General features: G+C 63.7%; 42 protein-coding genes and 1 pseudogene (1 of these 43 cut by a window edge). 29 read left to right on the top strand and 14 right to left on the bottom strand.

Going from position 1 to position 57,671, the window contains the following annotated elements:
• Both AC07RV_RS17565 and AC07RV_RS17560 read left to right on the top strand, forming a co-directional pair.
• Positions 1–147: the final stretch of an ABC transporter ATP-binding protein gene (locus tag AC07RV_RS17565; RefSeq protein ID WP_492713754.1), read on the top strand. Its footprint begins 825 nt before the window's first position; 147 of the gene's 972 nt are visible here — the last part of the coding sequence; its start codon lies off the left edge, out of view; the stop codon is at positions 145–147.
• 58 nt (positions 148–205) lie between these two features.
• Positions 206–2,035 carry an NAD(P)-binding domain-containing protein gene (locus AC07RV_RS17560; protein ID WP_492713752.1) on the top strand — a complete coding sequence of 610 codons (1,830 nt, stop codon included), beginning with the start codon at positions 206–208 and terminating at the stop codon, positions 2,033–2,035.
• Between the two features lie 816 nt (positions 2,036–2,851).
• Here the strand turns inward: AC07RV_RS17560 and AC07RV_RS17555 are convergent.
• The 5 genes from AC07RV_RS17555 to AC07RV_RS17535 all read right to left on the bottom strand — a co-directional run bounded on the left by AC07RV_RS17555 (position 2,852) and on the right by AC07RV_RS17535 (position 9,296).
• Complete coding sequence (locus AC07RV_RS17555; protein ID WP_492713750.1) at positions 2,852–3,946, bottom strand: PepSY-associated TM helix domain-containing protein; 1,095 nt, start codon at positions 3,944–3,946, stop codon at positions 2,852–2,854.
• Between the two features lie 11 nt (positions 3,947–3,957).
• Positions 3,958–6,417, bottom strand: coding sequence for a TonB-dependent siderophore receptor (locus AC07RV_RS17550; RefSeq protein WP_492713748.1), 2,460 nt, complete (start codon positions 6,415–6,417; stop codon positions 3,958–3,960).
• A 156-nt stretch (positions 6,418–6,573) separates the two neighbouring features.
• Positions 6,574–7,635 carry a FecR domain-containing protein gene (locus AC07RV_RS17545; protein ID WP_492713746.1) on the bottom strand — a complete coding sequence of 354 codons (1,062 nt, stop codon included), beginning with the start codon at positions 7,633–7,635 and terminating at the stop codon, positions 6,574–6,576.
• Between the two features lie 19 nt (positions 7,636–7,654).
• The gene (locus tag AC07RV_RS17540) at positions 7,655–8,191 is read right to left on the bottom strand and encodes a sigma-70 family RNA polymerase sigma factor (protein WP_492713973.1); all 537 of its coding nucleotides are present in this window, start codon (positions 8,189–8,191) and stop codon (positions 7,655–7,657) included.
• A gap of 232 nt (positions 8,192–8,423) precedes the next feature.
• A complete protein-coding gene (locus AC07RV_RS17535) occupies positions 8,424–9,296 on the bottom strand; it encodes a LysR substrate-binding domain-containing protein (RefSeq protein ID WP_431513133.1) in 873 nt (290 codons plus the stop codon).
• Between the two features lie 108 nt (positions 9,297–9,404).
• On the opposite strand from AC07RV_RS17535, the gene AC07RV_RS17530 reads away from it, so the two are divergent.
• From AC07RV_RS17530 to AC07RV_RS17520, 3 genes are all read left to right on the top strand, one after another.
• Positions 9,405–10,385 carry a Bug family tripartite tricarboxylate transporter substrate binding protein gene (locus tag AC07RV_RS17530; RefSeq protein WP_431513132.1) on the top strand — a complete coding sequence of 327 codons (981 nt, stop codon included), beginning with the start codon at positions 9,405–9,407 and terminating at the stop codon, positions 10,383–10,385.
• Positions 10,386–10,410: 25 nt separating this feature from the next.
• Positions 10,411–11,901 carry an argininosuccinate lyase gene (gene argH / locus AC07RV_RS17525; protein WP_492713743.1) on the top strand — a complete coding sequence of 497 codons (1,491 nt, stop codon included), beginning with the start codon at positions 10,411–10,413 and terminating at the stop codon, positions 11,899–11,901.
• A 603-nt stretch (positions 11,902–12,504) separates the two neighbouring features.
• Positions 12,505–12,738: a hypothetical protein gene (locus AC07RV_RS17520; protein WP_492713741.1), complete on the top strand. Its 234-nt coding sequence runs from the start codon at positions 12,505–12,507 to the stop codon at positions 12,736–12,738.
• A gap of 94 nt (positions 12,739–12,832) precedes the next feature.
• Here AC07RV_RS17520 and AC07RV_RS17515 read toward each other — a convergent pair whose 3' ends face one another.
• The 4 genes from AC07RV_RS17515 to AC07RV_RS17500 all read right to left on the bottom strand — a co-directional run bounded on the left by AC07RV_RS17515 (position 12,833) and on the right by AC07RV_RS17500 (position 18,657).
• Positions 12,833–15,388, bottom strand: coding sequence for a TonB-dependent siderophore receptor (locus tag AC07RV_RS17515; RefSeq protein WP_492713739.1), 2,556 nt, complete (start codon positions 15,386–15,388; stop codon positions 12,833–12,835).
• An 85-nt stretch (positions 15,389–15,473) separates the two neighbouring features.
• Positions 15,474–16,490, bottom strand: a complete 1,017-nt coding sequence (locus AC07RV_RS17510) for a FecR domain-containing protein (RefSeq protein WP_492713737.1) — start codon at positions 16,488–16,490, stop codon at positions 15,474–15,476.
• On the bottom strand, positions 16,487–16,996 hold the full coding sequence (locus AC07RV_RS17505) for a sigma-70 family RNA polymerase sigma factor (RefSeq protein WP_422098596.1): 510 nt from the start codon (positions 16,994–16,996) through the stop codon (positions 16,487–16,489). The genes AC07RV_RS17510 and AC07RV_RS17505 overlap by 4 nt, the downstream gene beginning before the upstream one ends.
• A 206-nt stretch (positions 16,997–17,202) precedes the next feature.
• Positions 17,203–18,657 carry an amidase gene (locus tag AC07RV_RS17500; RefSeq protein ID WP_492713735.1) on the bottom strand — a complete coding sequence of 485 codons (1,455 nt, stop codon included), beginning with the start codon at positions 18,655–18,657 and terminating at the stop codon, positions 17,203–17,205.
• Positions 18,658–18,753: 96 nt separating this feature from the next.
• Here AC07RV_RS17500 and AC07RV_RS17495 point away from each other — a divergent pair, with 96 nt between their 5' ends.
• From AC07RV_RS17495 to AC07RV_RS17450, 10 genes are all read left to right on the top strand, one after another.
• On the top strand, positions 18,754–19,695 hold the full coding sequence (locus AC07RV_RS17495) for a LysR family transcriptional regulator (protein ID WP_492713733.1): 942 nt from the start codon (positions 18,754–18,756) through the stop codon (positions 19,693–19,695).
• A 295-nt stretch (positions 19,696–19,990) separates the two neighbouring features.
• Positions 19,991–20,569, top strand: a complete 579-nt coding sequence (locus AC07RV_RS17490; RefSeq protein ID WP_492713731.1) for a hypothetical protein — start codon at positions 19,991–19,993, stop codon at positions 20,567–20,569.
• A 613-nt stretch (positions 20,570–21,182) separates the two neighbouring features.
• The gene (locus AC07RV_RS17485; RefSeq protein WP_492713729.1) at positions 21,183–21,752 is read left to right on the top strand and encodes an HNH endonuclease; all 570 of its coding nucleotides are present in this window, start codon (positions 21,183–21,185) and stop codon (positions 21,750–21,752) included.
• 1,563 nt (positions 21,753–23,315) lie between these two features.
• Positions 23,316–24,125: a hypothetical protein gene (locus AC07RV_RS17480; protein WP_492713727.1), complete on the top strand. Its 810-nt coding sequence runs from the start codon at positions 23,316–23,318 to the stop codon at positions 24,123–24,125.
• A gap of 38 nt (positions 24,126–24,163) precedes the next feature.
• Positions 24,164–26,479, top strand: coding sequence for a DNA/RNA non-specific endonuclease (locus AC07RV_RS17475; RefSeq protein ID WP_492713725.1), 2,316 nt, complete (start codon positions 24,164–24,166; stop codon positions 26,477–26,479).
• A gap of 12 nt (positions 26,480–26,491) precedes the next feature.
• Positions 26,492–27,664, top strand: coding sequence for a trypsin-like serine peptidase (locus tag AC07RV_RS17470; protein ID WP_492713723.1), 1,173 nt, complete (start codon positions 26,492–26,494; stop codon positions 27,662–27,664).
• 4 nt (positions 27,665–27,668) lie between these two features.
• Entirely contained in the window at positions 27,669–29,819 is a 2,151-nt protein-coding gene (locus AC07RV_RS17465) for a trypsin-like serine peptidase (protein ID WP_492713721.1), read from the top strand.
• Positions 29,820–29,824: 5 nt separating this feature from the next.
• On the top strand, positions 29,825–34,171 hold the full coding sequence (locus AC07RV_RS17460) for a DNA/RNA non-specific endonuclease (RefSeq protein WP_492713971.1): 4,347 nt from the start codon (positions 29,825–29,827) through the stop codon (positions 34,169–34,171).
• Positions 34,172–35,390: 1,219 nt separating this feature from the next.
• Entirely contained in the window at positions 35,391–39,887 is a 4,497-nt protein-coding gene (locus AC07RV_RS17455) for an RHS repeat-associated core domain-containing protein (protein ID WP_492713719.1), read from the top strand.
• A gap of 14 nt (positions 39,888–39,901) precedes the next feature.
• A complete protein-coding gene (locus AC07RV_RS17450; RefSeq protein WP_492713717.1) occupies positions 39,902–40,291 on the top strand; it encodes a hypothetical protein in 390 nt (129 codons plus the stop codon).
• Positions 40,292–40,396: 105 nt separating this feature from the next.
• On the opposite strand, the gene AC07RV_RS17445 is transcribed toward AC07RV_RS17450, so the two are convergent.
• Positions 40,397–42,418 (bottom strand): hypothetical protein, encoded by a 2,022-nt coding sequence (locus AC07RV_RS17445; RefSeq protein ID WP_492713715.1) that lies wholly within the window; start codon positions 42,416–42,418, stop codon positions 40,397–40,399.
• Positions 42,419–42,853: 435 nt separating this feature from the next.
• Between AC07RV_RS17445 and AC07RV_RS17440 the strand changes: the two genes are divergently transcribed.
• The 5 genes from AC07RV_RS17440 (at position 42,854) to AC07RV_RS17420 (ending at position 46,793) form a co-directional block, all read left to right on the top strand.
• Positions 42,854–43,378, top strand: coding sequence for a hypothetical protein (locus AC07RV_RS17440; RefSeq protein WP_492713713.1), 525 nt, complete (start codon positions 42,854–42,856; stop codon positions 43,376–43,378).
• Positions 43,379–43,516: 138 nt separating this feature from the next.
• Positions 43,517–44,518, top strand: a complete 1,002-nt coding sequence (locus AC07RV_RS17435) for a hypothetical protein (protein ID WP_492713711.1) — start codon at positions 43,517–43,519, stop codon at positions 44,516–44,518.
• Positions 44,470–45,222: an AAA family ATPase gene (locus AC07RV_RS17430; protein ID WP_492713709.1), complete on the top strand. Its 753-nt coding sequence runs from the start codon at positions 44,470–44,472 to the stop codon at positions 45,220–45,222. Before AC07RV_RS17435 ends, AC07RV_RS17430 begins: the two co-directional genes overlap by 49 nt.
• Positions 45,219–46,088, top strand: coding sequence for an HNH endonuclease (locus AC07RV_RS17425; RefSeq protein ID WP_492713707.1), 870 nt, complete (start codon positions 45,219–45,221; stop codon positions 46,086–46,088). Before AC07RV_RS17430 ends, AC07RV_RS17425 begins: the two co-directional genes overlap by 4 nt.
• 309 nt (positions 46,089–46,397) lie before the next feature.
• Positions 46,398–46,793, top strand: a complete 396-nt coding sequence (locus AC07RV_RS17420; RefSeq protein WP_492713705.1) for an ATPase — start codon at positions 46,398–46,400, stop codon at positions 46,791–46,793.
• 508 nt (positions 46,794–47,301) lie between these two features.
• Here the strand turns inward: AC07RV_RS17420 and AC07RV_RS17415 are convergent.
• On the bottom strand, positions 47,302–47,631 hold the full coding sequence (locus AC07RV_RS17415; RefSeq protein WP_492713703.1) for a type II toxin-antitoxin system RelE/ParE family toxin: 330 nt from the start codon (positions 47,629–47,631) through the stop codon (positions 47,302–47,304).
• A 2-nt stretch (positions 47,632–47,633) separates the two neighbouring features.
• Entirely contained in the window at positions 47,634–47,954 is a 321-nt protein-coding gene (locus tag AC07RV_RS17410; protein WP_064262423.1) for a type II toxin-antitoxin system ParD family antitoxin, read from the bottom strand.
• Positions 47,955–48,334: 380 nt separating this feature from the next.
• Between AC07RV_RS17410 and radC the strand changes: the two genes are divergently transcribed.
• From radC to AC07RV_RS17385, 5 genes are all read left to right on the top strand, one after another.
• Complete coding sequence (gene radC / locus AC07RV_RS17405; protein WP_492713701.1) at positions 48,335–48,979, top strand: RadC family protein; 645 nt, start codon at positions 48,335–48,337, stop codon at positions 48,977–48,979.
• 949 nt (positions 48,980–49,928) lie between these two features.
• Positions 49,929–50,174 carry a hypothetical protein gene (locus AC07RV_RS17400; RefSeq protein WP_431513096.1) on the top strand — a complete coding sequence of 82 codons (246 nt, stop codon included), beginning with the start codon at positions 49,929–49,931 and terminating at the stop codon, positions 50,172–50,174.
• A 95-nt stretch (positions 50,175–50,269) separates the two neighbouring features.
• The gene (locus tag AC07RV_RS17395) at positions 50,270–50,539 is read left to right on the top strand and encodes a type II toxin-antitoxin system Phd/YefM family antitoxin (RefSeq protein WP_057607292.1); all 270 of its coding nucleotides are present in this window, start codon (positions 50,270–50,272) and stop codon (positions 50,537–50,539) included.
• 2 nt (positions 50,540–50,541) lie between these two features.
• Positions 50,542–50,958: a type II toxin-antitoxin system VapC family toxin gene (locus AC07RV_RS17390; RefSeq protein ID WP_082322257.1), complete on the top strand. Its 417-nt coding sequence runs from the start codon at positions 50,542–50,544 to the stop codon at positions 50,956–50,958.
• On the top strand, positions 50,955–51,185 hold the full coding sequence (locus AC07RV_RS17385; protein ID WP_431513095.1) for a hypothetical protein: 231 nt from the start codon (positions 50,955–50,957) through the stop codon (positions 51,183–51,185). Before AC07RV_RS17390 ends, AC07RV_RS17385 begins: the two co-directional genes overlap by 4 nt.
• A gap of 284 nt (positions 51,186–51,469) precedes the next feature.
• Here the strand turns inward: AC07RV_RS17385 and AC07RV_RS17380 are convergent, their stop codons facing one another.
• Entirely contained in the window at positions 51,470–51,790 is a 321-nt protein-coding gene (locus tag AC07RV_RS17380) for a hypothetical protein (protein WP_492713698.1), read from the bottom strand.
• Between the two features lie 168 nt (positions 51,791–51,958).
• On the opposite strand from AC07RV_RS17380, the gene AC07RV_RS17375 reads away from it, so the two are divergent.
• A complete protein-coding gene (locus AC07RV_RS17375; protein WP_296729018.1) occupies positions 51,959–52,342 on the top strand; it encodes a hypothetical protein in 384 nt (127 codons plus the stop codon).
• The gene (locus AC07RV_RS17370; protein WP_431513093.1) at positions 52,342–52,746 is read left to right on the top strand and encodes an ATPase; all 405 of its coding nucleotides are present in this window, start codon (positions 52,342–52,344) and stop codon (positions 52,744–52,746) included. Before AC07RV_RS17375 ends, AC07RV_RS17370 begins: the two co-directional genes overlap by 1 nt.
• Here the strand turns inward: AC07RV_RS17370 and AC07RV_RS17365 are convergent.
• Positions 52,728–52,976 (bottom strand): annotated as a pseudogene (locus tag AC07RV_RS17365) (IS5/IS1182 family transposase); the annotation flags it as partial. The gene AC07RV_RS17370 and the pseudogene AC07RV_RS17365 overlap by 19 nt on opposite strands.
• 280 nt (positions 52,977–53,256) lie before the next feature.
• Here AC07RV_RS17365 and AC07RV_RS17360 point away from each other — a divergent pair.
• Positions 53,257–53,523 carry a type II toxin-antitoxin system Phd/YefM family antitoxin gene (locus AC07RV_RS17360; RefSeq protein WP_203206465.1) on the top strand — a complete coding sequence of 89 codons (267 nt, stop codon included), beginning with the start codon at positions 53,257–53,259 and terminating at the stop codon, positions 53,521–53,523.
• 1,295 nt (positions 53,524–54,818) lie between these two features.
• Positions 54,819–57,131: a ParB/RepB/Spo0J family partition protein gene (locus tag AC07RV_RS17355; protein WP_492713695.1), complete on the top strand. Its 2,313-nt coding sequence runs from the start codon at positions 54,819–54,821 to the stop codon at positions 57,129–57,131.
• Positions 57,132–57,671 lie beyond the last annotated feature (540 nt).

Raw genomic sequence — 57,671 nt, 5'->3', positions numbered from 1 at the left:
CCGAGCCCGGTGAACCCGCCTGCTGGCTGCCATTTCCATACCCGCTGCCGTCATGCATTCGACCGCTGTCGCAGCGAGGCGCCAGTGCTGGAGGACAAGGGTGGTGGGCACCAGGCAGCGTGTCATCTCCAGAACCTCCCTGATTGAAAATCCACCTCGCGAGAGCCCCACGAGAGCAATAGAGACAACCCCCGCCACTTTCCCCATGATCGTCCAAACCTCTTCCGATTCCGAAAACTCTTCCACGGCTGCCGCACAAGTCGCTGAGTGGCTCGAAGCCCTGGCCGACACACTATCCCAGCAAAAGCTGGAGGCGCTGGATGGCTTGTTCGAGCCCGACTGCTTCTGGCGCGACTTCCTTGCGTTCACTTGGAACATCAAGACGGTCGAGGGCGTGGCTTCGGTACGAGAGATGCTCTCGCATGTGCTACCGCGGATGGACGGCTCGATCGCCTGGGCGCTTGATCGCGCAAGTGTGCAGTGCGAAGGCGAGGTCGTGAGTGCATGGTTCCGTTTCGAGACTGCAGTGGGACGAGGCCAGGGGCACCTGCGACTGCGCGCCGGCCAATGCTGGACCTTCTTTACCGCCTTGCGCGAACTCAAGGGTTTCGAGGAACGCAAGGGGCGTCGGCGTCCGTTGGGAACCGCCCACCACTACGGGCCGGGGCGCACGACTTGGCTGGAGGAGCGCGAGCGCGAAGCGGCGGCACTTGGCCGTACCGAGCAGCCCTATTGCGTCATCGTTGGCGGCGGGCAAGGCGGCATCGCGCTGGCGGCGCGACTGCGTCGCCTGGATGTGCCTACCCTTGTGATCGAGCGCAATGCAAAGGCAGGGGATTCCTGGCGCCAGCGCTACAAGTCGTTGTGCCTGCACGATCCTGTGTGGTACGACCATCTTCCCTACCTGCCCTTTCCCGAGGACTGGCCAGTATTCACGCCCAAGGACAAGCTCGGGGACTGGCTCGAAGCGTACACCCGCATCATGGAGATCAATTACTGGTCGTCCACGAGTTGCGAAAGCGCATGCTATGACGAAGCCGCGCAAGAGTGGGTGGTCAGGGTGCAGCGCGAGGGTGAGGCGATCGTGTTACGGCCCAAGCAACTGGTCTTCGCGCTTGGCGTCTCAGGCTATCCGAGCACGCCGGTCATCGAAGGACACGAGACCTTCACGGGCACGCAATCCCACTCGAGTGCCTACGAAGGCGGCGAAGCCTGGCGCGGGAAGCGCTGCGTGGTGCTCGGCTCGAACAATTCGGCCCACGACATTTGCGCGGATCTGTGGGAGCACGGCGCGCAGGTCACGATGCTCCAGCGTTCGTCGACGCTGATCGTCAAGTCCGACACCTTGATGCAACGCGTGATCGGCAAGCTTTACTCCGAGGACGCGCTCGAGCGTGGCATCGATGCGGAGCGTGCTGACTTGATCCAGGCTTCCACGCCGCTGAAGCTCTCGGCGCAGATGAATGTACCGATCTACGAAGAGATCGCCGAGGCGGATGCTGAGTTCTATGCGCGGTTGCGCAATGCTGGCTTCATGCTCGACTTCGGGGAGGATGGTTCAGGCTTGCACACAAAGTACCTGCGCCGTGGATCTGGGTACTACATCGATGTCGGTGCCTCGGAACTTGTAGCCGAGGGCAAGATTGGCTTGCGCAGCGGCGTGGGCATCGCACGCATCGAGGCCGACCGCGTGGTGCTGACCAGCGGGGAGACGTTGGAGGCTGACCTGCTGGTGTACGCCACCGGGTACGGCTCGATGAATGCGTGGGTGGCGGACATCGTGTCTCCAGAGGTGGCCGATCGGGTGGGCAAGTGCTGGGGGGTGGGGTCTGACACCGCCCGAGATCCAGGCCCTTGGGAGGGTGAGTTGAGAAACATGTGGAAGCCGACCTGCCAGACGGCGCTGTGGTTCCACGGTGGCAATCTCAGCCAGTCGCGCCACTACTCGCTCTACCTTGCGCTGCAGTTGAAGGCGCGAATGGAAGGGATCGATACGCCGGTATGGGGTATGGAGCCGGTCCGGCACCTTCGGTAGCGTCGTTGGGTATGACGAGGCCGCGTGTGACGTCGGAAACAGACCAGGCGCTGTGGTCGATACATCCTCGTGTCGTCCTGTGATGTAGGAAGTGCTTGCTGGTGAGGGGCGAGACCCATTTGCCAAATCCTTCGTCCGGCGCTGGCACTCGATCGTCACCGTCGATAAGTTTCCGCCCGTCAGGCGCTTGACGGACCGGTTGGCTTCGTGCTGTTGATGTTTGCCAGCTCGTACTCTTGGCAAGCGCTCTGACAGGGTGCTGTCGATCGTTCTTGCGCATGAGCGCCGGACTCCGTGGCCAGTCCGCCTCGCCCGCCGTTGCTGCGTAGACGGGCAGGTAGCGGATCCCCGGCTACTGACGAGCGGAAGATCGGGAGGCTTGTGCTTCCTCCTTCTGCAGGAGCTGAAGGTCTGCCGCGCCTTGTCGAAGATTGGCAGTCCTGTGACTGTGGTCGTCGAGCCCCAGTTCGTTTTTGTCCTGTGTCTAGCCGATTCACCGGTGAGCTTGAAGAGCCCGAAGTCGTACGAGGCGCCGAGGTTGAAGATGTTGATCTTGCGGTTCTGAATCGCACCTGAGGCGATTCAGGGAGGTCGACACGTCAGTTCACGTGGACGTGTGCGACTCCCATGGCTCGTGGTTGCTCTCGAGCCACGCACGTCGGCAGAGCAATTTTTGAATCGTTCACTCACGCCGCATTTCTAGCGATCGGGCAAGCGGTGCTGGGCTGGCGCGGTGTTAGCTATCGGTGACGCGCCGGCCCTGCTGCTGCAGTCCGTCGAATGGATGTTCAGCAGCCTCTATCGATTCCAAGGGTCTCATTGCGCCCTCTTGAGCCGACGCCGGACCCAAAGATGCAGACCACTGACCAGCACAATGATGGTCATCGTATCTAGCGCCGCCCAGATCAGCTTCAGCGGCAAGCCACCATAGTCGCCGAAGTGCAGCGGCCGCGAAACCTGCAGCAATCGCAGATAGACCGGCATCTGCGCGATCGCATCCAGCCGGCTGGTTCGTGCATCGACCAGCGCCGCGGTGAAGAGCCGGTGTGTCAGCGGCGTGTTGCCGTTGGTCCAGACCAGAAAGTGCCGTGGATTGGCGAAGGCCCGGCTCGGAAAGATCAGGCTCGTGACATTGCGCCCCGGCAGTGCTTCGCGCACGGCGTCGTACGCCGCTTGCGCCGATGCCGGATGCGCGATCACGGGCAGGTCGGCGGGCCCGGCGAGCAGCGCCTTGGTCTGCGTGCTTCGCCAATGCGCCGACAGCGGCTTCGACAACGCGTTGAGCACGCCGGTGGCGCCCACGGTCAACGCCCAGACCAGCGTGCAGACACCCAGCAGGTTGTGCAAGTCGAGCCATCGTCTGCGCGATGGCCCCTGCCGCACCGTGCCGAAGCCGATGCGTGCCGGATAGGGCAGGTACAGCACGAGGCCGGACACGGCGGCCAGCACGAACAGCAGGCCCGTGCCGGCCAACACGTATTCCCCCACCGACCCCGCCAGCAGTTCCGCGTGCAGCCGCCGAGTCAGTTGCATGAACGATGGAGCCTGGGCCGCCTGGGAGACGCGCTCGCCCACCAGCGCGCCGGATCGCGCATCAAATTCCACGCGATGGTCGAGGTCGCGCCGCGGGCTGTCGGCCGGCGCCATCACCACTTTGACGAGCGCTTCCTCATTGTCGACGAACACGAAGCGAACGATCTCCGCGGGATGACGCGCGCGCGCGGTCCGCACCATGCTGTCGATGCCCGTGATGGCCTCGTTCTGGCCGATGGCCTCGCGCGGCACCCGCGCTGCGAGCGCTTCCTCGATGTCGTCCGCGAAGACGAGCGGCAGCCCGGTGAGGCACAACAGCAGCACGATCGCTGTGCAGGCGAGACTGCTCCACCGATGGATTGCCTGCCAGGCGTGCATGCCAACTCTTATCAAAAGTCGAAGGTCGCGGACAGGGCCAAGGTCCGCGGCGCGCCGCGCGCCAGACCGAAGCTGCTCGATGCGGCCGCCCAGTAGTCGCGGTCGAGCAGGTTCTCGATGCCCGCGCGCAGCGTCACCGGTTGTCCGCCTGCTCGCAGGCCGTAGCGCGCGCCGATGTCCACGCGGTTCCAGGCCGGAATACGCTGCGAGTTCGCGACGTTGTAGGACTGGGAGGAGGTGTAGATGAAGCGCCCCGTCAGTGTGAGGCCCGGAAGCTGCGGTACATCCCACTCGGCGCCGAGGTTGAACTGGGTCGTGGGCACGCCGATGGCCTTGTTGCCGTCGTAGCTGCCGTTGGCGGTGCGCGTGAGTTCGCCGTCCATGAAGGTCACGCCGCCAAGCAGGCGAAGGCCGCGCCATGGTTCGCCGAAGACATTGAACTCCAGGCCGCGGTTGCGCTGCTCGCCGTCCATTGCATATTGGTTCGTCGCGGTGTTGACGAAGCCGGTGGGCTGGCGGATCTGAAACAGGCTCGCGCTGGTGGCAAAGTCGCCGAAGTCGTATTTGACGCCGACTTCGAGCTGCTTGGCCTGGATGGGCGCGAACACCGTGCCGGCATTGGCAGTGCCTGCGGGTGCCGCTGGACCTTGGCTCAGGCCCTCGATGTAGTTGGCATAGAACGAGGTGTTGGCCCAGGGACGTACCACCAGACCCACGGCCGGGCTGGTGCGCTCGCGGTCGTAGCTGCTGGTGAGCGTGCCGGCGGTGCTGAAGTTGAAGGCCTTGACCTTCTGCTGGCGCAGTCCGAGCGTCAGCTGCACGCGGTCGTTCAGAAAGTGCAGCGTGTCGGCCAGCGCCACGCTCGTGAGCTCCGACTCCGCCGTGCGCGGCGCGACGCTGCTGTAGCTCAGCAGGTTCGGTGGCGCGACGTACGAGGGGAAGTACATGTTCGACCGGTAGGTCGAGACGACGGGGGCCAGCACGCCCGAGTCGGTATGCAGCGTGTCGACGCTGAGGTTGAGGTCATGGTGCACGCTGCCGGTGACCAGCTTTGCCCGCAACCCGGCCTGCGCGGTGCGCGTGTCCGAGAACGTGGGCTGGAAGTACTGGTTGGCCCGGAAGTCGCCGAGCGCGTTCTGCAGATAGATGAAGTTGTACAGGCCCAGGAAATCGTTCTTGCGGCCGCCGAAGGCGGCGTACGCGGTCAGCTCGGACGTGATGTCGAACTCGCCCTGCACCATGCCGAAGCTGTCCTTCGAGGCGGCGAAGTACCAGGGCTGGCCCAGGCTCAGGGTGTTCTTCGGGGCGCGCGGGATCTGGAAGTTCGCGTTGTCGGTGAAGACCACGCGCGTCGGCGCATCGGTGTGTATGTCGTGGTAGCCGAGGTCGGCCGACAGACGTAGCCGTTCGCCGCGGAAGTCGAGCTTCAGCGTGGCCGAGCCCGCGCGCTGCGACTGATCGTCCACGCCGGTGCGGCCATCGCGGTAGGCACCGTTGAAGCGCACACCCCACCGGTTGTCCTCCCCGAAGCGGCGACCCAGGTCGACGTGGGCGCCGTACTGCGCATCGGAGAAATAGCTCGTTGTGAGCTGAGTCACGGGCGCATCGGTGGCTCGCTTGGTCACGAGGTTGATGTTGCCGCCGACGGCGCCCGTGGGTGCCATGCCGTTGAGCAGCGCGCTCGGTCCCTTGAGCACTTCCACCCGCTCCACCGCCTCGAGGCCGCCGGTCATCTGCGGTGGCACGATCCCGTAGAGGCCATTGATCGCCATGTCCTGCGTTTGGGTCGGAAAACCGCGGATGGTGAACTGGTTGATGTAGCTGCCGTCGGGCCAGATGGTGCGCACGGACGGGTCGTTCTTGACCACGTCGCCGATGGTGCGCGCCTGCTGATCCTGCAGCGTCTTCGCGGTGAAGCTCGTGGTGTTGAAGGGCGTGTCGAGGAAGTCCTTGTCACCCAGCAGGCCCAGTCGCTGGCCGCGCCCGACCTGGCCGCCGGCGTAGGGACGTGGTGGCTCGCCCGGGAAATCGGCACCGGCGGTCACGGTCACGGAAGGCAGCGAGCCCGTGGCGCGCGCGGCGGGCGCCCCCTCGGACGTGCTGCGACGGCGCAGGCTGTACTCGCCGGCCGGATCGCGCACGACTTCGAGGCCGGTGCCGACGAGCACGGCCCGCAGGGCTTCGGCCACCGTGTGTTCGCCCGTGAGGCCCGGGCTGTCGATGCCGACGGTCAGGCGCGCATCGACCGCGATCTGTGCGCCCGACTGCCGGCCGAGGCGGCTGAGCACCTGGTCGAGGGTGCCAGGCGGAACGACGAATTGGCGCCGCGGCTCGGGGACGGGCGATGCCGTCTGAGCCCACAGCGGTGTCACCGGCAGCACGCTGGCGGCCAGCAGCGCCACGCAGCCCATCGCCTGGGCCAGGCGCGCCTTGTTGAACCGGGGAGTAGAGGTGGCCTGAACGCCCGCCATGTGCAGATTCCTTGTCGCTGTGAATGAGGTCGGATGGCGAAGCCCGCCGCCCGCGCAAGATGCGTCGGGCGTGGCTTCTCGACAGGAAAGCCGCACGAGATCCGAAAAGCTGCCTTTTTTTTTGTAACAGCCGCGAGGACGCGCGGAGCGTGGCGCTCAGCGTGGCCCGACGGTCACCCAGTAGCGCGTGAGCCGGCTCACGCGCACGGGCAGTTGTCGCTCGAGCGAGGCCAGCACGCGCTCAGTGGGCGCATCGCCATCGAGCGGCCAGCTGCCGGTGATGCGCAGCTGTGCGACCTCGGGTGCGCAGCGCAGCCGCCCGGGCCGGTAGCGGTCGAGCTCGGCCACGAAATCGACCAGCCGCATGCCCTCGGCGGTCAGCATGCCGCCGGTCCAGCTCGAGGCCGACTCGTCGAGCGCGCTCGACGCGCCGATGCCGCCGCGCGTGAAGCGCAGTTTCCGGCCGGCAGGCACCAGCGTCGGCGGCTGCTCGGCGGGCTGCAGCGCCGTTCGAACCTGCACCGCGCCCTCGCTGACCGACAGCAGCGTGCCGTCTTCCGCGTCGTCGGACACGATGCGCCGCACCACGAAACGCGTGCCGACGGGCGTCAGGGTGCCGTCGCGCGTGGTGACGACGAAGGGACGGCCCTGGTCGTCATGCCCCGTGCTCACCTGGATCTCGCCCGCGTGCAGCAGCAGGCGGCGCTCCTGCCCATCGAAGCGGATGTCGATCGAGGTGGCCGTGTTGAGCAGCAACTGCGTGCCGTCGGGCAACTGCAGTCGCCGTCGCTCGCCCACGGCCGTGCGGGCATCGGCCAGCGCGCCCGCGAGCGGACCGCCGTCGGACCATCGGTGCTGGACGAGCAGGATGGCGCCACTGCCCGCCCCAACCCAGGCCAGTGTCTTCAGCGCGCGGCGTCGCGAGGAGACGTTGGCGGCCTGCCGCAGGGCGGCACGCGCAAGCGCGGGTGTGACGCGGGCTTGCGCGGCCTGCAAGGGCGCGTGCACGCCCTGCAGCCGCTGCCAGGCGCGCGCATGGTCGGCGTGCGCGCGATGCCAGGCATCGAAGGCGGCCTGGTCGTAGGCGCCCTGCACGCCCGAGGACAGCTGCACGAACCATTGGATGGCCTGCGCGACCACCTCCGGCGGGAGCGAGCGGCCATCGTCGGCCGGTGAGGGCGGCGAAGCGGAAGGCACGAGCTCGAGGCGGTTGTGCATAGAAGGCGGCGAAACGGGTTCAGACGCGCGCGCCGGCCGATGGTCCGGGCGAGGGGTAGAGCGCCCGGTAGCACTGGGCCACGGCTCGCGTCATGGCCTTCTGGACCACGTTGACGCTCAGGCCAAGCTGGACGGCGATCTGCGGATAGGTCAGGCCGTCGAGTTGGGAGAGCAGGAATACCTCGCGCACTTGCGCGGGCAGGCCGTCGAGCAGTCCCGCGATCTCCTCGAGCGTCTGAAGGATTGAGAGCCGCTCCTCCGCGGAAGGGACGAGCTCCTGCGGGCGCGCCGCCAGCGTTTCGAGCCAGGCCTCTTCGAGCGCGCGCCGGCGCCAGTGACTGGCGACGAGGCCACCCGCGATGGTCACGAGGTAGGCACGCGGTTCGCGCAGGTCCTGCGGCTCGCGCTTGCCGAGCAGGCGAACGAAGGTGTCGTGCGCCAGGTCGGCCGCATCGAAGGCATTCCCCAGCTTGCCGCGCAGCCAGCCGATCAGCCAGCGGTGGTGGCTGCTGTAGAGCGCGGCGATGTTGGGAGACGTGGACGGGTCTTGCACGATGACGGGCGCCGATCAAGAAGGACGCAAGTGCGAGGCAAATGAAAACTATTCTCATCTTAGCGGTAGTTCAGTGATCGTGCCCATCACTCGGCGCTCCGCTGCGGCTGAGAGTTGGCGTTGATTTCGTCGAATTGGCCCTTCAACACAGAAATTTCCGCTCAAGCCGGTGTGGCCTCGCGGCCGACCTGCCACGCACCCGCTCCTCATGCACAGTGGCACTTTGGGGGGACGGCTATCGAAGAACTTGATCGACGGCCGCGATGAAGTCGGAAACCAGCGCCTGCGTGGATCGATGCTTAGCGCGTACGAGGTAGCAGCGAAAAAGGATTTCCGGTTCGAAGGGAATAGCTCGCACGCCCAGCAGCGACAGCTCCTTGTGAATTAGCGGATTCACAATGCTCACTCCGAGACCGCGCGCCACCATGACGCAGATGGTGCTCGCCTGGGTCGTCTCGATCTCGAGCTTGCGCACCTCCGGATCGAACAGGCGATCGATAGCATGTCGAGCCGTATCGTACGAAGGCATCGAGATGAAGCACTCGCCTGCAAGATCCGTCGGCTTCACTTTGCGTTTGCGCGCCAGTCTGTGCCCCTCGGGCACGATGCACACGGCACTTTGCTGATGGATGAGTTCGCTGTCGACCTCCTGGGGCAACGCGACCGATGCCGCCAGTCCGAAATCGCTCGCACCGGATGCAGTTGACTTGCAGATGGTCGCGGAGTCGGCGGTGCTGACCACGACGGGAACGCCGGGTCGCATCTTGCGGAAGATCTCGAGCGCTCGAGGCAAGAGGCTGATGCCTAGCGCTGGGGAGACAGCCACACGCAGTCCGTCGACGCCATATGTCCCGATCCGCGCGGCGGCCTCTTGAATCGACGACAACCCAACGTAGGAACGCTCGACCTCGCGCATTAGCGCATAGGCCTCCGGCGTTGGCGTCACGCGGACTCCTACGCGATCAAACAGCTTGAGCTGCGTCTCGCGCTGTAGCAGAGCGATGGCTCGGCTGACGTTGGGCTGAGAGGTGTGCAATTGCTTCGCCGCGAGGGTCATCGAGCCCGAAAGCATGACGGCACGGAACATCTCGATCTGCTTGAAATTCATATCAAAAACGAATGAATGATTCGATTCTTGTCATTTGACGGCATGAACTGCCACTTTAATACTCGAAACCACCAGCCGGATCGACGTCCCCTAATCACTGGAGCCGCCATGAGTTCACTTAGCCGCCTTTTCTCCCTCCTCCTTCGCATGCCGCTGGCGTTTGCTACGGCATGTGCGTTCACGACAGCGTCGGCGCAGAAGTATCCCGATCATCAGATCGAACTCGTGGTGCCTTTCTCGCCGGGTGGCTCGACGGACGCCATGGCGCGTCTGGTTGCGCCGAAGCTCTCGCAGGACATGGGCGTGCCCGTGGTGGTTGTGAACAAGCCGGGTGCGGGCGGAGCGATCGGCACGAGCTACGTATTGGCCTCGGCCGACGGTTATCGAATCATGACAGGCGGCAACTCCAACCTCGGCCCCATCCTGGTGTTGGGCGAGCAGGCCAACTACAAAATCGCGGATGTGGCGGCGCTGGGCATGGGCACGACGAATCCTCTCGCGATCGTCGCCCGAACCGGACGGTTCGCGGACTTTGGCGCGTTCGTTCAGGAGGCAAGCCTCAAACCGCAAGGTGGCTTGTCCGCAGCCTCGTGGGGGCCCAAAACGCCTTCGCATTTTTACATCGCGCTGTTGGGGCAGCAATTGAAGCGAGAGTTCCTGCATGTGCCGTTCGACGGCGGAGCGAAAGCAATGCTCGCGGCGATGAGCGGCCAGGTCGACATCGCCATCGTGACGGTCGCAACGGCGCTCACGAACATCCAGGCCGGCAAGCTGGCGGCGCTCGCTGTCACGTCGGGCAAGCGATCGATCGACCTGCCTTCGGTTCCGACCATCGCAGAGCTTGGGCATGCGGGCGCCGAATATGTTTCGTTCGACGGCTTCGCGACGAGTTCGAAGCTTCCGGCTGACCGACTCGAGCTTTTGCGCACCGGCATCTCGAAGGTTCTCAATGATCCTCACTACAAATCGGGAATACGCAAGATTGGGGCTGAGCCCGCATTCCTTTCGGGAGCGGACTACGACGAATTCCTGAAAAAGAACATCAAGACGCTGGCCGAAGTGGCCGCGAAGACACCGATCAAGGACTGACGATCGTTCAACTGGAGCAGACAAGATGGGAAGAATTCAATCGGAGGCGAAGGCGCCTGAATTGGTGAAGCACGTGATGCGCGCTTTTCTCGAGGACATGGGGGAATACTTCCATGTCCATCTGAGGATTCACAAGGCACACACCCTGATGCTCGCCGAGCAGAAGCTGGTCTCGGCGCAGGAGGGAGCTCAGATCCTGCAGGCGTTGCGCGAACTCGAGCGTGGCGGCAAAGACGGGTTCGAGCTGCATCCGGATACGGACCTGTACATGCAGATGGAGGCATTCATCAAGTCGCGCGCTCCCGAGGCCGGGGGCAAGATGCATATGGGCCGGAGTCGAAACGACCTCTATGCGTGTGGTGCTCGGATCATGACGCGCGACAAGCTCATGCCGATGATCGCTGACGTGTTGGCATTGCAGCGTGTGATCCTGGAGCGAGCTGGCGAGCATGCTGCCACCGTGATGCCAGGCTACACGCATCTGCAGCATGCCGAACCCATCACCCTCGGACACTTCCTCGTGGCTTTTCACGACGCGCTCGCGAGAGATGTGGTGCGTTTGAAGGCGGCCTATGACAGCGCCAACCAGAATGCGCTGGGCGCAAGCGCTCTGGCCGGCTCGAGTTTTGCGCTCGACCGCGATCGAACGCGTGAACTGCTCGGATTCGACAGCGTGGTCGAGAACTCCTACGACGCCGTAGCGGCGCGCGACTACATCGTGGAGGCGATCACTTCACTCGCTGTCATGGCATCCAGCATCACCCGCGTGGTCGATTCCCTGATCGTCTGGAGCACGTCGGAGTTCGGCATGGTCGACATGCCCGACAGCTACGGTTACACCAGCAGCATCATGCCGCAGAAGCGCAATCCGGGTTACTTCCTTGAGAGCGTGCGATCGAAATCGGCCCGGATTACCGGCGACGTGGCGAGTGCGCTTTGCACACTGAAAGGCACCACCTTCGCGCAGTCCCGTGACACCAGCTTTGAGATCACGGTGCCGGTGTTTCGCGCCTTTGGCGAGGCCGAGGGCGTGGTCAATGTGATGCGAGGCGTCATCTCCCGCATGATCGTTCGTCAGGAAACTATGGCTGCGAACTGCGCCGGCGAGTTTTCAGGGGCGACCGAGATCGCGAACTTTTTGGTCAAAGACAAGGACCTTGACTTCCGCTCGGCCTATTCGGTGGTGGCAAACACAATCCGCATCGCGTCCGAGCGCGGTCTCTCGCCCGATGGTGTGACCGCCGGGCTGATCGACGAAGTTGCCACCTCGGTACTCGGAAAGCCGGTGGGTCTTTCGGAAAGCCAGGTGCGGCTGGCACTGGATCCGGCAGGCAACGTCGAGCTCAAGCAGACGGTGGGCGGGCCGGCGATGAAGGAGGTGAAGCGCATGATCGAGGCGCGCTGGCAGTCGCTTGCAACCAACGAGGGAAAGTATCGCATGCTGGTCGATCGCCAGCAGGCTTCTGAAGCCGCGCTCGATGCAGCCATCGGCAGCTACATAGCGGCCATCGACTGAACAGGTTTCCATCCTCGTCGCGCGGGAGGAACGCACGCCCCGGGGTCGGTGGGACGGGCCGACATGGCGAGGCCTAGAGTGGCGTCTTTCGAATCGTGTCGGCGTTTGAGCTCACCGGCCCCGAAGCGCACATGCCGACTTCTTCGTCACGTCTCGACGTGCCACGGCCGATGCCATCAACGCCGAGCCGATGATCACGATGGCGCACGATGCTAGTTCGAGCAGCAAGTCCTGTTGACGTGTTACGCGCAAGCCACCAGGAAGCGTAAGTGCGTCATTCTCGCGACGACTCGAGGGTACGGGTCAGGGCAGAGGGAGCGGTTCCGGGGATGAGCGTACCGGCGACGCTGCGTGCTTGGTGTGCGAACATGCATGCATGCGCTAGTGTCGTTCGGTACTTCGGACACACAAGCGCAAACAGGCAGTCCTCCCGCGCCGTGTTGGGCCTCACTCGACGCGAGGGGAGGGCGATTGGGCCGCGAAAACAAAGAACAAAGATCTCGGACACGGGAGCTGATGTGTGGTGGCTCCACTCGACCTACCTCCTTAGCCGCCGTTCCCCCCTTCTTTGTACAGCGCCAGTGCTAAATCAAAAATTTCGCCATGAGCAACGCCGATCGCAACAACACACCCGCTCCTAAACTCGAACGCAAAATTTTGTCGGACTTGGCAGCGTCAAAACAGCCCCAGGACGCATATCAATTGGCGAGACATTTTGCCGCAGAACCGATGATGATCGGTCAGGCTCTGCACCGACTTGAGGAGGATGGGCGCATCTACTCTGCTGACCCGAAGGGCACTGCGAACGACTTGGCGCGTCTGTTCACGACACAATAAACATTGTTTGCCATCGAGATTGCCGCGGCTACTGCTCGCTCGTCTTAGAACCGGGTATTGGTGCGCGGGCGCATTGGGCACCCGATGGCACGCGCTACCAGCTGTACCCGGCGGTCACATAGACACTGCGACGCTCTCCGTAGTAGCAGCCGGTTGACGACAGGCAGGTCGCCACATAGGTCTTGTTCGCCAGGTTGGACACGTTCAGCGCCAGGCGCAGGCCCTTGAGAGACGGGCGCCAGCGCCCGAGGTCCCAGCGCAGGGCCGCATCCATGAGGGTCACACCGGGCACGCGGAATTGGTTCGCGGCATCGCCGTAGGTGGTGCTGATGCGGCGCACGCCCGCGCCCAGCGACAGCCCGGGCGCGATGTCCATCGGAAAGGCGTAGTCCAGCCACAGTGCCGCCTGGTGCTCGGGCACATAGGGGAAGCGCTTGCCCAGGGTGCTGGCGCCCGACGCGTTGGCGTTGGCGCGCGTGACCCGGCTGTCGGTGTAGGCATAGGAGGCGATCACATCCAGGCCGCGCGCCAGCGGTGCCTTGGCTTCCAGCTCGAGGCCGCGCACACGCACCTCGCCGGTCTGCTCGCTGAACGATCGGCTCAATGGATCCGGCGTCAACACATTGCGTTGCGTCAGCTCATAGACGGCTGCGGTCACCATGGCCTTGGATCCGGCCGGTTGGTACTTCAGGCCGGCCTCGATCTGCCGGCCCGTGGTGGGCTCGAAGGGGTTGCCCTGCCGGTCGGTGCCGGCGGCCGGCTGGAACGACGTGCTGTAGCTCAGGTAGGGCGCGAAGCCACTGTCGAAGTTGTACATGAGCGCGGCGCGCCCGGTGAACTTGTCGTCGTGCTGGTCGACGCGTGCAAGGCGCGCCGTCGCGGTCGTCAGCGTGCGGGTGTCGGTGTCGGCCTTGTCGTATCGGCCGGCCAGCACGAGGCTCCAGCGGTCCAGGTGGATCTGGTCCTGCAGGTAGAAGCCGGTCTGGCGACGCTTCTGGTCGATATGGGTCGCGACGCTGGGCACGCTGCCGGAATCGGTGCCGAAGACCGGGAGGTAGGCGTTGAAGGGCCGCGTGATGATGCGCAGGTTGGTCTCGTCGAACGCGGACTTCTCATTGGAGAAGTCCACGCCGGCGAGCAGCGTGTGCCGCAACGTGCCGGTGGCAAAGTCGGCCTGCAGCTGCGTGTCGGCGGTCAGCAGGCTGGCTTCCTCGGGAAAGGCCCAGGCGTAGCGCAGCAGCGAGGACGGGTTGCAGGCCGCCAGACAGACGGCCTGAATGCGTTGGGTGTACGCGTCGACCTTGCCGTAGCGCAGGTTCTGGCGCACGGTGAAGGTGTCGTTGAAGCGGTGTTCGAATTCATAGCCCACGAAGCGCTGCCGGTTGCTGAAGCGGTCGTAGCTCGGCTCGCCGACGAAGGTGCGCGTGGGCAAAGCAGCGTAGCGGCTGGTGTCGAGGGTGCCCGCGGCGGGCAGTGCCGGCGCGCCGCCGCCGCCGGGAGAGTCGAGCGACTGCCACTGGCCGAGCACCGTGAGACGCGTTGCGCTGGAAGGGCGGAAGGTCAGCGACGGGGCGAAGTAGGTCTTGCGCTCGGAAACATGGTCGTAGGACGTGTTGGCCTCCCGGTGCAGCGCGACCAGCCGGTAGCTCCAGATGCCATCGGCATCGATGGCACCGCCGAGATCGAGCGCCGCCTGGCGCCGGTCGTGGCTGCCGAACTGCAGCTCGACCTCGCGCACCGGCTCGAGGGTCGGGCGCTTGCTGACCATGTTCACCAGCCCGCCGGGCGTCGCCTGCCCGTAGAGCACCGACGACGGGCCCTTGACGACCTCGACGCGTTCCAGTCCCCACGGCTCGATGCGCGGCTGCGAGTAGCCGCGTGCGCCGAAAGGCAGGCGCAGGTTGTCGAGGTAGCGCGCGGGCGGCGTGAAGCCCCGCAAGGTGAGCCAGTCCAGGCGCAGGTCGGTGTTGCCGTATTGGGCGACGATGCCCGGCGTGTAGCGAAGGCTCTCGACCAGCGTGGTCGCGCCCTGCGCGTCCATCTGGTCGCGCGTCACGACGGACACGGACTGCGGCGTTTCCATCAGGGGCGTGTCGGTCTTGGTGCCCGAGACGCTGCGCCGCGCGATGAAGCCGGACACCGGGCCGGTGCCGGTCTCCCGGCTCGCTTGGGGCTCCACGACGATCGCCGGCAGCGACCCGGCCGAGGGCTGACCCGCTGCCGACGGGCTGGCGGGGCGCGATGCATCGCGCTGCAGGGAGTAAATGTTGTCGCCCGTGCGAGTCGCCCGCAAGCCGCTGCCCTGGAGGGCCTTTGCGAGCGCTTCCTGCAGGATGAAGCGTCCGCGCAGGCCGGGGCTGTCGAGCCCGGCGGTGAGGGATGCCTCGACCGACAGCAGGATGCCCGACTGGCTGGCGAGCTGCGTGAGAACTCCGGCCAGCGGACCGGGCGCGAGGGCGTAGTCGCGTGCAGCCTGCTCCGCGGGCGACTGGGCGAGCGCCGGGTTGGCATGCAGGACGACGACGGCGGCAGGCAGGATGGCGAGCGCCGTGCCCAGCGCACGCGCCGCGAGGGTGGTGCGACGCAGGCGCGAGCGGGGCGGTCGTGCGGCGCGCACGCCATGGAGGGAGGGAATCGAGAGGTCGCGCATGGAGGCTTTGAGCAAATGGAAGGGTTGGTACCTTCCTTGCCACGCGACGGTCGCAAAAGGGGAACCTGCGCCGCGAATCTTTTTTTCAGTGGCGGTTGTCGGGGCCCTGCGCGGGCTCGATGGTCACCCACCATGGCAGCACGCGGTTCACCCGTACCGGGAGGGTGGCTTGAAGCGCCGCGAGGATCCGGTCGGTGTCCGCCAGCGGATAGCTCCCCACGATCCGCAGGTCGCGAACGGCTGGGGCGCAGGCGAGGTGGCCGCGCCGGTGGCGGGCCAGCGCATCGATGAAGTCGCCCAGACGCATGTCGTTGGCGACAAGCTGGCCGCGCGTCCAGCTGTCGCTGCCCGCGTCCGCGGCCGCCGGTGCTTCGACGCGGTCGACGAACAGCCGGGTCTGTTCATTGGCGCTCAGCGTCAGCGACGGCCCGCCCCGGGCAGGCTGGACGCGCACCGCGCCTTCGAAGACCGTGACGAGTGCCGAGTCGGCGGCGTTGCCGTCGCCCTGCACGGTGAAGCGCGTGCCCAGCGCCGTGAGCCGTCCCTGGACGACCTCGACGACGAGCGGTCGATCCTCCCAGGCCGGGTCGTGGCCTGTCGACACCAGCACTTCGCCGGCATGCAGGAGGATGCGCCGATGGGTCGGCGTGAAGTCGACATCGACCGCTGACGCGGTGTTGAGCCAGAGTCGGCTGCCGTCCTCCAGCGCGATTTCACGGCGTTCGCCGGTCTGCGTGCGGTACGTTGCCGCCCATGCGCGCCAGGGCATTTCGCGTTCGAGCAGCCAGCCGGCCACGCCGGCAACGGGCAGCAAGGCCAGCACGCGCAGCGCGCTGCGTCGGCGGCGCGTGGCCGTGGCCCGCGTGTCTTCGAGGATCTGGCGCGCGGGGAGATGGCGCACGGACGAGAAGTCGCGGGACACGGCCTCGACCTGTTGCCACGCGGCACGCGCACCGCCATCCTTGCGCAGCCACGCTTCCCAGCGCAGCCGATCGCCCGCAGTGGCCGACTCGGACTGCAGCAGGGCAAACCAGGTCGCCGCCTGCTGCAGATGCTCGAACGTCGCTCGGGGCTGTTCCGAATGCGCCGAGACCGCCGTCATGGCTCCTGTGCAAGAACAAGGCACTGCAACATCGCCTGGGCCATGTATTTCTTGACCATCCGATCCGACACGCCCAGTTCGAGCGCGATCTCCGCGTAGGTCCGCCCGTCGATCTGCGACAACAGGAAGGCCTTGCGTGCCTTGTCGCTCAGCGTGTTCAGCATGGCGTCGATCCGGCACAGCATTTCCACCGCGATCATTCGCTCCTCGGGCGAGGGGGCGAGCAGCTCGGGCTGTGCGGCGACCGCTTCCGCCCAGGCGCGCTCCACGTCGGCGCGGCGCCAGTGGTTGACGATCACGCCGTGGGCGAGCGTGCGCAGGAATGCGCGTGGCTCGCGCACCTGCGCCAGCTCGCGCGAGGTGATGAGCCGTACGAAGGTGTCGTGCGCCAGGTCCGCGGCCTGGGAACTGCCGCTCAGCCTGCGCAGGAACCAGCCGAGCAGCCACCCATGGTGCTCGCGGTAGATGCTGTCGATCAGCGCGGGGGCTGGCAGGGGGGCGGACATGGGAGCACGAAGGCGTGACAAATAGGAATGGTTCTTATTCTAAAGAATTACATCCTCCGGCATGCCGATGCCGTCCTCGAAGGTTGAAAATCAACTAACGGCGTGGCGCGTTAGCGCATCGGGCTCGATCGCCGCCGCGCCAGTACCTCTTGCCGCCAATGAGGGGGGTCAAGCTGCCGTCGAGTCGGCAGCTCGCTCTAGGCTGCTCATGCTGCACCGGCCCACACCGCGGGTTGGCGCGCAGACCAAGGCATCGTCTGTTCCAGTTGCCCGGCCAGCCGCAGCAGCAGGTCTTCGCGCGCAAAACCCCCCATGAACTGGATCCCGATCGGCAGTCCGGTACCGGGATCGACGCACAGCGGCACCGACATGGCTGGCGTGCCTGCGACATTGGCTGGCGGCGTGAAGGGCGTATGGCGGAAGACCCGTGCGGTCCAGTCGAGGCCGCTCATGCGCTCGGCACCTTCGCTGTAGTTGCCGAGCGCACCCGGCATCCCGGGCAGCGTGGGGGTCATGAGCACGTCTATGTCGTCGAACCAAGCGCCCACCGCGCGCGATACGGTGTTGCGCACTTCGAAAGCCGCCGCGAAATCGACCGCGCGAGCCTCCTGGCCGTAACGGTAGTTGGCAAGCGTCGACGGCTCCAGGGTGCTCGCAGCGATCGGACGCCCCGTGGCGGCGGCGAGCCCGTCGATCCAGCGTACGAGCGTTGCGCACCAGATCTGCGCGTTGGCATGCACGAAGGCTTCCCACGAGACCCCCAGCACGGGCGCAACCTCCTCGACGCGATGGCCGAGCGATTGCAGATGGACGGCCACGTCGCGCGCGGCCTGCGCGATGGGAGCGGCCGTCTGCGCGCCGTTCCAGGGATGCAGCATGAGCCCGATGCGGAGCCTGCCGGGATCGCGCCCGACCTGAGACAGGAAGTCTTCGGCGGGCGCCGGCGTGTAGTACGGATCGCCGCGCGAATAGCCCTGCACCGCATCCATCAGCGCTGCGCTGTCACGCACGGAGCGACTCAGACCCAATTGCACGCCCAGACCGCCGAAGACTTCATCAAGCGCCGGCCCGTTCGAGGTGCGCCCGCGCGTCGGTTTGAGACCGAAGAGCCCGTTGTAGGCGGCGGGAACCCGGATCGAGCCGGCCGCATCGGTCGCGTGCGCGATGGGCACGATACCTGCGGCCACCGCCGCGCCCGACCCACCACTGGAGCCGCCCGCGCTCAACGTGAGGTTCCACGGATTGCGGGTGGCGCCTTGCTGCACCGACTCGGTTTCGGTGCTGAAGGCCATCTCGGGTGTGGTCGTGCGCCCGACCGTGACCAGACCGGCACGCCGGTAGTGGCGCATCAGCAGCGAATCGTCCGCGGCGACCAGCCCTTCGGCGAGCCGGCTGCCAAGTTCGCAGCGCCGTCCGGCCATCTGGATCGCAAGGTCCTTGATGAGAAACGGCACGCCTGCGAGCGGACCGTTCGTGGACGTCGCCGGGGCGAGGTCCGCCTCTTCGGGCGCCCACTGCTCGACGACGGCATTGATGGCGGGGTTGACCGCATCGGCCGCCTCGAGGGCCAGGGCGGCGAGTTCGACCGGCCGCACGTCGCCCTTGGTCACCAGGCGGGCCAGGTCGACGGCGTCGAGATTCGCGTATTCGCTCAAGTTCATGGTGTTCTTCCGTGGCAGTGAAGCACGGAAGATAAGCATGGGCGGCCGATCTGATTAGCCCATCACGGTGGCAAGAATTGGCCCATGGATGGAACAATGCGCACCGATGCCATTGAAGAGGTCACCGCCATGAGAAGAGATGTGAACGACACCCTCGTGTTCGTGCGGGTGGTGCAGGAGGGCAGCTTTACCGCGGCGGCACATGCGCTGCAGATACCGAAGACGACGGTCAGTCGACGGGTTCTCGAACTCGAGAAGCATGTCGGCGCGCAGTTACTGAGGCGCACCACGCGCAAGCTCAGCGTCACCGAGGCCGGTGCGATCTACTACGAACACTGTCGAGGCATCGCCGCGACGCTGGAGCACGCAGAGGGCGAGGTCCACAAGCTGCGCGACGGCCCGCGCGGCTGGCTCCGCTTGACGATGCCCTATTCATTCGGCGTCGACTGGATTGCTCCGCTGCTGCCGGGCTTTCGTGCGCGCTACCCCGACGTGAAGATCGAGATCGTGGCATCGCATGCAACGCTCGATCTGGTCGAGTCCGAGATCGACATCGCGCTGCGCCTGGGCGAACTGCCCGACTCCAGTCTCGTCGCTCGCCGGCTCGCGAGCTTTCCCTCGGGCGCTTTCGCGAGCCCGGCCTACGTCAAGCGCGCTGGCTTTCCCCAATCGCCCGAGCAACTGTGCGAGCACCGGACACTCACGTTGCATCAGGCGCGTCGTGACGTGGGGTATGTGTGGCCCATGCGCAAGGGCACGGGCAAGCCGCGCGGATTTCTCGTCCATCCCGCCATCGTCGCGAGCGATCCACTTTTCCTGCATCCCGCGCTGCTGCAGGGCGAAGGTATTTCCTTGGCGATGGAGATGAGCATGGCGGCCGATGTGAAGGCGCGCCGGCTCGTGCGCGTGCTTCCCGAGTGGTGGGGACCGCCGCAGGAGCTGAACGCCCTGTCGTCGCGCGCGCAGTTGCCGTCGCCGAAGGTGCAGGCGTTCATTGCTTACCTGAAAGAGCAGCTGCGCTTCCCTTTGGCCGATTAACTCGGAGCAGGCTTCGTTTGATCCACTATTGCGGCCGGGTCATTGGAAGGAGCATTGCGCGCGATGTACCGGACATGTCCGTCTCGCCGCCGGTGTCGCTGGGCCTGCGCTCGCTGAATCGCGTGACGGAGCCGGTGTGCACCCGCGAGAACAGGTAGGCGACAGCGCCTGGCGCGGGCGCTAGCTTTCGATCTGCCTTCGCTCAAGCGCAGCCGAGCGCCGCTCCTGGCCCAGCTCGGCTGTTCGCTGGCGACGATTGCCCTGTGCGAATTTGAAGCGATCGAATCCCGTTCCGTTGTGGCCAAGGACAACCCATGCAGAACCTCAGGCTGATCATTGGTCGCGTCGCGTTGCGCGCGAGGACCTGAAGCAGTTCATCCTGCGATCAACCCAGATCTTCGAAAGGCTCCATACGCAATACCAGCATCGCCAGCGATCTGAAACCGACCGCGAGACAAAGACCAAGGAAGGCAAGCGCTTGGAGCTTGTCAGGGTAGTGCTGGTGCCCGAAGCAGTCATCCGGCAAGCCAAAAGTGAAAAGATCGATGTCTTGATTGACTATTGCAACACGATCGCGCATACGATTCATGTTCTGACGGCCGATATCGGTGCCAACTCCCATTCGGACGGTGTGGGAGCTACCGGTGGACGATCGATACCAGCCTATGACTACACAGCGGCCAGGCGGGCCCGAGGTCTTCGCAGGAGGGTGATCGCGGGCATACAAGGCAAGTTCGTGCTGTCCGTGAGTCTCGGGCCGGTCGCCTTCGAGGCGGCGGAGAAAACCTCCATTGCCGAGGTCGAGCATTTCAAGTTGCGCGTGAACATTCGCATCGATCTGGCCAACCGGGTCATCGCCGACGTGAACCAGTGATCAACGCCATACCGAAGTCGATCCTCGAATCGGCCCAGCCAGCGCATCTTGACAATGTCACGTGCGCGGGTATCTTGCCCAAGCGGGGCGTCGCTTGTGCTTTTGAGTTTGTCGAGTCCAACGCCACGCCGCAGGCGGTGTCGTACCTGATGGGAATCACCAGTGCTCGGCCGGCCGGTGGCTCGGCAGGTGGATGTCTGGAAGGAAAGTCGCGAAGTAGGCTCGCAGGTGGAACTCGGGAGGCTCGGCACCAGCAAGCCATTGACAGTGAACGTGCGGGAGCGCAGGGGCGATTTTCTCGTCGAAGCGGCGCCTGTTCTGGAACAGCGGGGATGCAAGAATGAGACCTTTCTTCAAGGCGGTGCACGAGAAAAATGCTTGGCGCGGGGTGCCAAGGCACGCAGACCGTGCGAGCGCGGTAAATGGCGAGCTCGGGGCCGTCTGCCTGCTCGAGTGCTCGGGCCCGAGGGTCTCCGAACATCGCAAGCAGCACGCAAGGTACGGGAGCGTTCGGGCGGTTTTTGTCTGGTATCCATCGGACAGCTTGGCAGACGCTCGCCGCATCGATCGGTGCGATCCTCGAGGCCCTCGCCTCGAGGCCGCGCATGTGCCCGTGGCGTTGATCGAAGACTTTGAGACGCGCCGTAAAACCGAACGTGGCTTCAAGCGACAGTGCATCGGTCCGACGCAAGACGATATCGACCGATGGTTCCGGGAGTACGCCGTGGACCTCGCAACGGCGCTTGCCCCCGATCCAGCAGACGAACTCGGGGCCGAGGGCGAGGCGCCGCCGAATGTCGACGCAGGCCAGGCGGACTCAGATGCCAGTCGCCTGTACCCGGACGAATACTTCGAAGGCGAAGGGACACCGGTGCTGCTGAATGCCTACGAACGCGATCCGAATGCACGTGCCGCTTGCATTGCGCACTATGGCGCACGCTGTCAGGTCTGCGGCCTGGACTTCGCGACGCGCTACGGCTCGAGGGGCGAGGGGTTCATTCACGTGCACCATCTGGCGACCTTGGCCTCGGGAGAAGGGAGGACCCGCCAAGTCGATCCCGTTCGGGATCTGCGGCCAGTGTGTCCCAACTGTCACGTGATGCTCCATCGCGTCGATCCGCCGAGCACCATCGAAGAGCTCCGTGGCGTGCTGGCCCTGCAGGTCGCTCGGGCCCCGCGCTGAGGAAGGTCCCTGGGGCCTGACATTCGCGAGCATCTGGCGCGAAGGCGGTGGAGGTGAACGGAGCCCTTGATCCCGAGGACGCCTCAATCATGCGGCATCGCGGGATCTGGCCCGACTCCGCTCAGCCGGGCGTCGCTCTAAATTGACCGAACATCGGTTTTCTCGCTCGAGCTGACCACCCGTACGTGCCCATGGGCATGCCTCGATGCAGGGCCATGATGGCCATCGCTCTACGGCCGCGGCCGTGTGCAGGGTCTCGCCGAGAGCACCACACCGCGGTCGCCTTGTGCGGTTCCATCCAGCTGAACGGATGCGAAAGTCGCAGGCGTCGAGCGTCGGGGGAAAGTCTGGTCGATCGCGTCCTCCACGTCTTCGCGTAGCAGGGGGCGGCCCTTGCCCATCTTGCACGCGTTCACCACCAGGGATTCGCCGGATACGACTGCAAAAGATGATGTTGCAGGATCGCTCGCCCCGCGGTGCCAGACCTCTTTGAAGTCCGCATCCCGATGCGGGCTTTTCTGTACGCCAAGGGAGCATTGATAGGGAATCTCATTGATGAGGACGAGTTGCGTCTGCGTGCTCGGCCGTTCCTTGGGCACGATGAGGTGAACGTGCGTGCAGATTTTCTTTCCTGTCACACCGTTCGCGGGCCAGGGCGTGTAGCGACTGTCCGCCTACTCTTCGATATTGGAGATCCCATCACCAGAGGGACGTTCGGCGCATCTCATCCTCGCGTGCGGGCCGGATCTTCCTGTTCGCGGCGAGCATCCAGTTCTTCTTGTGACCGGCGATCTCATTGATAAGACCCGCATAGCGGTCTGGGTAGAGCCGTGCTTCGAAGTTCTCTACGCCAGGTGCCAGTCGTCGCGCGATGCTTTCGAAGGGAAGGGGCGCCCGGATTGATCGAGCTGACGGTGAGAGTGAGTGGTGGGAGCGCGCAGTGGTGACAGGGGCGGTCTTGTTGTGTCGCTGACAAGCAGGGCTAGGTCGCGCACGCAGAGATCCATCAGGCATGGGCGCGGACAGCATCGTCACCGGAGCCCCGTGTCGTGATCGGCGCCTATGCGTCCCTGAATATGCGTTGTTCGGACGATAAGGGCTTTTACCCGGAGGACGTGGGTCATTCGTGGGTGCATCTGGCGGTGACTGATCCTCTGCGCGAGGGATGAGCATTGGGCATCGTGGGAAATGTATGAATCGCCACATCAGGAGGGCCCGCTGCAGATGCGTCGAGCGCAGGAGACTACCGGAAACCGGAGCTGGAGGAATTCGCCGCGAGCGGACAAGAAAGCAGTCGAGAAAGTAGTCGCGAGCAATGGCCTGTTTTGTTGGGGGAGCGACGTGGACACCCTTTTATCTCCAGCTCATAGGGACTGGACAACGGCTGACGATTCCGTTCGGTGGGCTATTCCGCGCAGGGGCGCAATGTGGTGTATTGGTCGCCATCCCCGTGCCCATTTCTTTCCTAGCCCTTTTTCTTGCGCCCTGCATCACTCTTCTGAGGTATTGGAATCGTCGATTGCCGATCTAGACTTTCGGGACCAATATTGGGAGAAGGATCCCATGCGTCTGCTCACAAGGATCGCTGCAGTCGTGATCCTCTTCTGGCTGCCGTCCCTGACCTTTGCGGATCCCGCCCCGCAGGCCAATCCCATGGCCCTTGGAAATCCGGCCATCTACGAAAAGTCGGCTGCGGCACTGACGCAGCTGTTCGTGATCGCGGTGCTGCTGGAGAGCGCCTTCACGGTGCTTTTCACCTGGCGGGTGTTTCTCATCTATTTCAATCGTTCGGGCGTCAAGACGTTGGTGATGGTCTCGGCCTCGGTGGTCGTGGTGCACGTATTCGACGTCGACATCCTGGCCAGCCTCCTTGCGGTATACAAAGGCTCGTCTGTCGCCTCGGGCCCCTTGTCCAAGTTCATCACGGCTCTGATACTGGCGGGTGGCAGTGCAGGGGTGAACAACGTCATGAGGGCACTGGGCTACCGCAGCAAGGCCAGCGACCAGGCGCTCGGCGAACGGCCGCCGCGTGACAAGTCGTGGCTCGCGGTGCGTGTCCGGCGTGTCCGGGCCGTCGGTGCGGTGCAGGTCACAGTTCTGCCGCTGGGCTCGCTCAGCGCATTTGCAGGCGCTGGACACCCCGCTCCGGCACCGATTGCGGGAACGATTGCATTTGCGCGCAACTCGGTGAGCGACCTCATGCTTCGTCGCGTGGATCGCTTTCCGCAAAGCGGTGGCCATGAGCTGCAGCCCGACACCGTCTATCAGGTCGCGGTGGTGGGCGTCGATGCGCAGGGGCAGGAGATCACGACGTCCCTGCGCCCCATGGTTTTTGCGCCGGGTGCCATCGTCGACATTTCAATCGATCTCTGACGCTACTGGCGGAAAGCCGCCGAAAGGAGTGTGCGGCCATGACCGAGAAGATGAGTGATTCCGACCGCCTTGCCAGCTACACGCGCATGATTGCAAGGAAGCGTGGAGGCCTCGAGGGGCTGAACGGGGCGATCGAAAGAATCGCTGTCTACCGCAGCGAGCGTGCCGGCCTCGAGGCCGTCGGTGCACGGGAACTATTGGACGATGGCATCTTTACGGCGGCTCGTTCGGCGATCGAGGACATCGAGCGCAGGCGATCGCTGGCGCCGGCGCAGATCGATGCGCTCGAGGCGATCATTGACGCCGACCTGCGCCCCGCCATCGATATCGAAGAGGGGACGTTCACGAGTTCGCATCCTCTATGGGCCCATTTATCGAGCGATGCGGAAATTCGCGGCCGCATTGAGGCGGCGTTGCAGTCCATCGGCCGTATTGAGCTGCCGGGCCATCCGCGTTTGCCGTACGGCGGCACGGGGTTCATCGTGGGGGAAGGCCTCGTGATGACGAATCGGCACGTGGCGGAGATCTTCGCGACGGGCGTCGGTACCGGCAAGCATCTGGGCTTCAGGCCGGGCGCGCGTGCCGGCATCGACTTCTTGAGAGAGCGCAGCAACGCGGCGGGCACCGTTTTCCGGGTTCGAGACGTCCTCATGGTGCATCCCTACTGGGACATGGCACTGCTGGCCGTCGACGGGCTGTCGGCCCGGGGAGGGCTGGCCTTGTCACTTGAGGACGCGCGCGACCTTGATGGACACGATATCGCCGTGATCGGCTATCCCGCCTTCGACCCGCGGAACGATGCAGCGGACATGCAGCAGGTGTACAGCGGGCGATTCGGCATCAAGCGCCTGCAGCCGGGTGAGTTGCACGGCGGCGTGAAGACCGGAAGCTTCGGAAAGTCTGTGAACGCTGCGACGCACGACAGCTCCACGCTGGGTGGTTGTTCGGGCGCGGCTGTGCTTGATCTCGCGACGGGAACGGTCTTGGCGCTGCACTTTGGCGGTCGCTACAAGGAGCGCAACTACGCGGTTCCGTCCTTAGAGCTTTCGAAGGATGCGCGGGTGACGCAGGCGGGCGTGACCTTCGCGGGTACGCCATCGACCGGCGTCCATGACTGGGCCGCTTGGTGGGTGCGCGCGGATGCGGGCGAAAGCGTGAGCGGGGCAAACGGGGACGCTGGTACGAATTCGCGCGGCGCCGACAGTGACGGCGATGCGCGACGCGATTCATCCGCCGGCTTCAGCGCGCCGGGCGCCGGGATAGGGGCGGGGGCGGGGACCTTGCGCGTGGAGATCCCGATCATCGTCACCGTGATGGTGGGGGAGACGCGGTCGGTAGACGTCGTGCGCGGCGAACCGGCCTCCACCGGGGCAGCGGTCGCGACAGTGCGCGATGCCGAGTCGATGGAAGCCATGGTTGAACCGTACCGCGACACGCGCTACGCCAATCGCGCCGGCTATGACGAAAATTTCCTCGATCCGGATGGCTCCAGAAACGGGACTCTTCGTGTTCCGATGCCCACCGCGGCCGACCCTCGCGTCCTTGCACCGACCCGCATGGGCGAAGACATCCTGCAATATCAGAACTTCTCCATCCGGATGCACGCCAAGCGGCGCTTGGCGTTGGTGACGGGTTCCAACGTGACGATGGAGCCGAAGCTGCGGAGGCCCGAGGGCGGAAAGCTCTATACGCGTGCCGGACTCTCGGGCCTGGGGAAGAATGACGTCGAGAAGTGGTTCATCGACCCACGCATGGAAGAGAAGTACCAGATTCCCGACGTGTTCCTTACCAAGGACCGCAAGGCCTTCGACAAGGGGCATATCGTGCGCAGAGACGACGTGGCCTGGGGCAAGACCTACGCGGCGCTGCGGCGCGCGAATGGGGATTCCTACCATGTGACCAACTGCTCGCCGCAGGTCTCCGGCTACAACCAGTCGGCCAAGGGCGAAGCTAATTGGGGCGACTTGGAAAACCAGATCCTATCGGAGGCGGAGAGTGAACGCCTTTGCCTCTTCGCGGGTCCCGTGCTCGATCCGAATGACCGCGTCTTTCATGGCGTGGGTGATGCGGGCGTCGCGCTGCGCTCTCGGATTCCGGCGCGTTTCTGGAAGGTGGTCGTCTCTAGGATGGACGGCCAGTTGGCGGCGTTCGGTTTTGTCTTGGAACAGGACCTCGACGAGGTCGAATTCGAGTACGTGCCCACAGTCGAGTTTATCCCGTCGATGAAGCCGATCGCCGAGATCGCAGTAATGACGGGTGTGCGCTTCGACAAACGGATCGTCGATGCGGATCAGTTTGACGCGATCTTCGGCATCGAGCTTGTGTACCGCACAGGCATTACGCGATCCTCGTAGGCAGCGGGCGTGATGGCTGGCGAAGAAGTTGATCAGCGCCTCGATGCGTCCATGGCGCGGTTGCGCTGGTGGTTCGCACGAGGGTCGGAAGGCACGACCCTCGGTGCGCTCGAGGGTGCGAGCTCCGAGCGGCGCGGCGCACCTGACGACCGGGATCGCCGGGCCATCGCGCTTCAACTGCGTGCGGCGCGCGGCGCTTCGCCACCGCCCGTGGCGGTGCTCACGCCCGTGCGAGGAGCGCCGGACGAGGTCGACATGCTCGCTGCATCGCTCGTGCAGCGCGCCGCGCAACTCTTGGCGCGGCTGGGTGATGGAGCGTCGACCAGCAGCGCCAGCGATGAAGAGCTCACCGCTTTCGAGGCCGTTGTTCGCACCCGCGGCCGACCCGCCTTGCGGGTGGAAAACAACATCGAAGCGATCGATGATCGAAAGCATCCGGAATCCGGGCTTTGGCGCACTTTTCTCAACATGCACGAAGCACGGGTGTTGAAGGCAGCATCGGCCACGGGGGCGATCATGGCGCGCGACCGGTCGTCGAACGAACCCGCCCAAGTGAGGGGCACAGCTTGGTTGGTCGGGCCGGACCAGGTGTTGACCAATCGCCATGTGCTGTTTCCGCCTTCGGGAATGCTGCTGGCGAGCCGACGCTCCGATGAGCCCACGCGAGCACGGATACGCACGAACATCGAGGTGGTGATCGATTTTGCCTATGACAACGGCCTATCCCGAAAAATGATCTACGAGATCGAAGACATACCTTTCGTTGCGCAGGAGGCCGATCCCTTGGACGTCGCGGTATTGCGCGTGCGCGCCGCGGCAATCGACGAGTCGCCGCCCGTGCCACTGGCCATTTCTAGTGACGCCGCCCCACCGCAATACGTCTATGTCCTGGGTCATCCTGGTCCGGTGCCCAAAGTTCCCGAGGACATCATGGCTGTTTTTGGATCGCCCGACGGGCGCAAGCGCGTGAGCGTCGGCAGGGTGTTGGAGATCGTCGACGCGACCGACGGCGTGTTGTGGCACGACGCCTCGACCGTCGGTGGCTACTCGGGAGGATGCGTCCTCGAGTTCGGAAAGACCGGGGTCGCGGCGCTGCACTACCACGGCCACCCGGTGCATGGAAATCGTGCGTTCAAGGCGGCTGCACTGCATGCGCATCCGGCTTCGCGCCTTTGGAGGGAATAGCCCGATGGAGATCGAACCCGCACTAAGACCGCATCTTGCGCAACTCGTGGCCGAACACGTACGGCCCGCCTTGTTGGCCGAGGTCATCGCGGATCAGCAGGTTGTTCCCAATCCCCAGGAATTGATCAAGCTGGACTTGAATGATCCCGCATTGGCGCAGGCGTTAGTTGAAACGTATGCGCGCAGCGGGCGCCTTGAACAGCTCATGCACGCGCTGGTTCAGCGCGATCCAAAAAACTCGAAGCTTGAGCAGGGCGTGAACCATTTCAGACTGGAATCCTTGGCAAGGACGCCACTGACGAACCCAGAGGATTGGAACAAGCAGGCCGCGATCGTCAAACGCGCGAACACGCTTCGATCGCCCGATCTGCGGGACTTCTTGCGAAACATCGAGGGCTGGATCTGCGTGGTGGGTGTCGAGTTGAAGGATGGAGGGGGGCGAAAAGTGAGCAAGGGTACGGGCTTTCTCGTCGGGCCGGACCTTGTACTAACTGCTCGCCATGTCCTGAAGGGGCACATCGTTGATGGCCAGGCGAATCGGCAGGAGACGGGTCAGCGCTGTGTTTTCTTTGACCACCTGGACGGCAATCCCATCGGTGATCCTCTGGACGAAGCGCTCCCATCGAACGTGCGCCGCGTGGACTTTCATCCTTCGGATTGGCTAGTGACGTTCTCGGACGAATTGCCAAAGGATGGCCTCTTCGATCCGTCGGGTGCAAACGAAATCGATGAGGCGAAGAAGCGTCTCGACTTTGTTCTCATCAGGCTTGCGGTGCCCGTGGGCAAGCAATCACGCTACGCTGGTGGCGGCACTCGCCGCGGGTGGCTCGATCTGTGGCCGGTAGACGACCGTGAACTATTGCCCGCTGTCGCGAGGCGACTGGCAACGGATGATCGCATCATCATCCCCCAGCATCCGTACGGGCAACCGCAGCAGATCGATTTCGGGCGCTATGTGCGTGTGGATGCGTCTGAGTCCCGCATTCGATACGACACCGAAACCGAAGAGGGAACGTCCGGCGCTCCCTGCTTCAACCACCAATTCAATCTGGTCGGCGTCCACAATGCGCGCTATGCGGGGCCTGGCAGTCCGTTGAACCAGGCGATCCGTTTCGACCACATTCACCGATGCTTGGAGCATGCGGTGTTCGACGCACCGCGCGCGGCTTCACGCTTGTGGAGCGTGTCTGGAGACAATGAAAAGCCAAAGGTGATTCTCGGTCGCGAGCCGTTCCTCCAATGGATTGCGCAGGCTGCCAGCGACGAGCCGGGCGGACTCGTCCAGCGAGCCTTTGTCGTCGAAGGTCTGCGCCCGAAGAGCGGCAAGACGTTTTCCTCCAGCATCCTGCGTGCGGCTCGCCGCGGCATGGTGGAACCGCTCGTTGTTTTCAACAAGGCAGAGAACCCGCTTCCCAACAGCGCCGCAGATATGCTCCTCGTCATTGCGAACCAGTTGCGCATTGGCGGGGCCGCACTCGAACGTCTGCCCCCACGCCCTTCGGATCGGCTGCCGCAGGATGGCGATGGCGACAAGCTCGCGCTTTGGTCCTCAAGGGAACTGCCGAAGTGGTTCGCCGAGGCGCTGGGGGCAACCCGCGTTCACTCGATAGATGCGGTGGAGGAGGCCAAGAAAGTTGTCGATCTTTTACGGTCGCGCGGATTCGAACCCAGCCGATCGGATCTCGAACTGGCCGCGTCCGCCGCGCCGAGGGTCGAGCAACGCTTTCTCTGGAGCAAGGTATGGATCGTGCTGGACGATGTCAGTGAGGAGAGCGTGACTTCGGAAGTGCGGGAGCTGATTGCACGTCTCTTGGGCGTGGGTGCGGAGGAGGGAACCATCGCCAGCGAACTGCGCCGGCTGCGTTGGGTGTTCTTGGGATGGCGGCCTGGCTTCCTGGACGGTTTGTTGGAGCCCGAACGGCTCGATCAGTGTCAAGTCGGCAGGGACGAGGTCGAGCAATGCGTATCTGCGCTGGTCGACAGCCTGGATCTGGGCAGCGGCGCAGAGGTGTCAGTCCAAAATGCGATGAAGCTGGTCAACTTCACAACAGAAAGTTCGAAGGCATGTGCGGAGCCGTCAACGCGTCTTGAGGCGCTGCAGGAAATCGTCGGGTATCTCAAAACGCACTTCGAGAAGCCGGGAGAGCAAAGGTGACCGCCATGGAAAACGTCGGCAATCACTCTGCAGAGGACATCGAAGCGCGGCTTCGCGCCGTCTTGGCGGAAGTTGGCACACGTGTCGACGACCGCTTGATTGGCCTGTTGAGGACGATGGTTACGAGGCCTGCGAAGCCTGCGCCCGAAGGAAGCATCGACCTGCCTCTCTCCGATGGCACGATCCGTGCGGCCATCTCCCATTCTTTCGCGCTGGCGCCGCTTGGTTTGTCGCTCGATGTGAAGATTTCACGCGTCGGCTCTGGCGATGCACCCATCATTCCAGACAGCGCATCCGAGCAGAGTGCCTTGCTCGCCCACTCAACCGTGGTGGTGGTGGGCGGTCAACGGCGTCTGATGTTGACCAACAGGGCGCGGGCCAGCGTCATCAACGCAGCCGTCGGGATGTCTCGATTCCAGGAAATCTTGGCGCAAGAATCGAGGCAAGACGTCGAGAAATTCGACCAAATCAGTCTTGACGATGTGCGTCTGCCCTCGGCGTGGTTGCGCAGTTTTCTGACGGGAACCCAGGGGAGGTTGCAGAACGCTCCTGCGCGTGAGGTGCGCGCAGCTGTGGAGGCGCTCGAGTGTTTGCAGGAGGTGCCCTACCAGGGGCCAACGCTTGTTGCCGCACGTCGGCTACGGGATTTTGCAGAGTTGCTGGAGCCCTTGCGCATCCTCATCGGCCAGCGCGGCGGCTGGGAAGGTGCGCCGCTGAAGGACCGCTTTGTCGGCCGGGAAGACGAACTGCAACAGCTGCGCAGCTTTGTGGATGAGCTCGCATCAAAGTCGACTTATGAATCGGTGAGTCGGTTCGTCCACCGCAACGTGCGCCGGGCCGCTTCGTTCGTGGGGTTGCGCGACGAGTCGGTGTTTTTCATCGAGGCACGCGGGGGACTGGGGAAGTCGACGCTGATCGCGAAGTTCACGCTGGACCATGCGCTGTCACAGGAGCGGCCCTTTCCGTTTGCCTATCTGGATTTTGATCGTGGCGCGCTGCAGGCAAGAAATCCGATGGCCTTGCTAGCCGAGGTCGCGCGCCAAGTGTCGCTGCAGTCCTCCGATTGGCAAGAGGTCTTGACGGATTTTCGAGCCAACCTGCGCGACGAGATGTCCAGCACATCGCCCAACATGAAGGTCGACCCCTTTCAGGACTTCCGGGGCATCGTCCGGACACAGATCACTCGGGGCAGCCGGCCGTTCGTGCTGGTGCTGGATACCATGGAAGTGGTGCAATACGATCCCTTGTCGATCGAGGGGATCGTCGAGTTCGTGGGACGTTTGGCCGGTGGTGAACACGAGCAGGTATTCGAGGAACTGAAGATCGTGGCATCGGGTCGAGCTGACATTCCGGAGCTGAGAACGAGCGAAGGGGACCGCTCCGAACGTCGACACCTGAGGCTCGCGCCGCTGCTGCACAAGGATGCCAGGCTGATGGTGCAAAAGCTGGGGCAGTGGCTCATGCCCGACAGTTGGCACGAGACATGGGGGCGGGAGATCGCGGGGCGCATGAACGATCCGCCCGAGCGGCGCGAACCGTTGGCGCTGCGCGTCGCGGTTGAACTCCTGCGCGAGACGCCACCGGAAAAGCGTGCGGAATTGGCGCACGAGATCGGCCGCAGTGGCGAAGCCGCGAACGAATACTTCGTGGGGCGGCTCTACGAGCGGCGTATCCTGAGTCATATCCGCGACGAGGACGTGCGCCGCCTCGCATGGCCAGGGCTGATTTTCCGGCGTGTCACGCCAGCACTCATTCAAGACCCACTAGCCGCTTTGTGCAACGTCGATCCCGCATGCGCTGAGCAGCTGTTCCGGGCGTTGTCCAGCGAGGTGTGGATGGTGGAAGCCGCGGGTGCGAACGTGGTTCGCCACCGGCCTGATCTGCGCGCACGCACCCTGCCCATGATGCGGCGTCACACCGTGCCCGGAGTACCGAGCTTCGAGCAAGTGAACCTGGCGGCGATCCAATATTACGAGAAGCTGCATCGGCGAACTGGCGACTGGGCTTTCTATGCGGAATGGATCTACCACCGGCTGCTGGCCGGTGAGGATTGTTCGCGGATCGACCGCGATTGGCAACCCGAGCTGACCGAGCATTTGCTCGGCGCCGCGGACGATCTCGAGCGCGACAGCGAGCAGCGCAGCTACTTGATGAGTCGCACGGCGACGGGGTTGTTGGCGCCAACGTTGCTGCAGCAGCTTCCGCCGCCGCTTGCCTTTGACCACATCGCTCGCACGGGCCAGCAACTGGGAAGCTTCAACGAGTCGCGGATCCAGCCGATCGTGGTGGATCTGGCGTCGCGCACGAGCATGTCGGATGACGCCAGATACCGGCATCCGGCTATGGGCGTCTTGATGATCAAGTCGGGGCGATGGTCCGACCGGATGACGTTCGACAGGGGTTCTGGGGATGCTGAATGGGAGGCGCACGCGGCATTTGCGGCGCGTTTCAAGCGCGCGCGCGCCGAAGGCCTCAGCGGATTCCTCCCCGAGAGCCTCTTCGTCGGTGCTCGCCGAGACCTGGACCCAGCGACCATTCCTGTGCTCATGGACTGGCGGGGTGTCAAGGATGCGCCTTTGCGGGCCTGGATTCAGGACTTGGCCTATGCCCGGCTGGTGAACCACGATGCTGTGCAAAGCGTTGAGGAGATGGTGGTCCAGTTGCTCGAAGATGCGCCGATTTGTTCCTCGCCGTCCGACATTGCAGCGCTGCGCACGGCCGTGGTCTTCGGGCGCGATTGCAGCCGCGCGGCTGCGCAGCTTTGGCTGCGCAGCCATCGCGAAGGGGCGTGGCGGCGATCAGCCCCCAGCCTTTCCGCGGCCGAGTTGCGCGCCCTGCTCGGGGCTCACCCGAAATCCAATGAACGCGCTTTTGCAACGCTCTCGCCGCTGCTGAGGGATGTGGACATCTCCTGGCTCGATTTCATTGGCTTGCTCGAGACTTCCTCAAGGCCGATAAGAGTCGAACATCCGTCGCTGGCGAACCTGCTCGAGGAAACCCTGGAGCGGTTGATCGCCAATCCGAGCGACGCTGCGCTACAGAGCTTGCGCAAGTTCTTCGCCGCGCGGGACGAAGATTGGATTGTTCCCATCGGCTATGCGCTGGCACGCATGCAGGCCAGTACGGGAAAGAAGCCATCGCCGGTGACCGAGCGACTCGCGGCCTACGTAAGCTTTGCCCCTCGCCCGGGTCTCTTCGCGCGCCGGAAGTCGCAGCTGCTTCAGGCACCAAGAGATTTGCTGCAAGTGCTGCGTTTGGCCGACGAGGCATCCGACCTTGGGCCGGTGGTCCATTTGCTCGCGGAGCGCAGCAGTGACCTGCGTGACGCTGCCGACCTCAGCATCCTGCTTGCCCGTTACGTCGCCTGGCGTCAGTGCATTAACCGGATCTTGGTCGGCGCACCGCTCCAGCGTGTCGTCAATGGCTCGTCGAGCGATGCGATCGAGGAAACGGCAGAAAGCTTCATATCGGAAGCGGTCGTCTCCGACTATCTGGATCGCCGGGGCTACGATCCCGGTTTCCTCGGTGGCGATGGGTATGTGGTGAAGTTTCCGACCATCGTGCACCACACCGAGGACGTGCTCCAGTTTCCGGGGCTTGACGACCTGACGAGCGAACTGCGCTACGAGCATTTTTCGGTCGTGATGAGCCGCAGCCGCCGCATGTGTATCTTCAGCGCCGTCAACGTGGATGGGGCGCAGTCGCGTAAGACATCGCGCGTCGACTGGAAATGGGATCCGCGCATACCTCGGCAGCTGCAAATCATGGGTGAATGCTATGGAGATCCTCCGCGTTTCAGTCGGGGGCACATGACGCGCCGCGAGGACCCAGCCTGGGGTGACGCAGCATCGGCTCGACGTGGAAATGCGGACTCGATGCACGTAACGAACGCGACACCGCAGATGCAAGCCTTCAATTCGCCTATCTGGCTGGCGCTGGAGGACTACGCATTGCGAAACGCGCGCGAGGATGGAATGAAGATTTCCGTCTTCACCGGTCCGTATTTCTCGCACGAGGACCCGGAGCAGTATGGTGTACGCATCCCGCTGGCATTCTGGAAGGTGATCGCTTTCATCCACGATGAGACTGGCGAGCTCTGCGCCACAGGCTACGAGATGGATCAGACGGACACCCTAGTTGCGCACGGCGACGACGAGTTCGTGTACGGCGCTTTCCATTCGCCTCACCTGGGACAAGTGGTGCAGGTACCCATTAAGGCGATCGAACTGCGCAGCGGCGTGAGCTTCGGAGAGCTGTCGCAGGTCGACCCTCTGGACGATGATCGGGAGGCTGTGATCCTGAAGAGACCTGTCGCGTTGTCCGCGATGAATGAAATCAGGTTCGTCCAGTAAGGTTGGTCGCTCTGCGACCGAAAAGTCCATGGCAAGTGAGGACCCTCGCGCGGACTGGCCTGTGGTTGGAGCGCTCCGCGCCGGCCGAACTCATGGGGCAGACGGCGTGCTACCTCTGTTTGAATGCGAGAGCGCTTGCTGGTTTGGCGACATGTCCGCCAGCTGTGACCTGGGCCACGGGCCCCTCGGAGGCGCAGGCGCTCGTGGCGAAGGCGCGCACACGCGACGAATGCGAGGAAGCATGTTCATGCGTTCATGCTAAGTCGGGCCGTCTGACATGGAGCTCTTCAGTTGTGGCGCATGTTGGCGTGGGCGCGGACATTCCCGTAGTCTGATTCTCGCGGACAGTGCGAATCAACCGCTGGCCGAGTCTAGAGATGATGCAGGCGATCCTCTGCACCTCATCGACCCCGAGACGCGCGATCCGCCGTGAATTCGTTTGTTCCTGGACGGCCGGCCCATCTGCCCGTCTGCTCGCTTGTCGGCCCGTACGCTACCCGCGCGAGGCCGCTGGGCCTGACGTCACGGGCGGCCTCTACGCTGAGGGGGGCGCTTCGGGTCGAGAACGACGGTTGCGCGATGACGATGCCTGAGAACGTTTTTGGAGTGGGCCTGTCCGTGGCCGCAGAGCAGGGCTGCCGTTGCCTTTGCTTGAGCCTGCTCGGGCCGAGCGATCTGCCTGATTGCCGAGCGCATCGCACCGGAAAAAGTCCGCTTTTGCGATCTGCGGTGGCCGGTGCCCGATGCATCTGGCGCAGTTGCAGTGTGATGTCGTGGGGAAGGCGACACCGCGAAGCATTCCCCTGCATCCTCGATAAGGAAAGACGGCGGGACGAAAGAGATCAGCGGCGAATCGCGCTTGCGGCCCAAGCTGCGCCTGAGGCGGTCTGTTGTTGTCAAGAATTCATCAGTGGTAGCTTTGGGTCATCCACAGGAGTGCGCCAGAGATCCGTCAACGGAGCGCAACATGGACTCGCAAGAATCCCCGGGCCGCCTATGATGGTTTCTCCCAGTGGAGGACGCTCTGTGCGTCGGACTCGCCAGAGAGCTGGGTGTGGCTGCGGTAGACCTGTCGCGCTCGACGGAGAGCGATGAGAGCCCGAGAGTTCCTGGCATCGGGTGATCTGCAAGATATTGAATGGGATAGGCCCATCGATTGGGCCGAGGAGGGGATGTGTCGATGTACCGGAAGTACTCTCTGCTGCTGCGGAGATGCGCTTTGCTTCTTCTGCTGACGCTGGGCGCCTCTCATGCCTGGGCGACGTTCAAGGCATACCCTGTGGCCTGGACTGTCGACCTTTCGGGGTCCGCGACGGGAAACACGGTCGTCTGGTCGTCGTCGCCAATCGGCGCGTGTGAGTACTGGCTGCCGATTCGAGTCGCTTCGCTGCCGATGGAATTGCGGGCGCCCTCCTATGTGACGACCGTGCAGAGAGCCAGCAACGGGGTCTGGGAATGCCACATGATTCCGATGCAACCGGGGTACTCCTCGCTCATGAACATCGAGTGGGAGAAATATGCATGCCCCGCCAACGCTACGCTTATCCCTGGAACGAATTTTTGCGGATGCAATTCGGGGTATCTGGAGTCGAATGGCCAATGCCTGGCCGCCGAGGCGCAGTCGTGTCCCATTGATTTGGGCAGTGATTCGGCCGCGGCAGGGGAGTCCGTGGGGAATCCGATCCTCCCCGCGACGGCCGAAAAATTCCGCTTTGAGATGGACTATGAGGATGGTGGACCTTCTGCGCTGAGCTTTGGCCGTGTATACCGCAGCAATTGGGGGCTCGACACGACCAGAGCCTCGACGCCGATGGGCCAGGCATGGATGCACAACCATGCGATGGTGCTGGAGGCGCACGTGCCGAACACCTCCGGCCTCGTGAGAATCTCGAGCGTGGATGGTCAGCGCTACTTCAGCCAGGTTGTCGGCTCCGGCAACTGGGTACCGGTCAACGGAGTCGACAGCCTTGTCCAGAATGGCGATGGAACATGGACCTATGAGAGGAAGCCCGAGGGCACGACGTTCTCCTTCACGGCGGCGGGACTGCTCCAAACGCAAGTGAGGCGAAATGGCTGGGTGAACAGCTACGCGTACGACGTCGCGGGAAAGCTGATCTCGGTCGTCAATGGGTTTGGACGAACCCTTGCGCTTGCGTACAACGTCGATGGTCAGGTGGCCACTGTCACCACACCGGACGCGCGCGTGATTTCCTATGCCTACGACAGTGCCGGTCGGCTGTCTTCGGTGGTGTATCCCGATGGCAAGTCCCGCAGTTTTGTCTACGAGAACGCATCGTTTCCCCAGGCGCTGACGGGCATCGTCGACGAGAGCGGTGAGCGTTGGGGTACCTTTGCGTACGACAGTGCAGGGCGCGCCATCCGCACGGAGCTGGCCGGTGGCGTCGAAAAGTACCAGGTCAGTTATCCGGCAAAGAATTCCGCCCAGGTGTACGACCCTTTGGGAACGTTTCGCGGTTATTCTTACACGATCAACTTGGGGAAGCTGTCGGTCGCCTCCAGCTCGCTGGTTCCAGGCGATGGCAAGCGAGGCGCCGCCAGTCGTTCGCAGGATGCCAATGGCCTGGTCATCAAGGAAACGGACTTTCGGGGAGCAACTACCACCACGGCCTGGGATACGGCCCGGCGGCTTCCGCTCACTGTGACCCGTGCGTCCGGAAAACCCGAGGCCCAGACCACGACCACCCAGTGGCACCCGACCTTCAGCCTCCCCGTGGTGATCACCGAGTCCGGCCGCACCACCGCCTTCACCCACGACGCGGTCGGCAATGTCCTGACCCGCACCGTCACCGACACCGCCACCAACAAGGCCCAGACCTGGCAGTGGACCTACAACGCTTCTCAGTTGGTCGAGACGGTCGCGGAGCCCAACGGCGCTGTCACGAGCTACACCTATGACCCCCGAGGCAACGTCCTCACCAGCACCAACGCCCTGGGCCACGTCACCAGCTACGCCTACGACCTCGCCAACCGCGTCACCAGTCAGACCGAACCCAACGGCCTCGTCACTACCTACACCTACGACGCGCGCGACCGCCTGCTGACCCAGACCGTCGGCGGCCAGCAGACCACCACGCTGACCTACAAGCCCTACGGCAGCGTCGAGACCATCACGCTGCCCACGGGCCTGGTGCTGACCTACACCTACGATCCGGCCCACCGTCTCACCGGCTGGAGCAACAATCGCGGCGAGAGCGGCAGCTTCACGCTCGACGGCATGGGTAATCGCACCGCCGAACAGATCAAGGACAGCACGGGTGCTGTGGTTTGGAACATTCAGCGCACGATTAACAACATCAACCGTGTTTCTGCTCGGATCCTAGGTCAGAACCAGAGAACTGATTTCACCTACGACGCGAACGGCGACCTTGATCGCAGCATCGACAGCCAATACCAAACTTCCAGCGCAGGCTGGGACGGTCTGCGTCGCTTGACCTCCATCAAGAACGTTGCCAACACCACGGCGACCCTCAAGTACAACGCGCTCGATGCCGTCACGGAGGCCAAGGACTTCAAGGGCGTGGTCACCGGCTACACCCGCGATGCCCAGGGCAATGCTACCGCCGAGAGCAGTGCCGACACGGGCGGAGCGACCACCCAGTACGACAACCTGGGCCTGCCCAGCCAGATCGTCGATGCGCTGGGCCAGGCCACCACCATCAACAGGGACGCTCTGGGCCGGCCCACGAGCCTCGTCTTCGCCGACGGCAAGACCACCACCCTGCGCTACGACCTCTTGGCCACCAGCAAGGGCTACCTGTCGGAGATCGTGGACCGCAGCGGCACCACCGAGTACACGCGCGATGCCTTCGGGCGCGTGGTGCTCAAGAAGCAGACATTGGCCAATGGCAGCGTGCAGCAGATCGGCTATGCCTACAACCTCAACGGCACGCTGGGAAGCATCGCGTACCCCACGGGCGCCACGCTGAGCCATGTCTACGACGCGACGGGCCGCCTCACCGGCCTGAACTGGAACAGCACGCCGCTGGTGAGCAACCTCACCTGGAGCCCGCTGGGCCAGCCCACGGGATGGACCTGGGCCTTCACGAGCACCGACCCGAAGCTCAAGGCCACGCGCAGCTATGACACGGCCGGGCGAATGACCGCCACCGAGTTCAGCAGCTACAGCTACGATGTTCTGGGTCGCATCACAGGCCTGACGCAGAACCTGTACCGTCCAGCGGACAGTGATCCCACGCACAGCACGATTGCGAATGCCAACACCACCTGGAGCGTGGGTTACAGCAGTGTGGGACGGATCACGAGCTTCAACATCGCCGGCAGCAGTACCAACACATCGATCTACGGTTACGACGCGAATGGCAACCGCTCGAGCAGCACGCGGGTGGTCAATGGACTGAGCACCAGCCGCACCTACACCGTCCCAACCAACGGAAATCGCCTCACGGGCTTCAGCCAGACCACGGGCGGCGCGACCACCAGCGTGGTCTATGGCTACAACGCCAACGGCGACCTCACGGGCGATGGCCTGCGCAGCTACGGCTACGACGCCGAGGGGAGGCTGAGCACGGCGACCACGGGAGCGACGGACAGCAGCCCGACGACGCGCTATGCGCACAACGCGCTGGGGCAGCGGGTGTTCAAGACGGAGCCGCTGTATCCGCCAAGCCAGGGGGACGAAAGTGATCCGGGGTTCTGGGGCAGCCTGGTAGCGTTCTTCACGAAGATGTGGAGCCCGGCGACAAGCCAAGCCGAACAGTTGGGCTATGCCTATGTCTACGATGAGCAAGGCACGCTGATGGCGGAGGTCGGCAGCGGAGGGGCGAACAGCGCCGGGCAGGCGAGCTACATCTATCTGCCCAGCGCCAATGGGCCGGTACCTATCGCCGCCGTCATCAACGGCAACACCTACGCGGTGCACAGCGATCACCTGAACACGCCACGGCGACTGAGTAACGATGCGAGCCAGCCGGTCTGGCAGTGGCGCTACAGTGCGTTCGGGGAGGAGGAGCCGACGACGGCAGCTAGGCGGTTCACGGGGCCGGAGACGGTGCCGAGCACGGGCGCGACTTCGGCGACGGCGGTCACCTTCAACTTGCGCTATCCGGGGCAGTACGCGGATGCGGAGTCAGGGACGTTTTATAACAGCTATCGAACTTACATCCCGACCATTGGCCGCTACACCCAGAGCGATCCGATCGGGTTGTCAGGAGGTTGGAATCGGTTCGGGTATGTTGATGGAAATCCGCTCAGATTCGTCGATCCAAAAGGGCTGCAAGCTGAAAAATGGGATCGGCCACGTAGCCCATATTTGATACCAAACCCAACCGGGGATGCGCAACGTGAACTCGCTCGCCGAATGACGGGTGGGCTCAATCGATTAATCGATGCCTGCAAAGACATCAGAGATCGAATGTTCTCGGACGGCGGAGATGGTACAAACGAAGGCCCTGTCCCTGGCGCAACTGGCGGAGATCGAATAGGAGGTGGCCCCAGAATCTGGGATCGACCATCGGAAGATCCTATTGGAGATTCGAATGGTGATTTCGATAGGATGTTTCCCAATGGTGACAGCGTGAGCGAGAAAGGAAATGGGATTCGCGTGGGTACAACGCCAGACGGTAAAAAAGTGATCATTCGTCCAGGAAGCTCAGAAGGATCTGGGAACGTTCCGACGATCGAAATTCAAAATCCCAGAGGTAAGGCTTTGGATAAGATTCGGTATCCAAGGAGTTAAACAAGGAGAGAGCAATGCTGCGCGTTGATGCGGAGGCTATTGGTAGTATTTACAAGTTTCGGTCGACAGTTAATATTTCCGACGTTCGCTTTGAATGGGGCAGGCTTGCCGTGACCTTGGTGTCTGGCGAGGATAGGAAAACTGTAATAGTTAGATTTCCTCATGTGGTGGGTTTTAGGCTGCTCGATGAGGGTGATCTGCTGGATTTTTGGCCTGCTTGCAGTGCGGAAAACGGTTGGCTTTTTTTGATAAAAAGCAATGGGTGGTTTGATCTTGAAGCGACCCGCCAGGGCTTCATTCGGGAAAAAGGGCAAGGTGTTCTCGAGTATTTTGTCGCAAGTCAAAATAGTTGCTTGAGCGTTCTGTCAGGTGAATTGCCCGAAGTCGAGGTCTTCAATATTTAAAGGAGTAATGAGAACTGCGCGATCCTCTTGGAGCGTTGAGGTTGGACTTTGATTGAGTTCAACTCGAGCCCACCATGCTTGTGACCGAGCGAAGGTGATGGTGCATCAATGATCGGCGGTGAATAGACCGTCGAATTCCGGCGACCAGTATCGCGATTTTCCATTCTTGAAATAGTATGCTGATCCTCCGGAGTCGAGCGAACCATGGGGCGCGGCGTGGAGCTCGCCCGTACTGAGAAATCCGGCGCCAATGACGTGGTCGCGATCACTGGAAGACAAGAAGCGGCTGACATGCATCCTCAGGGCAGTGGGAGGTGCCTCCGGGTCGCGATCTTGCTGGGCAATCGACAGCATCTGGGTCACGTTCAGGCCGGCGAATGCAGCAACCACCAATCCTGCGCGGTTGCGGCTCAACTGTTGGCGGGCCGCCCTCGACAAGGTATCAAAGGTTGCCTTCAGTAGCTCGTCATCCAATGCGCTTTGCACCACCAGGGCAAGGGTTCCACCCGACCGATCGCCGATGACAACAGCCTCTCGCTGGGATGTTCCGGTGACGGCCTCGGTAAATGCTCGCAGTCGGCTTTGATCGCGCAGAAGTGCATCATCGATTCCGGACGAATCGAACTCGCCAATCCGGATGGCGGTGCCATCAGAGAGAACCGCGTCTTGGAAGCGAGACACGGATGATGTCAAGTCTTTGGCGAGCTGCACGCGCTGCTTGTAAAGAGTTGGGAGCCGACCCGGCACCGTAAGCACTGCAAAGAGACCCTTCCCATGTCGCCGTATCACGGGAACAAGAGTGGGGGTCAGCAAATGCACGAAATCGATCATCTCGCGTCGATGGATCTTGCGTCCCTTGTCGTTGGACACGGACTTGCATTCCACCTCAAGCCCACCATGGCCTGCATCATCGATGAGCAGATCAAAGGTACCGCCACCCGTGATCTCCGGCCAACTGACGGTTTGGCCACGCCTGAGAAAATGTGTGGCAATCGCGAGTTCCAAGCGAAGCCCCCGCATGTCGTCTGGATTCTTGAAGGCGCCATGGACCCGCCTCTCGAAGCGTCGGCGATGCTCCCTGGATAAGCCTTCGACGAAGGAGAGTATCTGAGCGGCGAAGCTTGCAGCCGGATAGATGCCGTGATCGCTGCAAGCGACGGAGGGGACTCTCCCTCCAGATTTCTTCGCCAATCCGCTGAGGTGATCGAGCTGAAACGCGATGTCGTTCTCGGCGACAAGGAAGTCGCGCAAGAAGGAATTCCCTCTCATTTCATCCTTGCAGAGTCTCACGCGACTCTGCCAATGCGTATCACCGATGAAATTCGAGAACTCCGCGAAAATTTTTGGAATATCTGCCGCGTGGACTTCAGTTGTCAGCATTGTGGAGGAAACGTTCGATTGGGTCTCGAGCGAGATTTTGCATAGAAGCTTCTCAGGATTCGCCATCTCCTGCGGGGCGCCTCCAGCCGACGGTATCCCAATGAGATCGAGGCCGTGGTCGCGATGCTGCCTGCGGTGCTCGAATGCGCCTGCATCGGCGTGCGCGACGAGCGCTCGGGCGAGGCGCCGCACCTGTTCGTGGTGGCGCGCGACGCGGCCCTCACGGCCGCCGAGGTCGAGGCGTACTGCCGCGCGAACCTCACGCGCTACAATGGAGCCGCGGCACATCAGTTTCCTGGACGCGCTGCCGAAGTCGCCTGTCGGCAAGATGTTGCGCAAGGAACTGTGCGTGAGCCCGGCCACGGCGCCCGTCGTGTGACGTGTCCATGGCATCGGGCCGTTCGCTCGACCGTCCGGCGCGCGATCCCGATGTCGGCGGGCAGTGCGTTGTGCGCGGCCGGTTGACGGCAGGCATGAAAAGGAAAAGGCCATGCTCGGCGTCTCCCGGGCATAGCCTCTCGTTGCGGATCTGCGCCCGCCGACAGTGCCAATGGACACCGGTTCGTGAATCGCGGATGCCGCCGCGTCGAAGCTTTCGAAGCGACCCAGCCAGGTATGCACGTTGCCTGGTCTGGTCACCGTACGCGCGCGACGCCACGCCTCGAAGTCGCCGTCTTCCTGTCGCTGGACGGTGCCCACCACTTGGCCGACATCATCGAAGATCAAGGGCTGCCTGCCTGCCTGCATGGTTGTCGTTGGTCGTCACGCGCTCCAAGGGACGCAACACCTTCGGCCAGCCGTTCCGGCTGCGCCTCGAGGGGCTCACGCCCGCGGGCTACGCCAGGGTGGCGTCGTCGCAGGCCTTGTAGCGGGTGCGCGCCGGGCGTTGTCCGGCGACGTGCGGCTCGGATCGCGTGAGCGCAGGGCATTGCTCCTGCTCATGAACAGGGTGAGGATCAAAAGGCCGAGATTCCCCGTGGCAAGACCTATGACAACAAAGTTACCCCGAGCGCTGTACCTGACCAGGCCAGACGAGCCAGCGGGCGTGTTGCCCTTGTCGAAGTCGCCGAAGCAGACCGAGAAGGATCTTGCGGCCGCAGTGGCCCGGCTGGGCAGACATCGGGTCCCAAACTACGGGCAGGCGTATCTGCTGTCTGCGCATACGCTGCTCGAGACGGCTCGATGAAGGGCCATTTCGATCACCATGGATTGGCTGTGTTCTATCTGCAACGTCACGCGGCCGAACTTCTAATGAAAGCGCCGTTGCGGCTCGCCATCGCGGTCCAGGACTACCGCGAGCAGCTGAACCTCCCACGTCCCGCATTTCCTCTCCCGGCGCAGCGAGATCGGGCCGGGAAATCGCATGCCCTGCGCGCGCTCTTGAAGGATCTCAAGAAGATGGCGGCGGCCCTGGGGGTCGCCGACGTGCCAGAGCAACTGAGCGCTGCCGTGCAATCCATCATGAAGTTCGAAGACGATCCGACCTGGTCAAGGTACTCCTACCGCCTGGCAACGCGGCGTGGCGTCGAAACGTTTGTGCGGCATATGTCCAAGGAGGTCGTTCTTCCCTTGGGAGAGATTCAGAACATGCTGCAATGCGCGAACGTCGCCCTGGGCACGATCTGGCCGTTTCATACCGCAACGATGATGGGTGGCCTCGGCGAGCTGTATCACGACTTGGTGTGTATCGCGGGAGAGATCGATTGACGGACGGGTTCTCGCAGCGCGCTCGGGTTTCAAAGAAGCGAGTGCGGCCTCGGTCGGGGTCGGGCAAGCCGGCATCCGGGCTCAACTGGCAGTCAGGGCTCGCTAGTATTCGGGGTCGTCGATCGACGGAGGTGAGCATTGCCTGATCCTATCCAGAACAAAACACAAAGTCCCAAGGCGCCGAGCGCGCGGCTTTTTCTCTCGCAGGACCAGGCGTCGCGTTCGACGTGCGATGCCTGCGTCGTCGCCTTGAAAGACAGCTGGAACGACTTCGGCTACTCCCTGACGGCCGAGATCGGGCTGCGCAAGCCCGAGGGAGATTTCGAATGGTTCCCGGCGAAATTCGCCGTGAAAGGCGCCACCAAGCTCGCCACCTTCGCACAGGAGATTCTCTCCATGCGCAGTCACGGCATCCTCCTAAAGGACCTCAGGGTGCCTTACGCGAGCTTGCTGGACGAGACGAAGCACTACAGCCTCGCACGGCGCGCGCTCGGCGCGGACCGTGCCCGGGAGCTGCTGCAAAGCCTGAACGACATCGCGCTGCTGTCGGACGCCGGGTCGCCGGTGCCGCAATGGCCCGATTTCTTCGAGTCGGAGGTCTATCAACTGGCGATGGTGCGGGCGAGCGAGTCCTACTTCGCGGTACGCCACGGCGCCTGGGTACTGGATGGCCGGCCAACCTCCGAGACGGATGCGCGCGTTCCTTTCGTGGCCACGCTCAAGGGGCCGGGCCCGAACCTCGCGCTGGACTTCGAGTTCACCGACGACAACGTTCTGCGCGGTCGCATCGCGGTGCTGATCGGCCAGAACGGTTGCGGCAAGACGTCGGCTCTGGCGGGGATCGCGCGAGGTCTGGTAGATCGCAAGTACAAGGCGGTCGCGATGGCCAATCGCCCGGAAGTCAATCAGGTGCTCGCCTTCGCGCACACCGCTTCGCTGCCGCTTTTTCTGCCCAAGTCGCCGGCGTTCGGGTCGGCCCGTGTTCGCGTCTTTTCGCTCGACCACTCACTGCCCATCAGCGTGGCCGTGAAGATTCCGATACGCGACTGCTGGTCGACGTCGCCCGTTCGCACGACGACAAAGGACTGCCCTTGCTGCGCTACCTGCGCACCATGCTGGAGCAAGAGTTCTCCGCGCTGAAGATGCACGTGCCCGTCAAGGCGCACGCCAAGGCGACTTACCAGTCCAAAGACGGCGCAGGCTATCGGGCACTCGAGGACTGGATGCGAGGCGGGGAGAAGCGCAAGCTCGAGGCGGCCGCGGAGCTGGATCACACGCGCGAACTTGTGTACCTCGATCACGACGACCGCGAGCGTATGCCCAGCCTCGGACAGCTGAGCTTCCTGCGCTTCGTGCTCACGGCCTTGGCGCATGCCGGGCCCGCCTCGGTGCTGGTCATCGACGAGCCCGAGAGCTTTCTGCACCCCAACCTCATCTCCCGCTTCATGCGCGTCTTGCACCGCGTGCTGACGAACACCCGATCGATCGCAGTCATGGCCACCCATTCGCCCTTCGTGGTGAGGGAGGTGCACCATGCGCAGGTGCATGTGCTCAGGCCCACGCCCGAAGGTGGCGTGGTGGTCAGCAAGCCGAGGCTGCGCACGCTCGGTGCCAATGTGGCCTCCGTCTCGAGCGAGGTCTTCGGCGATGACACCGCGGAACACCTCTACGAGGACCTGGTTTCGAAGATGCGCGTCCAGGGGCTGACGTTCGCGCAGGTTCTGGATCTCCATGCCGAGGACCTGAGCACAGAAGCGCTGATGCTGTTGCGAAGCCGCATGGAAGGACGTGCGGAAGGGCGTTCGGCAAGCGGTAGGGAAGGCGACGAGGAAGACGGGCTGTGAGGTCGCTGGCACGTCCCGCCGTCGCCGATGACGAACTGCTCGAGCGCCTGAGTCGTTCGCGCAGCCAGAAGGCGGTGGCGGTCTCGCCGCGGCGCGCCGACATCGGCGCGCGCTACCAGACCTATCGCGATCACCAGGGCAATCCCTGGAGCGTCGTCAAGGACGATTCCTTCGCGGCGCTGCGTTCTTCGTTTCACGATCTGTACAAGAAGCCGCCGGCCTGCCTGGACTTCATCGCTTCGCTGCGCCAGTCCGTCGCAGGTGCTTGTCCGGTCTGCGGGCGCGACGCGCTCGGCACGCTCGACCACTATCTGCCGAAGGCAGACTATGCCGAGTACTCCTTCTTTTCGCTGAACCTGGTGCCCGCGTGCGACCGTTGCAACAACACCAGAAACAATCTGGCGCGCGGTGACCAGGTGGGACAGCGGCCGGTCCATCCCTACTTCGACGCATTCGTCGATCGACGTGTCATGACGATGCGTGCAGAACCCGACTGGCGAGCCCCGAGGCTGACGCCTGTGCCCTTCGAGGTCCAAGGCGAGGAGCGCACGGTGGTGCAATGGCACATCGACCATGTGATCCGTCGAGCGGGGTTCGATGACTATGTGGGAGACCTGTGGTGCATCGTCCGGGACAATCCGGATGTCTTCCTGGGACGCACCGCGACCGTCGAGGCGGTGCGCGAGAAACTGGCCGAGCTGGCGACGATCGAAGAGGTCAGTGGTCGATCGCGCAACGCCTGGCGGTCCTGCTTTTATCACGGCCTGTCGAAGGACGACGCGGCCCTCGAGTTTCTCGCCACGCTGGTCCGACCGGTCGAGCCCGCAGGCGGCGCCGCGGTCGCGCGCGTTGCCGTTGGAAAATGATGAAGATCATCATGTCGATGGCATAGAGCGCGGCGCGATCCGCAAAGTGGCGGCGCACACGGCACGGCCGCCCTGACGTGGGGGCTGGGCAAAGCGCGAGGGGAGGATATGGGCGTGGGTGCGGATGAGGAAAGGCAGGAAGAAGCGGTTTTGCGGTTCCCTCTCATCCTGGCACGGCGTTCTCGCCGTCAAGGGCTGCGCGCCGCTGTGCGGCGCTGGCGGCCTGCGGCCGTCATAGACCCCTGACCGCTGCGCTTCGCCGTGCGGGCCACGGTTTCGGGCAATCCCGCCCGACAACCGGAGATCATCATGAATGAGAAATCGCACGTGTCGATGGAGCAGCATGTCTGCCTGGTGTGCGGTGTCAGTTTCGAAACCGGCAACCTGCTGTTCGATCGACGTCTGCGCGCGAGCATGGAGCGCCACACGCTGACTGGCTGGAGCCTGTGCGCCCAGCATCGCAAGATGTTCGATGAAGGGTTCGTTGCCTTGGTCGAATGCGATCCGCAACGCAGCGGGGCTGCGTCGGCCCAGGGCAATCTTCGTCCGGAGCAGGCGTATCGCACCGGTCAGATCGCGCACCTGAAGCGCGAAGTGTTCGATCGGCTGTTCGACGTCCGGCTGGCGGCTGACAAGCCTTGCGTGTTCGTGGAGCCTGGGTTGATCGAGCAGCTGCAGGCCATGGTCGGGCCCCAGGCCGACTGAAGCGCCGTCGGCGCTCGGAAGCGCATTGACGCGCATGGATGCGTCGGGCGCTTCCTCAGGGTCGCAACGCGACCCTCGTGCGCGCGGCGTGAGCGTTGCTCACGTACCGCGCACCCGGGGCGTGGCCGGAACGAGCGCTTGCACGCTGCGCCACGCCATGGTGTGGCAGCTTGATTGACGCATGTCCCGGTGCTTTGCAGCGCATGACGACGGTGGGGCGTAGGCGACCGCGACCGTGAGCGCAATGCTTTGAACCCCTTCGTTGGGGTTGGGGGGCTGGGGAGGGCTTGCCTGTGAGCCCTGAGGCTACCCCATCGTTCTCGCGTTCAAGGCCCTGCGCGCGCATCCTGAGGCATGCGGCGGTTGGTCGGAGAAAACTGTCTTGTCGCCTTGATCAACACGGCAAGTCCATCTCGGCCCAGACTGTTCCGCTTTTCGAAGGAGATTCGGACGTCGAACGCCCACCGATCCAAGAAGCTGACAAGGTTCGCTGGGCGACCTCATCGAATCACAGGTGGTCAATCAGCGCGGCGACATAGTTGGTGCGTGTGTGCGGCACGTCCACCACATCCACCAAGTTCGGGTGCCGGAAATAGATGATCAGGTAGGGGTACTTGGGCAGTCCCCATGAACGTAGGCCAGGCATCCCGAGTTCGGCCTCGAGCCGTGGCGAGCCGGCATCAGGGTTGCGTCTGATGAGTTCGTAGGCCTTCTGCAACTCATCCACGAAACCCCTGGCCGCGTTCGGAGCCCGCATGGTGACGGCGTAGTATCGAATCACGGCGGCAATCTGCGCGCTGGCGCGAGGACGGACAAGAAACCTTTTGGCGCCTTTCAAGCTCAATCCGCCTTCTTCTTCCTGCCAGTTTTGGAGGCAGCCTCCCCGGTCCTGCGCCTCGCGGAGGCCGCTGGCTGACTTGTCTGTGTCGATTCGGCCTGTGCGATCTCGTCGCGCAGTGCGTCGAAGTGGGCTGGTGTCCATTCCACGGAGGGCCCGGATTCAAGGCTGGAAAGAATGACAGCCCGAAATTGCTCGCGTGCCAAGTCGCGGCGGATCAGGTCTCGCATGTATTCGCTCGCATTGCCGTAACGGCGCTCCGCGACCTGTGCATCGACGAAAGCCTTCATCTCTTCCGGAAGTGAAATGTTCATCGTCGTCATGCAAGATACTCTATAACAATATGGCAAACTTTGCCATAACGTGGACACTCCAACGACGAGCGCCTTGCGTGACCTGCGCAAGCCTTGGGTTGACGGCGTGTCCACTGGACTCAGGATGGCCCGGGGGCGATGTCGTCGATGGCGTCCCGCAATGGCCTCTCCCTGCAGAAGAGGACACCTTGGTGACCGTCGTGGAGGGTGTGGAGGGCTTGCCTGTGAGCCCTGAGGCTACCCCATCGTTCTCGCGTTCAAGGCCCTGCGCGCGCTTCGCGTGCTCGGCGCGTGCCGCACGCCTGCGGCGGCCTTGAGCGCTGCGCTGCGACGGGGTGGCGGGGTCTCGCAGGCAATCCCGCCTGTGTCATCCACAGGAGTTCTTCCTCATGAACACACCCGCTTCCTTTGCATCCGCTGGTGCGAAATCATCCGAATCCTTTGCGTCGTCTTCGATGGTCGCGCGCATCGAGTGCGAGGTACTCGAAGCGTTGCATGCGCTGCTCGGCGCTGACGCAGAGCAGCTCTACGAGGCGCATGGGCGATCGCTGCATCGGCTGGTTGGTGCCGCGCGGGATGCATCACTGCCGGGGTGCGAACCGTTGCTGTGCGGTCTTCGACTGGCGCGTGCGCTGCTTGTCGAGGAGATGCTGCCGGGCGAGACCTTTGGTTCGCCGAAGGCGGTGGCAGACTATCTGAAACTGCACTTCGCAGGGCAAGGGCACGAAAGCTTCGCGGTGCTGTTTCTGAACGCGCAGCATGGGCTGATCGCGTTCGAGGACCTGTTTCGCGGCACGCTCACGCAGACCAGCGTCTATCCGCGCGAGGTGCTGCGTCGTGCGCTGCGGTACAACGCCGCGGCCGTCATCCTGGCGCACAACCATCCATCGGGCATGGTCGAGCCGTCACGAGCGGACCTGGCGTTGACGGCGGCGCTGAAGGACGCGCTGGCGTTCATCGATGTGCGGGTGCTGGATCACGTCGTCGTCGCTGGAAGTTGCACGGTGTCCATGGCCGAGCGTGGCCTCGTCTGAACGAGGCCGGGGCGCTGCGCGCCCCATTCTTTGAGACTGCGCCGCTGCAGCGGTTGCGCGCTTCGAGCCCGGCGGACGGATGAAAGGCAAGCCTCGATGCTTTCGGTGGGCGGACGCCGTAGCGTCGCGCACGGCCTTGCCGTTCGGCGCTCGGTGAGCGCAGCGCGTCGCCATACACAACAGCATCCAGCTCCAGCGCTTGGCCGGCGCCTCGAGACATGTCACTGGATTGCGCAGCACGCGTGCTGCGAGTCGGAAGTCTTCTCTCGTGAGGGCAAGGCGTCATCGAACGACGAACGAGAAAGGGATGTCGTGCTACGCAGCGTGAGCGCGATGGAGGATGGCAAGCCCCTTTATGCCTTTCAGGGACTGCGCCAGCGCGCAGGCAAGTCACGACTTGACCCCGCCGGTCGGCCCGGTGATCAGCACGCTGTGTCTGGAGTCGATCCAGTCGCCCAGCGTCAGGCTCATCACGGCCTGGCGGTCGACGCCGCGGCCGGCGCGAGCGCCCCCGTCATCAATGGCTGCTCGCCAAGATTGATACCACGGCCAAGATGCACACCAGAGCCCAGGTTCGTGACGTGGCTCAGGGGCACGCGAATTCAGAAACGCATTCCTGCACTTTAGGCGAACGCATTTCCACGAATAGACGCCGTTTTCTCCAGTTACGCGGAAAAACCGCTTGATGGCTATCGCCGTTAGCAAGCAAACGGCTGTGTCTTGACATTTGTGGCTTCGGTAGCTACATTTACTGTTTGGCGACCGCGGTCCCGTAGCATCGCTCGATTTGGTCAAGGGCAGTCATGAGTCTGCGCGAGGAATACGACATCGAGATGCCGGTCTGGCGCAGGTCGCTGCGGCTTGCCGGCGGGAGTTGGGGCACATCTTCAACGACGGGGCTACCAGGAGCGCTGGGCGCAGCGTCGCGCCACCGCGCGATCACTGGATCATGGAGCTCGACGGCTGGACTAATCTAAAAACCGGCGAGAACTGGCGAGCAGGGAAGGCGTCTAACTTTTCAGCCTGGACCCTTCGGGAGAAGCTCGCTGAAGTGCGAGCCCGGGCCGGCGATGTCTACAACTTTTACGTCAAGCTGCAGGCACTCGATCGGCGCGTGGGCGTGCCTTTTGGCTGGTATTTCTGCATGCTCGATGGCGACCGCGTTCATGCTGAATCGGGTGAGCACGCGCTGTAGGCGGCCGAAGACGTTCGGACCCTGCTGCAGGAATGCGACTATCAGGTGTTGAAGACCTGGAAACAGTGGCCCTATAGGTTTCAGGAGAGATGGAAATGAATGCCCCCCACGTGATCACGAGCCGCGAGTTCGGCCACAACGTCAGCAGCGCGAAGCACCTGGCCAAGGAAGGTCCGCTCTTTATCACCGACCACGGCGAACCTGCCTTCGTGCTCCTCAACATCGGCGACTATCGAGCGCTCTCCCGAGGCGACGGCGATAGTACGGTGTCGCTGCTCGAGCTGATGGACAGCATGCCCGATACGTCGGAAGTCGAAGACTTCGAGATCACTCCGACGGCCATCCAGCTGCGCCCGGAGGTCTAAGGGTGTACCTGCTCGACTCCAATGTGCTGGCCGAACTGCGTCCAGGAAAGCTCGGCCAATCAGAAGAGGTCCGGCGCTGGGCTGGAACAGTTCCACAGAATCAGTTTTTCCTTTCGGCCATCACAATTCTCGAACAGGAGGAAGGCATCGTGCGCCTGGAGCGCCGTTCACCGCCCCAGGGACAAGCGCTGCGTCGGTGGGCCACGGCCGTCCATAAGGCATTCGCTGGGCGGATCCTAGCTTTCGGCGAGCGTGAGGCGCTGTTGTGCGCGCCCATGCATGTCCCCGATCCAAGAGCTCGACGCGATTCGATGATCGCCGCCACTGCGCTTTCGCACGGTTTCACTGTGGTCACCCGCAACACCAGCGATTTCGTCAGCATCCGAGGGCTGAAAGTGTTGGACCCCTGGAACGCATGAAGCTCAATCAAGGATTTCGCCATACCTTGCAAGTCGCTGCGCGTAAAGCATTTCGCATTCATTTGAGTGATCGCACGGGAGGTGGACCCGCTCAAGAGCTGGGAATCTACTTGGGCCAGGAAAGCCAGAGCATCGACGCGCGCAAGGTCCCAACGGCCATTGCATGGATCTTCAGTGAATTTGCAGTTCTGTCCCGCGGCAAGCGCGCTCCGGCCACGCGCGCGTAGCAGCGCGATCTGTTTGGGTGTTGTTTTAAGAGAGCGCAGATCTCTCGAGAGTGCCGGCCAGCCGTTGCCGCCCGGAAACGACGGTCTGAAGCCTGACCATCTTGGTGGTTCATGCTGAGCGCAACGCCTTGGGTCGAGCGGCAGCGTTGCTGTCGCTGAGGCGATGGAGGGTGCGCGCATGCGTCGGTGTGCAGCCCTGGGCGGAGATCGCGCTTCGCGCGGCGCATTGTTTGCGCGAAGCTTTGCTCGCCTGAAGCGAGTCCCACGAGTGATTCGCTTAGTCCTCAACAGGTCAGAGCAGGATTCAACAGCTCGATGCCAGCACCCTTGCACTTGATCCAGGGACCACCAGGGTGCCCCTTGCCATCCCAGGCGGCCAGTGCTTGGCGCGCCTCGTGTGCATGTTCGTAGCAGTAGCGACGGTGATAGCCGACCGGGTCTACGCCGACGACCACGGCGGTGGTGAAGTTGAATCGGCGAATGCCGCATAACTGGCCTTCGCGCTCGCATATGTCCGTGTAGCCGTCCGCTGCCAGCGCAGGCACCCACGGGTGGTTGGCGAGCTGCGAGGTGATGGGCGAGGACGGCTTGGTGCGCATGGTCATCGGGGGATTGTGGCTCCCTGGTGCGAGGTTGGGCTGGCGCGACTGCGGAAGTTCGGATGGCGCGATGGTGGTGGTGCTCGATCGCTCCTGATCCACCGGTGAGGTATGGTCGGCGGTGTTTTCCGAAGTCCATCAAATGGGTAAAACTCTGGTTTCGAAGGATCTTCCATGGCTGCCATTTCCGCGACCGTCGGCTCCTCCGACATCGAGCGCTTGGCGCGCGATCTGCCGTCGTTTTCTGCGACGAAGCTGGCTTCGGGCATGCAGGCGGTCGCCAGCACGGTGATGGCGCGCGGCGCGGTGGTGATCACGCGCCACGAGAAGCCCGCCATGGTGCTGATGTCGGTGGAGCGCTACCTGCAGATGGCGCAGGCGTCGGAGCCGGACCTCGAGGCCCTCACGCACCGCTTCGACGACATGTTTGCGCGCATGCAGGGCGAGGCGGCTGCACGCGCGATGGACGATGCATTTGCCATGGATTCTTCGGCGCTGGGTGAGGCTGCGATCGCCGCCGCTGCGGCTGCCCCGGCCGCGCCTGCTTCGCGCGGCTGATGCCGGCAAGGATCTTTGTGCTGGCCGGCGTCAACGGCGCCGGCAAGAGCAGCGTGGGCGGCGCCGCGTTGCTCCAGAAGAAGGTCGACTACTTCAACCCCGACCTGGCAGCCCGCGTGGTGCTGGATGCCAATCCGGGCCTGACGGCCGAGGAGGCCAACGCCCGGGCCTGGGAGTTCGGACGCAAGGGTTTGGAGCGAGCCCTGGCGCAGGGACTCAACTTTGCCTTCGAGACAACCCTGGGCGCGAGGACGATCCCTCAGATGCTCGCCGACGGTGCGCGCCAGGGCGCCCAGGTTCATCTCTGGTACGCCGGACTCTCCTCGCCCGAACTTCATGTTGCGCGCGTGCGGTGGCGGGTCGCCGCCGGTGGCCATGACATCCCCTCATCGCTGAGGTTGTAGGCATGCTTGAGGTATATCAGGCTGGCCCCTCAGACGCAGGGGAAGTCGCGGGCGCCCGGCGGCGGCAGCACCTGCGCTGGCGACCCGCACGCTGGGGCCAGACAGTTCGCCCTGCGCAACGGTCCGGCCTTCGCATACCTGGCGGGCAAACTCCGGTACCAGCGCGGTCTCCATCTGCGCCCAGGGCAACTGGCTGGCCAGCATCACCAGCGGTGGCGTGCATCAATCATCTCGGCCGGCGGCTGCCGGAAGAAATCGGCCAGGAATCACATCGTGGTGCGTTAGTTGTCAGGGGATCTCACACCAAACTGCAGCACCCAGTGCTCATGTGGGGTGGCAGGGTTTTGCATGTCCGACTGGCTACCTGCCCTGCCGCGGGCGGCGCGCTTTGACTTCGTTCAAAAAAGCGCGCTGTCTGCGGGAGCTTCCTATCACCAAGCGACTACCCCTTGGAGGGAACTTGACGTTCTACGTAATTCACGAAAATGGTGCTTCTACGGAGATTTCCTCATGATTACTGTTTCCGCAAGCGAGTTCGCGAAGAATTTCGGCCACTACCGCGAGATGGTTCAAGCTGAATCTGTGGCAGTCACTAGCCATAACCGCGTGACTGGGTACTTTATTTCGAGAAAGGAGTTCGACGAGTTCGAACGCCTGAAGGCCCGCGCGACAAAGTCATATGAGGTCCAAGACCTGCCAGCTGAGGCGATTCAAGCGCTATCAAGCAGCGCTATGGATTCGAGTCACGATGCCTTGAACGCACTGCTGCGCGACTAAGTGCATGACTTTTCCGAAACCCGAGGTAGGTCTCGTCGTCTCGTTTGCCTACTTGTGGAATCACGAAGAAAAAAAGGGCAGACGGAGGGAGTTAAGAATCGACCTTGCGTCATCATCACAGCCGTCGAAGAAGTCGAAAATCGAGTCGTCGTCACTGTTTCTCCGATCACGCATTCACCCCCAGAAAGTGCAAACCTCGGCGTCGAAATGCCACCCCCCCCTTGAGTAATACGATAAGGCCTTGCGGTTTGAGATCCATTTTGTATGGCATCCGCTATTCGCGAATAGCGAATAGCGCTGATAGGCTTGCCTTTGGCAAGTGATAGACGCCTGAACGTCAAAACGTCAGCGAAGCCTTGCGCGACCGTCCAGAGCCCCGAACCACGACGGCTTCAAGGGTACAGCCGCTGCATGCTCCGACAGTCCTCGGTCGCGGCCTCGTTGGAAGAGCTCATGTAGTTCGCTCCGCGGGTAGACCGGGCTCAGACACCTTGCGTTCGACGGTGTCCCGGCCGATAAAAGGTACCGCGCAGGCTGTCGATCTTTAAATAGCTCGAGCTCAGCAACTGCAACTGCCAACAGCAGGCGGGTTCTTGCTTCTCCCTTTTGAGGTGCCGACATATGGGTTGGCTAGCTTGCGCCTGCGCTGGGCGTGTGTGCTGCGTTGTCGTGTGTGCTGTGTTGTGCCGGCGTTCGGTGGACAAAGCGATCGCGGTTGCTGGCGCCGGATGCGATCGGTATTGCAGCGAGAACGCCGGCGCCGTGGGTGAAGTCATGCAGGGCGCCCCAGCGGCTTCGCTGCTGTCGGGCTGCTCCAGGTTCGCGCCTTCGCGCTCATCCCCTGCGGGGACGGCTTGCAGCCGCCTTGCGCATCCCTGGCGCGGGGCCTGCGGCCCCTGACATCCGCGATCAGACCTGTCTGCGGCAGGTGGGGGCGCTCGCCGAGCGGCGGTTCCGGTGCGCCTCGGCCCGGCGTCTGGGGGCTGCCGTCTTCCTGAGTGCTTCACCTTCTCGGCGACCGTGCACCCGCGCGGCCGGGCGACCGGCTGCGCCTGCAAGGGGGTGTTCATAACGCTGCGCGTTACGAATGCTTCCCCCTTGCTCTCCCGTCCGAGCGTGCGCGCTGTGTCACCGGGCGAAGAACTCAGGAAGACGGCGGCCAGGCTCGGCAGCTCGGCCGATGCGATCCGGAACCCTTTCACGAGGGGCTCTGAATCTAGGAATCCGGCAGGGCTTTGTCCATGCACCCATCCATTCACTGATTCACGCACTGAAGCGATCGAAAGGAAACGCACATGACTGCCAGAGCGACTGCAAGAACCCCCGCGGATACCACTGCGGGCACCGCCACCGTCCGGGCCAAGGTGGCGCCCGCCGCTGCCAGCGATGGTGCCGCCACGAAGACGCCGCGGGTCGAAAGGCCCAAGCGTGCAGGCGACGCGATCAAGGCGCGGCCTTCGAAGGCTGCCACGCCGCAAAATCCCACCGACACGAAGCCGGTGACGAACGAGTCCGATGCCATTGCGGTACCGTCGCCGTGCGACATTGAGGTGCCGCTGGATCAGCTGGTGCTCGACGACGCCAATGTCCGCAAGGTCCGCAGCGCGGGCGGCGTCGAGGAACTCGCCGCGCTCATCGACGCGCAGGGCTTGCTGCATCGCCTTGCGGTGGTCGCCCTGGCCGATGGTCGGTTCGGCGTCATCGCCGGGGGGCGGCGTCTGCTGGCATTGCACAAGCTCGCCAGCGACGGGCGATGGTCGGCTGCCCGGCCCGTGGAGTGCAGGCTGTACGACAGCGCGCAGGCGGTGGAGATTTCGCTGGCGGAGAACTCGGGGCGCGAAGCGATGCACCCAGCCGACGAGGCCGAGGCCTTTCTGGCGCGGGTCGAAGCGGGGCAGAGCGTGGCCCAGATCGCTGTGCGCTTCGGCGTGGCACCGCTGACCGTCGAGCGCCGTCTCAAGCTCGCCCGGCTTGCGCCACGCTTCCTCGCGATGTACCGGGAAGGGAACATCGCGTCGGACATGCTGCACGCGCTGGCACTGACCGACAACCACAAGGCCCAGGAGGCCGTGTGGGACGGCCTGCCCACCTATCGACGGGACGCCTGGACCATCCGACGCCTCCTGACCGAAGGCGCAGCTACCGCGGAAAGCCATCTCGCGCGCTTCGTGGGCGTCGAGACCTATGAGGCACGCGGGGGCAAGGTCCGGCGCGACCTGTTCGCCAATGACGATACCGGCCGCTCGGGCATCTATCTGGAGGCACCGGGGCTGCTGCGCCAGCTCGCCACGGAGAAGCTGCAAGCGGCGGCCGAAGAGGTGCGCGCCGAGGGCTGGGCATGGGTCGAAGGCTTGATCGATGCAGATCGGCTGGCTTTGCGCGCCTATGGGCAGCAGGCGCCGTCCGAGCGTGCGCCCAGCGACGCGGAGGCTGGCATGTTGGCCGCGCTGGAGACCGAGCGCGAGCGGCTCAACGCGGCCTACGATCAAAACGAGGCGAAGGCACTGCAGTTCGAGGACGATGGCGATGGCAACGACGCGTATGAGGCCGAGGAAGTTCGGTTGTCGGGCCTGTTGAGTGACCTCGACGACCGGATCGATGCGGCGCGCGCGGCGCTGCGGGTCTGGACGCCCGAGCAGTTGGGACGGTGTGGTGCGATGCTGCGCATCGACAGCGACGGGACGCTCGCCGTGCATCGTGGGCTGCTGCGTCGCGACCCCGCCCATGATGCAGCCTGCGGCGCTGGCACCGAAGACGGCGAAGGGTTGGTCAGCAGGGCAGGGCGGGGCAGCGAGAGCACTGAGGCGGCCGAGGCCGGCAAACGGCGCTCCGTTTTCAGCGAGAAGCTGATGCGCGACCTCACGGCCCATCGCACCGCCGCCTTGCAGGCCGCGCTCACTCAGGACGTCGACGTGGCGCTCGCGACGCTGGTGCACCGCATGGTCGAGACGGTGTTCGACCTCTATGACCGAGGCAACGACATCGTGAAAGTGACGGTGCGCCCCACAGGCGATCTCGCGCTCGCCGAGCATGCGAGCGACTACATCCATACGCCCGCCGCCGCGCTGCTGGAGCGCGCCGCGAGCGATTGGGGCGAGCGCCTGCCTCGTGATCCGGCCGTGACCTTCCGCTGGCTGCTCGCGCAGGAGCGTCAGACCTTGCTGGAACTGCTGGCGTACTGCACGGCCCGCAGCATCGACGCGATCCAGGGCCGTGAGCGCCGGCGCAACCAGAGCGATGCGATCGCCGAGGCGCTCGGCCTGGACATGGCCGACTGGTGGACGCCCAGTGCTGCGAACTACCTGCACAGCGTGAGCAAGGCCAAGGCGGTAGAGGCGGTCCGGGAAGCCAGTGGCATCGACTGCACCAAGGAAGTCGCCGCCATGAAGAAGTCCGAGGCCGCGGACTATTGCGCCGCCAAGCTCGAAGGCACGCGTTGGCTGCCTGTTCCTTTGCGGCCGCTGGTTGCCGGGCCATCGCAGGCCTGCGCGGACGCCCAAGCCGAGCAGGAGAAGAAGGATGGGGCAGAAGAAGCCCTGAACCGGGCTGGGCCGGATGGCGATCCGGTCTCGGACGCTGGTCGTGACCAACCGGACCAGGAAGCCTAGTCGGCTGGACTGATACCGAGCATCCAGCCCGCGCAGAGCGCGCCTGAGCCTGTCGCCCGTCAATGTGCGGGCGGCGGGCTTTTTTTGCCTGAGCTCGTGCTTTGATGCATGACGGACCGCGCGGATGCATGACCTCGCGAACAACGAGCGATGGCATGTCGCTGCGGCAATCCGCTTCCACTGGCGTCGTGTGCAGGGGGCGGTGGCTGGTTTTCTTAGGGGGTGGCCAGCGCGCTGTGCGCGGGTCGCTGGTCAGCGCGGGCTTGGGCCCGCGGGTCGTGTTGTGTGGAGCGCACGACTCGCTGCGCCTCGTGCTGGCAGGGCGCGAGGTGGCGTGGGGGAGGGCGTGTCGTGGTGGCTGGGTCTTTTTTTGGGGCGGCTGGCCAGCGCGCTGTGCGCGGGTCGCTGGTCAGCGCGGGCTTTGGGCCCGCGGGTCGCGTTGTGTGGAGCGCACGACTCGCTTCGCCTCGTGCTGGCAGGGCGCGAGGTGGCGTGGGGGAGGGCGTGTCGTGGTGGCTGGGTCTTTTTTTGGGGCGGCTG

The sequence above is a fragment of the Variovorax sp. GW821-FHT09B01 genome, assembly GCF_059418345.1.
Note: the sequence above shows the minus strand (reverse complement) of the source record. Positions and strands in the feature narration are given on the sequence as shown.

What these genes read in the sequence shown, in the direction of transcription:
- AC07RV_RS17480 (WP_492713727.1), top strand. Translation starts at nt 23,316, where the DNA reads ATGCGTCTGCTCACAAGGATCGCTGCAGTCGTGATCCTCTTCTGGCTG.
- AC07RV_RS17545 (WP_492713746.1), bottom strand. Translation starts at nt 7,635, where the DNA reads ATGCACAACCGCCTCGAGCTCGTGCCTTCCGCTTCGCCGCCCTCACCG.
- AC07RV_RS17475 (WP_492713725.1), top strand. Translation starts at nt 24,164, where the DNA reads ATGACCGAGAAGATGAGTGATTCCGACCGCCTTGCCAGCTACACGCGC.
- AC07RV_RS17505 (WP_422098596.1), bottom strand. Translation starts at nt 16,996, where the DNA reads ATGTCCGCCCCCCTGCCAGCCCCCGCGCTGATCGACAGCATCTACCGC.
- AC07RV_RS17520 (WP_492713741.1), top strand. Translation starts at nt 12,505, where the DNA reads ATGAGCAACGCCGATCGCAACAACACACCCGCTCCTAAACTCGAACGC.
- AC07RV_RS17445 (WP_492713715.1), bottom strand. Translation starts at nt 42,418, where the DNA reads ATGCAGGCAGGCAGGCAGCCCTTGATCTTCGATGATGTCGGCCAAGTG.
- AC07RV_RS17530 (WP_431513132.1), top strand. Translation starts at nt 9,405, where the DNA reads ATGAGTTCACTTAGCCGCCTTTTCTCCCTCCTCCTTCGCATGCCGCTG.
- AC07RV_RS17500 (WP_492713735.1), bottom strand. Translation starts at nt 18,657, where the DNA reads ATGAACTTGAGCGAATACGCGAATCTCGACGCCGTCGACCTGGCCCGC.
- AC07RV_RS17385 (WP_431513095.1), top strand. Translation starts at nt 50,955, where the DNA reads ATGAAGCTCAATCAAGGATTTCGCCATACCTTGCAAGTCGCTGCGCGT.
- AC07RV_RS17420 (WP_492713705.1), top strand. Translation starts at nt 46,398, where the DNA reads ATGAATGAGAAATCGCACGTGTCGATGGAGCAGCATGTCTGCCTGGTG.
- AC07RV_RS17450 (WP_492713717.1), top strand. Translation starts at nt 39,902, where the DNA reads ATGCTGCGCGTTGATGCGGAGGCTATTGGTAGTATTTACAAGTTTCGG.
- AC07RV_RS17560 (WP_492713752.1), top strand. Translation starts at nt 206, where the DNA reads ATGATCGTCCAAACCTCTTCCGATTCCGAAAACTCTTCCACGGCTGCC.
- AC07RV_RS17410 (WP_064262423.1), bottom strand. Translation starts at nt 47,954, where the DNA reads ATGACGACGATGAACATTTCACTTCCGGAAGAGATGAAGGCTTTCGTC.
- AC07RV_RS17370 (WP_431513093.1), top strand. Translation starts at nt 52,342, where the DNA reads ATGCCGGCAAGGATCTTTGTGCTGGCCGGCGTCAACGGCGCCGGCAAG.
- AC07RV_RS17355 (WP_492713695.1), top strand. Translation starts at nt 54,819, where the DNA reads ATGACTGCCAGAGCGACTGCAAGAACCCCCGCGGATACCACTGCGGGC.
- AC07RV_RS17400 (WP_431513096.1), top strand. Translation starts at nt 49,929, where the DNA reads ATGGAGCTCGACGGCTGGACTAATCTAAAAACCGGCGAGAACTGGCGA.
- AC07RV_RS17360 (WP_203206465.1), top strand. Translation starts at nt 53,257, where the DNA reads ATGATTACTGTTTCCGCAAGCGAGTTCGCGAAGAATTTCGGCCACTAC.
- argH (WP_492713743.1), top strand. Translation starts at nt 10,411, where the DNA reads ATGGGAAGAATTCAATCGGAGGCGAAGGCGCCTGAATTGGTGAAGCAC.
- AC07RV_RS17495 (WP_492713733.1), top strand. Translation starts at nt 18,754, where the DNA reads ATGCGCACCGATGCCATTGAAGAGGTCACCGCCATGAGAAGAGATGTG.
- AC07RV_RS17440 (WP_492713713.1), top strand. Translation starts at nt 42,854, where the DNA reads ATGAAGGGCCATTTCGATCACCATGGATTGGCTGTGTTCTATCTGCAA.
- AC07RV_RS17535 (WP_431513133.1), bottom strand. Translation starts at nt 9,296, where the DNA reads ATGAATTTCAAGCAGATCGAGATGTTCCGTGCCGTCATGCTTTCGGGC.
- AC07RV_RS17470 (WP_492713723.1), top strand. Translation starts at nt 26,492, where the DNA reads ATGGCTGGCGAAGAAGTTGATCAGCGCCTCGATGCGTCCATGGCGCGG.
- AC07RV_RS17380 (WP_492713698.1), bottom strand. Translation starts at nt 51,790, where the DNA reads ATGACCATGCGCACCAAGCCGTCCTCGCCCATCACCTCGCAGCTCGCC.
- AC07RV_RS17510 (WP_492713737.1), bottom strand. Translation starts at nt 16,490, where the DNA reads ATGACGGCGGTCTCGGCGCATTCGGAACAGCCCCGAGCGACGTTCGAG.
- AC07RV_RS17550 (WP_492713748.1), bottom strand. Translation starts at nt 6,417, where the DNA reads ATGGCGGGCGTTCAGGCCACCTCTACTCCCCGGTTCAACAAGGCGCGC.
- radC (WP_492713701.1), top strand. Translation starts at nt 48,335, where the DNA reads ATGAACACACCCGCTTCCTTTGCATCCGCTGGTGCGAAATCATCCGAA.
- AC07RV_RS17395 (WP_057607292.1), top strand. Translation starts at nt 50,270, where the DNA reads ATGAATGCCCCCCACGTGATCACGAGCCGCGAGTTCGGCCACAACGTC.
- AC07RV_RS17375 (WP_296729018.1), top strand. Translation starts at nt 51,959, where the DNA reads ATGGCTGCCATTTCCGCGACCGTCGGCTCCTCCGACATCGAGCGCTTG.
- AC07RV_RS17460 (WP_492713971.1), top strand. Translation starts at nt 29,825, where the DNA reads ATGGAAAACGTCGGCAATCACTCTGCAGAGGACATCGAAGCGCGGCTT.
- AC07RV_RS17555 (WP_492713750.1), bottom strand. Translation starts at nt 3,946, where the DNA reads ATGCACGCCTGGCAGGCAATCCATCGGTGGAGCAGTCTCGCCTGCACA.
- AC07RV_RS17465 (WP_492713721.1), top strand. Translation starts at nt 27,669, where the DNA reads ATGGAGATCGAACCCGCACTAAGACCGCATCTTGCGCAACTCGTGGCC.
- AC07RV_RS17515 (WP_492713739.1), bottom strand. Translation starts at nt 15,388, where the DNA reads ATGCGCGACCTCTCGATTCCCTCCCTCCATGGCGTGCGCGCCGCACGA.